The sequence below is a fragment of the Auritidibacter sp. NML100628 genome, from assembly GCF_003185985.1.
GTDB lineage: Bacteria > Actinomycetota > Actinomycetes > Actinomycetales > Micrococcaceae > Auritidibacter > Auritidibacter ignavus.
This window is the reverse complement of record NZ_QHLP01000002.1, coordinates 1-56927: the sequence shown is the minus strand read 5'-3', so window position 1 is coordinate 56927 and position 56927 is coordinate 1. Positions and strand designations below refer to the sequence as shown.

Below are 56927 nucleotides of genomic sequence, written 5' to 3'. Positions count from 1 at the left end.
GGCCCATGCAGCCGGGGAGTTTCCGTGTTCAACGGGGGCGGCATGGGTGGGATCGTTGAGAATGCGACCGTGATCGTCAATGATGATCTTCTCATCGGTGGGCTGAGACATCGATGCTCCTTTATGCACTGATCAAAGATGGGTGATGATTCTCTATTCTGCCACTAATCGGAACAGATGCCATCAGCACACGTCGTTGTTTACGTCTGAGTCGGCAGTCTGGCCCGGCGCTGATGGGTGCCCGTCAGGTGGGATCCTGGCCACGGGAAAGTTCATCCCAGGCATCAATTTCAGCTGTGCGGGACGGTTGGGGCGAGGACAACGTGCCACTGGTTCCAGACTCCGGTTGCGCGGTAGTCGTAGCTTTTTCGTATTTGCGGGAACTGGACAGTGACCAGTGGCGCCCGGCCACCAACACAACTACCCCGAGCAGGGCTAACCCCATTCCCACAATCAAACAAATCCAACCTGCTGCCGTCACCTGCACCGGGCCGGGGTCTTGAGCCAGCCCGGTGTATTCAGCCACAGCGGGTTGAATGGACCCGACGGGATCGGCAAGGACCAACCCGCAGGCCCAGGCCAGCATAGCGCCCACCAGGATCAGCAGCACACCGATCACCCAGCGTCCCACCGTGCGGACGATAGTCAGCGCGATTGCGGCGGCCAGGGCGACCAAGGCCATGGCCGTAGTCACCGGTGAGACGTCTTGACCGCTGACGGTGATCTCGGCGTCAAGCGTTTGGGGAATCTCGGTGGCACGTACCCAGGTTTGAGTGGCACAGATCAAGGCCACCGCACCGAGGGCGAGCACTAGCAACACGGTATTGCGACGAGAAAAGATCTTCGCGAGCATTACTGTTCCTCATCACGGTCATCGTCTCGGTAGTGACGGAGTTGTTCAGCGGCAAACAGGGCCCGCAACGGTGCCGAAGCTTTGGCCACGGTTTCTGCTGCTTCGGCGGCTGGGACCGAGTCGGCGACGATTCCGGCGCCGGCCTGGACGTAGGCGGCCCCGTCTTTGAGCAACACGGTGCGAATGGCGATGGCCATGTCCATATTGCCGGCAAAGTCGATATAGCCGACCACACCCCCATACGGCCCGCGAGCTTGGGGTTCCCATGCGTCGAGCAGCTGCAAGGTGCGGGGTTTAGGAGAGCCCGACAGGGTGCCAGCGGGGAAGGCAGCCGCCAGCACGTCCAGCGCGGATACGCTGGGTTCCAGGGTGCCCGAGACGTGGGAGACCAGGTGCATCACATGGCTGAACCGTTCAATCTCCATGAATTGTCCGACCTGTACACTGCCGGGTCGGCAGACTTTGGACAGGTCATTGCGAGACAGGTCTACTAACATCAGGTGTTCGGAGCGTTCTTTTTCATCGGCCAAAAGTTCCTCGGCCAGTCGGTGGTCCTCGTCGAGGCTTGTGCCACGAGGTCGGGAGCCGGCGATGGGGTGGGTAACCACTTGGCCGTCATTGACGGTCACCAGCGCTTCCGGAGAGGCACCAACGAGCTGGAACTGGCCGCTACCGTCGGGACGGTCAAAGGTGTAGAGGAACATATACGGGCTGGGGTTCATGGCCCGTAGGGCACGGTAGACCTGAAGGCCCGAGACCTGGGTTTCGGTAGTAAACCGGCGCGAGACCACGATTTGGAAGACTTCGCCGTCAGCGATAGCTTCCTGTGCCTCGGCGACGGTGGCGAGAAATTCGGATTCATCCCAGGAGTGTTTAACCCGTTCAAACGTGTCGACGCCCTGCCAGCCGGCTGGGGCGACACTCACCGGTTCGGCAGCGGATGCACTGATCAGCTGGGCCATGTTCCGGACCCGCGACACGGCGTGCTGGTAGGCCTCATCGGTTCTGTGATGGAGCCCGGTGGGATCGATCGCGTTGGCCACTAAGGTCACGGTGCCATCAACGTGATCGTGGATGGCGACTTCAGACATGAGGTTCATCGCCAACTCAGGTAACTGCAGATCATCGACCGGTGGATTCGGTAGATGCTCCCAGTGCCTGACGGTTTCCCACCCGAGGTATCCCACCATGCCCGACAGTAAGTATGGCACCTCAGTGCCAAGATCGGCACGGACATCGGAGGTCAGCTGATCCAGGGTGGTGGCCAGCACGTCCAGCGCGGTGCCCTGGGTGGGCAGACCGGCCGGGGGTTGTCCTTGCCAATGGGCCTGGCCGTTGCGTTCGGTCAAGGTGGCTGAACTGGCGGCACCGATAAACGAGTACCGTGACCATACTCCGCCTTGAGCAGCAGATTCCAGCAGGAAGGTGCCCGCACGTTCTTCAGCCAAACGTTGGTAGAGCCCGACCGGTGTCACCGCGTCAGCCAACACCGTCATGGTAACTGGGATCACCCGGTGGTGCTGGGCCAGGGCATGGAACTCCTCAGGGCTGGGACTGATGACGCCCACATCGCGCATGGGGGTCTCCTTAAGGTTTTAGGTCGGTTGGGTCGGGTTTCTGACGGGGTGATGATCACAACGACGTGACCGGATATTAGTGTTGGATCACCGGGATTTCCCGGTCAGTAAAGCAACTGGTGGTGCCGGTGTGGCAGGCTGGTCCGGTTTGGTGAACTTTCAGGAGCACCGTATCGGCATCACAGTCCAAGGAGACGGAAACCACCTGCTGGATGTGCCCTGAGGTCTCGCCTTTGCACCAGTATTCCCCGCGCGAGCGGGACCAGTACCAGGCCCGTCCGGTGGTCAGCGTCCGATGGAGTGCTTCATCGTCCATATATCCCAGCATCAACACCTGGTCGGTATCAGCGGACTGGACGATGGCCGGAATCAATCCCTGGTCATTATGCTTCAGCCGAGCGGCGAGTTCCGGGTCGAGTCCACCCGTGTGGGCGCGGTCTGGTGCGTGGTTGGGAGCATTCATGATTCTTCTAGTCTAAAACGGCTTGTCCACTATCGAGTTCACATCAGACATGCTAGGTTCCAAGTGTGACGGAAAAAGGGTCTGGTGCCCTGGCAGGGGCGGATGATTTTGTAGCGGCATCCCGCGATGCCCTGGTCTCGGCGCTCCTGGCGGCCGGACCTGATCAGCCGACCCTGTGTGAGGGCTGGCAGACCCAGCATTTGGTTGCTCATTTGCACCTGCGGGAGTCATCCCCCCTGGCTGCTGGATTGCTGTTTGCCCCGCTGTCGGACAAACTCCATGAGCGCACCATGGAGTTGGGTGACCAGTGCACGTCGGTGGCCGAGTATCATCGCCTCGTCGAACAATTTGCTCGGGGCCCGAAACCGGGACAGAAGCCCTCAACCGCGCGTAAAGTCGCCACCACGTTCCGTCGCACCTTCGCGGGAAAACGACTCGCTGAGGTTTCCAATCTCCTGGAATTCTTCGTTCACACCGAAGATATTCGACGCGCCCAAAGCCGATGGGCACCACGCAAGCTCGCGCAGGACTATGCTTCGGCACTTTTTGAACAACTCAGCCACACCGCCAAGTGGCAGTATAAGAAGTCCTCGGTGGGAGTCGCCCTGGTGCGTTCCAACGGTGAGCGTATTGTGGCCAAGAATGGGTCGGAGTTTACCTACATCACCGGACCGGCCGGTGAATTGGTGATGCACGCTTTTGGTCGTACCGACCACGCTTTGGTACTGATCGACCAGGCATAGACCTCATTCACCCTCGCACACGGAGTGAAATCACTGGCCTGAGCACCGAACCGGGAAACCGGCCTGTCGTATCTGCTCCTTGACCCGAGCAATCATTTCGTGGGGTCCGAAGTGGAAGAGCGAGGCGGCCAAGACTGCATCGGCGCCGGCCTGAACGGCCGGAGGGAAATCCTCGGGTTTACCCGCGCCACCGGAAGCAATCAGGGGCACGCTGGCATGGGGACGAACCGCCTGGATCATCTCTAGGTCAAAACCTTGCTGAGTCCCGTCGGCATCAATAGAGTTCAACAGGATTTCGCCCACCCCGCGGTCGCAGGCCTCGCGCACCCACTCCACAGCGTCGATCCCGGTGCCGCGTTGACCACCGTGGGTGGTGACCTCAAAGCCAGAGAGCACCTGCGGGTCACTGGTTCGACGAGCATCAACCGAGAGCACAAGCACCTGGTTGCCAAACCGTTGAGCGATCTCGTTGATCAGTAGCGGACGTGTCACGGCCGCGGAGTTCACGGAGGTTTTATCGGCACCGTGCCGCAATAGCCGGTCGACATCGTCAGTACTGCGCACCCCACCTCCAACCGTGAGCGGGATAAACACCTGCTGGGCTGTTTGTTGCACCACCTCGTAAGTGGTCTCCCGGTCGGCGGTCGTCGCCGTCACGTCGAGGAACGTCATCTCATCAGCCCCAGCTGCGTTATACCGGGTGGCCAGCTCTACTGGGTCGCCGGCGTCACGCAGGTCGGTGAAATTCACTCCTTTCACCACGCGACCGTCATTGACGTCCAGGCAGGGAATAATACGGATAGCGACTGACATTGACGAAGCAGTTCCTTGTCGTAGTTCGGGGACAGCAGGGACGTGGTGCGCGTGGGGTTAGCGCCGGTCTAGAGCCGAATAGCGTGAATGGCCGAGGCCAGAATGGCCCGAGCCTTGAGCTGGTACAACTCGTCCATGATCTTATTCATGTCCTTTTTCAACACCATGGAGCGCACCGCGACCCAGTTGTCATCGGCCAGCGAGGAGATGGTCGGCGATTCCAGGCCCGGGGTGACAGTGAGTGCCTGATTCAGATGTTCCCGACGGATGTCGTAGTCAATCATCACGTAGCGACGGGCGACCAACACGGACTTCAGACGGCGGATCAGTACATCCAGACCAGTGGGGTGTTGGCCCGCGCGAGTGATCAGGATGGCCTCGGAGTGCATAATGGGGTCACCGATGACCTCCATTCCTGCTGCTTTGAGAGTGCTACCGGTCTCGACCACGTCAGCGATCGCATCGGCCACGCCCAGAGATACTGAAGATTCCACGGCACCATCTAGGTGAACGATACGGCCAGGGGTGATCTCCAACGTATCCAGGTAGTCAGCAAGCAACCCGTCGTAGCTGGTTGCAATACGTTTACCGGCCAGCTCCTGAACGTTCGTGAAGTGCCCGTGAGGTGCTGCGAACCGGAAGGTGGACTCGGCGAACCCCAAGGCCATGATCTCCTCGGCGGTTTCGCTGACCTGTGCATCGACGAAAAGGTCACGGCCGGTCAATCCGATGTCCAGGCTACCGTCGGCCACATAGACGGCGATATCGCGTGGGCGGAGATAGAAGAACTCGACCTGATTGTCGTTGTCGACCATGACGAGTTCTTTACGGTCTCGACGTTGCCGGTAGCCAGCTTCGAGAAAGATGGCTTGGGCTGCTTCGGATAGGGAGCCTTTATTCGGCACAGCGACGCGCAACATGGGTGTGTTTTCTCCTTGGTGTAGTCCCGAGATGACTTAGAGGTGCCGGTAGATATCCTCGAGCGTGAGGCCTTTGGCGATCATCATCACTTGGAGGTGATAGAGCAACTGCGACATTTCCTCAGCGGCTTCGGCATCGGTTTCATATTCTGAAGCCATCCATACCTCGGCAGCTTCTTCGACGATTTTCTTGCCGATAAAATGTACCCCCCGGTCCAGTTCAGCAACGGTGCCGGAGCCTTCTGGACGGCTGTGGGCTTTCTCAGTGAGTTCGGCAAAGAGTTCTTCGAAGGATTTCACCCCTTCAGACTACCTGGCTTTCCTCGCTTGTGAGTTAGCGCTCACCCGATGCGTCAGAATGAGACCCGGATTGCAGAGTCGGGTCCGGCATGCGAGTTTCTATTTCGGGCTTCTCGTGGGCTCTGGCGTGGGCCCAGACAAAGAATCCTGCCAACGTAAACGCACCGTAGAAGATGTACATCGATCCGGTTGCGTAATACCCGGCCGAAAACAGCAGGGGCACCCCGACGATATCGACCGCGACCCAGATCAGCCAGAATTCAACCCACCCTTTGGCCATTCCCCAGGTCGCTAACAGCGAGCCGACAAATGTCCAGGTGTCTGCCCAGACCGGTTCATAGGATCCCAAGAGCCTAAACAGGGGTGTGATGGCGGCGGTGCCTCCCACCAGGGCAATAATTAATCCCAGACGCACCGGCCAGGAAGCCCACTGTGGGGTAATCGCCGTGGATTCTGAGTCGTCTCGTCCTGCTTCACGTTCTTTCTTCGATCGCTGCCATTGCACCCATCCGTAGATCGACACCACGATGAACATGATTTGGCGACCGGCCTGACCGAGTAGATTAACCGCGTCTTCCCCACCGAAAACACCTGCAAGAAAGACGGTCAGTAGCAACATATTGCCGATGATGCCCACCGGCCACGCCCACACCCGACGGACCATACCACCCAGCGCAGAGGCCAGACCGAACAGGTTCCCCACGACCTCACGGACCAGTAGACCTCCACCGGCTATCGGGATCGTCCAGTCGAAAACGTCGATGAACCAATCCATACCAGTCAGCTCGCTGTGCTCCGCGATGGGGTCTGAGGGCATCGGTGGCCTCGGGCAGCTAGGATGCGTAGCTGATCAATGGCTTCGCTTGCATCCTCGGCCCCGTAAACCGCCGAACCAGCCACGAACGTGTCGGCGCCTGCTGCTGCCGCACGTTCAATGGTCTCCGCATTAATCCCCCCGTCGACTTGCAGGGCCACCGGTAGTTCTGCCGCACTGATCGCCTGGCGGGCCCGGCGAATTTTCGGCAGGACCATCTCGAGGAATGCTTGGCCGGAAAAGCCCGGCTCGACAGTCATCAATAACAGCATGTCGAGTTCTCCCAGCATGTCCAGGTACGGCTCTATGGGGGTGGCTGGTTTCAACGCCATCGAGGCCCGTGTACCGGTCGCACGTAACTGCTGTGCTAAGCGAATCGGGGCCGCTGAGGCTTCGGCATGAAAGGTTACTGACTCCGCGCCTGCCTCGGCGTAGGCTGGGGCCCATCGGTCGGGGTCTTCGATCATCAAGTGGATATCGAGTCCTAGATTCGTGGCCCGACGAATTGCCTGGACCGCCGGCAAGCCGATGGTCAGGTTGGGAACAAAATGATTGTCCATCACGTCGACGTGCACCGCATCAGCAGTGGGTATTTTCTGCAGTTCCTCGCCGAGCCGCGCAAAGTCGGCGGAGAGAATAGAGGGATGAATCTGCGGTGTCGTCACGGTGCTCTCTCTGATGTGTCGGGTGCGGATGAGGTGAAGTGTGATGGTGGAGGCGGGAAACTCTTAGCCTAGTCAGGCCCGTCGGTTTTGGCCATCACCGCAATGAACATGGCATCGGTGTGATGCAGGTGTGGCCACAGCTGGGCGGTTGCCGGTTGTCCTTCGGCACTGGGAGTCAGACTGGTTCGCTCCAACCGGTCGGTGGCGGCCCGCAGAACCGCTGCCGGCGTATCGACCAGTCGCAACTCAGGGTGGCGCTGGAGTAAGTCCTGGACTTGGAGCTGAGTTTCCACCTGATGGGGAGAACAGGTGACATACCCCAGGTATCCCCCCGGCTCGAGCAACTCCACGGCCGCATCAGCCAGTTGCCGTTGCAACTGAGAAAGCACCGCCAAATCTTGCGTGGTGCGACGCCACCGCGACTCCGGACGGCGGCGTAGAGCACCCAGCCCCGTACAGGGTGCATCGAGCATAATGCGGTCAAAGGTTTCGGGTGCTCCGTGTTGTGCCAGTCCGTCGGTGAGTTCCCGACCGTCGTAGGTGACCAGCTCCCAGACCGAGCCTTCCACCGGTGCCAGGGCCTGGCCCACCAGGCGCGATCGATGCTCGGAGACTTCATTGGCCACCAGGTGCGCACCGGCGCGTTGGGCTTCTGCCGCCAACAGCGCGGCTTTACCGCCCGGACCGGCGCACATGTCTAACCATCGTTCGCACTCCCCGACCGGGGCAACCTCGACCAGGGCGCGGGCAGCCAATTGGGAGCCGACGTCCTGGATCCGCACAGCTCCGGTAGCCACACCGGGGATCTTGCCGGCGTCGCCACCGGAAAAAGTGGCCGCATCCGGGGCCCAGCTTGAGGGTTCCGCGCCGTGATCCAATACCGGCTGAAGGTCTCCGATCCCCGGAAGTGCCACGAGATTCACATCGGGGGCCAGATTATCGGCCTCCAAGAGTTGCACCAGCTCACCGGCTGACCGGCCGTGGGTCACCAAAGCTTGTTTCAACGCACGAACAATCCAGCGTGGGTGCCCATACCAGATGGCCAGATCATCGTCACCGTCACCGGGCGCCAACTTTTCCAGCCACTCATCGAAGGTGGCGTGCGATACCTTGCGTAGCACCGCGTTAACCAATCCGGACGGTCCGGCACCAATCTGGTCTCGCACCAGGGCCACTGTAGAGTCCAGCGCAGCGTGGGTGGGGACCCGCATATGCATAAGTTGGTGAGTTCCCAAACGCAACACGTCGAGCACTTCGGGATCAAGCTTGTCCAATTCCCGGTCCACACACTCGGCCAGAATCGCATCGTAGCTACCCTGCCAACGCAGGCTACCGTAGGTCAGCTCTGTAGCGAACCCCGCGTCACGTTTGTTCAGCAGGTTGCGCCGAATGTACTGCGGTAGCACCAAGTTTGCGTAGGCATCATCGGCCGAAACAGCACGTACCACCTGGTAAGCGGTTAGCCGCGCCGGATCTGCGGTGCGGTTGCGGTGCGAGGGCGCCTGGGAGGAATACTGCCGCTTCTTGCCCGAGGCACCACGGTTGCGAGTTCGTCCCTGCCGGTTTCGACGTTCACGACGTGGTTCAGCAGCCGAGTTGTCTTGGTATGCAGTGTTCATCGTCTCTGATCTGTCTTCCCTGTGCTGGCCACGAATAGATCGGGGGCGGTCGCGGTAGTCAGGAGTCTGACCGGTGCGTTCTGACCGCGAGCCCAATTAATGGCGGGCATCATTTTCTTCCCGGCCGGCTGGATTGCGGTAATTTCGACGCTTCCCTCCGCACAACTCAGCACGACGCGCTTGCCTCGCACGCTGAGGGTACCGGCCTGGGATGCAGTCGGCTCCTCCGGGGTGACTTGACGTGCCCCGCCGAGCTTGACTCGCACTGCTTGAGCCGTGGGGTCTTCGTCACCGCCGTCTGCCCTCGGACCGAGGTTGTCGGTTACCAGCATCCCCCAAGCGCCCGGCTCCGGGGTGGTGCCGTTAACCCGGGCGAGCACGCGCTCAGCCGGCTGGTTAGCATCAATCAAACCATCGACGCCCGAGAGCTTGGGGGCGTAACTAGAGTCCCCGGTCTGTGCTCGTGGCGTCACCGTTCCGGCCGAGATCGTCTCCACGGTGTGTGCGAGAAGCTCTCCCCCGCGTGTTGCCATGTCTTCCAGCACTGCACCTGCGGTTTGCTCCGGGTCGATGGTGTAGTTTTGTCTGGCCCACACGGCTCCGGAATCGAGCCCTTCATCGAGCTGAAATACCGTCATTCCCGTGTGGTACCGACCGTCAATCATGGCCTGTTGAACCGGGGCCGCGCCACGGTACTCGGGCAAGAGCGAAAAGTGTAGATTGATCCAACCCAGACGAAGATGCGCCAACACGTCTGCCGGCAGCAGCGCCCCGTAGGCAACCACAACACCCAGATCGGGTTGGAGCTCATCGAGCTGGGCCAGCACAGATTCGCCGTGGACACCACTGAGCCGGTTGGCTTTGATGACCGGTAGCCGGTGGTGCGTGGCATAATCAGCCACCGGTGAAGCCGTGAGTTTCTTACGACGTCCAGTGGGGGCATCCTGACGGGTCAAAACGCCAACGATCTCCACGTCAGTGCTGATCGTAGCCCGCAGGGATTCCAGCGCGGTCACCGCGGGCTGCGGGGTGCCGGCAAACAGTATGCGCATCCTAGCCTCGTTTTCCTCCGGGGGTATGTTGCTTCAGGCTCGGGGCCAAGTGCGGGCCGGCGGAGTGACCCTCGCGCATAAACGCCGAGCCGATCTGCTCGGCCCGTTGATGCTGGGTCTGGGCAGTGTCAGCCTTGAACTGTTTGGTATTCATCGCCCGGCGCGCCTGATGCCGTTGTTCGCCCTGCAGACGATCCACAAACAGGTGACCGGTCAGATGATCGGTTTCGTGCTGAAGCATCCGCGCGAACAAGCCGTGCCCGTGGTAGGTCACTGCCTGGCCTTCGGTATTGAGTCCGGTTACTGTCGCTTCTGCGCGCCGGGGTGGCGCGTAGAACAGTCCCGGTACCGACAGGCAACCTTCCGACGGCTCGTACAATACGTCACCGCTGACCTCGAGGACAGGATTGATGACGTGACCTTGCCGACCCTCCACGTCGAAGACGAATAACGATTGGCTGACCCCGACCTGGGGGCCGGCTAACCCGACACCATCGACCGCCTGCATCGTTTCCATCATGTCTGTGATCAAACGTCGTAGTTTGTCGGTTCCGAAACGAGCCGAATCAACCTCTCGGCAGGCAGTCTTCAGGACCGGGTCTGGTACCGTGCGTAAAGCTAAAACAGTCACCAGGCCACCCTATCCCGATCTGGGCGCACGGCCTAGCGCGCCCTCGCCGGCGGGGCAATGGGTCGTAGCGCAGGAGGAGTGTTCTCCACCACGCGGGCGTACTCCCAGGCTTGACGCAGTGACCAGAATTTGCGCCAGTGATCGGCCAGCACCTCGGGGCGGGCTTGATAGGCCACTGCTTCGGTTTCGCCCAGGGCCACCGCCAACAGCACCGCGTCATGCCCAAATTCCCAGGGCACCCAGCTACCCTGGTCGGCATCACGTAAGGATTCTTCGGCTTTCATACCGGCGGTCAATTGCATGACCACTTTTTCATCCAGTGGCTTCACCCGCCCATCACGGGTCGTGCCTTTGGTTTTGTAGTCAATCAAGCAGATCCGGCCACCAATTTCGGCCACCAGATCCAACGTCCCGGCATAACCGACCGTGTGATTCCACACCGTGACTTCAGCGGCCAGAGCGCGGACCTGATAGTTATCCCACCACTCATCGAACCGGTCCGCGAAAGCAGTCTCTGCGTGCTCGACCAGCAGTTGACGAGCCTGTGGCACCTGATGAGATTGACCCAGCTGTGCGCGGGCCACCTGTTCTGCATAGTAGTGCACCCGGTCACCACGTTCGGCTGCCTGGTCGCGGTACTGGCTGGCGGCCTCATTGGCGTGTCGAGCGAGCGCTTTGAGTTTGGGCCCGGAGCCAAGCGCCTGTGGCAATCGGGTATCTGTGATCAGTGCCTGGGTGGCCATATAGCTGGCCCAACCGGTCAGGTCAGCTGGCTGTTGCGCAATGACCGTGGTGATGGACGGAACTTGGGGAGCATCCCGGGTACTTCGGGCATACATACGTCCGGCAGGTGTTTGATGCGCCAACAGGGGTTGAGTCATAGTCACCATTGTCGCCGATGACCACCGACAGCTGCGGATTGAGTCGTGACGATCGCGCCCTGGTGCAGTGGTGCCCATGAGCGCTTGATCACACGACACTCACGCGTCCTTTCTTGGTCTGCCGCATCATTGCGGGCTCACGGTGGCATACGAAGGTGTCTATTGGGGGCTAAACACCGCAGGATCCCGCTCACGACACACCGCCACTGGTGCTCGATTGGACGAATCGTGAGTTTGTGTAATAGAGTTTCAACTCGTTGGAAATCGCCCCCGGGACTCCGGACGCGGTTTTCTGATGCGGATGTAGCTCAGCTGGCTAGAGCACCACCTTGCCAAGGTGGGGGTCGCGAGTTCGAATCTCGTCATCCGCTCGCAGAACAAGCACCCTGGTGGGGTGGCCGAGTGGTGAGGCAGCGGCCTGCAAAGCCGTCTACGCGGGTTCGACTCCCGTCCCCACCTCAGATGCTCCCCCGGACAGGGTGGTAACCCAGTAGTATAGGGAGTGTTCAAGTTCTGATACTGTGGTCGATGGCCACGGCATCTGAGCGCGATTGGCGCAGTTGGTTAGCGCGCTTCCTCGACACGGAAGAGGTCACTGGTTCGAGTCCAGTATCGCGCACTGAACCGGTGGATGGTTCATGCGGATGTAGCTCAGCTGGCTAGAGCACCACCTTGCCAAGGTGGGGGTCGCGAGTTCGAATCTCGTCATCCGCTCCAACACCAGGCTGGTCACGCGAGATCGTGACCAGCCTGCTTTTGTCTCTGCAACCCCCGCCGGTGCCGAAACCGGGTCTACTTTGCTTCGGTTTGGCCGAGCACACCTTCCCGTGCTAACGCGGTCATGCGCGAGACCGTTCGGAAATATTTCTTCAGGTACCCGCCGTTCATCATCTCCTCGGTGAACAGCTGGTCGAATGGCACACCGGAGGCGATAACCGGAACGTCCTTATCGTAGAGTCTGTCGGCCAGCACCACGAACCGCAGGGCCATCGCCTGCTCGGTAATGGTCTCCACGTCGTGGAGCACCAGCACGTCGATATCCGTGACCATTTCGCGATAACGGGAGGGATGAACCTGTGAGAGGTTTTTCATCAACGCTGCGAAATCGTCGACCGCCACGACGTGGGCTTCGGGGAAGTTCTCCTGGGCCAGGTGTTCAATCTTGTCATCCTCCACCGGGTCGGGGGCTTCTTCCAGACCGCGATGGCGGTAGTCTTCACCGTCAATGCGGACCACTTCAAATTGAGAGGACAATACCTGAATCTCCCGTTTGAAGTCTTGGGCAGCGAAGCGTCCTTCTCCGAGTGCACCTGGCAAAGTATTAGATGTAGCCGCCAGTTTCACCCCGGCATCGGCCAGCTCACGCATCAGACGCGACATCAGCACGGTATCGCCGGGATCATCGAGTTCGAACTCGTCGATGCACACCAGTGAGTACTGTTTGAGCACCTCAACGGTTTTGCTAAAGGTTAGTGCCCCAACCAAGTTCGTGTACTCCACAAAGGTACCGAATGCTTTATGGTCGCCTCCGGCCGCATGCCACAGTGAGGCCAACAGGTGGGTTTTCCCTACACCGAAACCACCGTCAAGGTACAGGCCGGCAGGCTGGTTGTCCTTCTTCTTTTTCTTCCCAAATAAACCGAGGAACCCTCCGGAGGTGTTCGAACCGGAACCGGAGATGGACTCGGCGAATTTTTTCAGACGACTGACCGCTTCAGCCTGAGATGGATACCGATCATCAGGAATGTAAGTCTCGAACGACACCTCACCAAAGCGATAGGAGGGGTGGAATCCTGCCAGCAGTTGTTCGGCAGATACCTGGGGTTGACGTTCGGCCAAGCGGACAATCTCGGTCACGAGGAACAGGCCCTTCTGGTAGGAAACGATGATGAGAAGAAACCAGTGAAGTTTCCTGTCACGACACTACCCCGAAAACTTCTCGCCCCGATACATCTGCCAGAAGACATCCTGTTTCGTCCCGACGAGCGCACCTGCATCCTATGACTTTGTATGACGCAAACACCCCCGGGACCCTGCCATCGACCATCGTCGAAGATTAGGGTTAAACCCACACAGTGACGTGAGTCAATGACCCCAACGGAAAGGTGCAACCACGATGAGCGAGACACAAAACACTCCCCCGGTCGAGTCCAGTGAATACGCCCACCCGGAAAAATTGGTCTCCACCGCGTGGGTTGCCCAGCACAAAGATGATCCCAACGTGGTGATCTTGGAGTCCAATGAAGACACGCTGTTGTACTCCACCGGCCACATCCCTGGCGCGGTCAAAATTGACTGGCACACCGAACTTAATGACCCGGTGACTCGTGACTTCGCGTCGCCAGAACAGTTCGCCGAGGTGGTCGGTTCCAAAGGGATCGACCGCGACACCACCGTGGTGTTCTACGGCGATAAGTCCAACTGGTGGGCTGCCTACGCACTGTGGGTATTCACGCTCTTCGGTCACCCAGACACTCGGTTGATGAATGGTGGACGGGATAAGTGGATTGCCGAAGGACGCGAAATCACCCAGGAGAAGCCTGATGTCAGCGCCGTCGAGTACCCGGTTGTGGACCGCGACGATACCACCAACCGTGCGGTACAATCCCAGGTGCTCAACCACATTGGCCATCGCCCCCTGATCGATGTGCGCTCCTTCGCTGAATACACCGGAGAGACCACCCACATGGCCGGCTACCCGCAAGAAGGAACCCTGCGCGGTGGACACATTCCTACCGCGCAGTCGGTGCCGTGGGCCTCGGCAGCCCGCGAGGATGGAACCTTCAAATCGGTCGAGGAACTTCGCGAGATCTACACCCAGCAGGCTGAACTCGGTGATACCGATGATGTGATTGCCTACTGCCGTATTGGTGAGCGTTCTTCCCACACCTGGTTCGTGCTGAAGTACCTACTCGGCTACGATTCGGTGCGGAACTACGACGGCTCCTGGACAGAGTGGGGTAACTCGGTGGGTGTGCCGATTGTAGAAGGCGAAGAACCCGGCACCGACCCACGGTCGCACTAGGTCAGATTCAGAACCGGATCTGGTCTGCTCAGCCCACAGTGATGGCACCTGTTGTCGTTAGGATGACAGGTGCCATCGGCGTAGAATGGAGCGGTGCCGGTGGCCCAGATCAGCGCCGGCAGGTCCTTCGTTGCTGAAAGGGTGTTATGACCGCAACCTATCCCGCCCCGCTACAGGAGATCATCGACGATTTTCAGGCCGTTCCCGAGGCAGACCGTCTGGAATTACTTTTTGAATTCTCCGAGGAGTTGCCGGAGGTTCCGGAAAAATACGCCGGGCACGAGGACGAGATGGAACAGGTTGTAGAGTGCCAGACCCCACTATTTTTGGCGGTTGAAACCGGTAAGGGAGAAGACCCCGAGGTGACTCTGGTGATTTCCGCGCCAGCGGAGGCACCCACGACCCGCGGTTTCGCCTCAGTGGTCCTTCAGGGGATTTCCGGTTTCAAAGCCTCCGAAATTCTGGCCGTGCCCGATGATATGGCCAGCCAGCTGGGTCTGACTAAGGCACTCACACCCTTGCGTTTGCGTGGCATGAGCGCGCTCTTGGGTCGCATCAAGCGTAATATCACCGAACAGCTCACCTAAAAGCCAACCTTGGTCTCCTCACGGTCTGTGGCAGTTGGTGCTTCTTAGTCCTTGCCACGCAGGTCACGGGTGCCGGGCAAACCGGAGGCCCCGCCACGGGTTGCCGTGAGGTGTTCTGCCAGGACATTTTCGGTAGCTTGCAACACCTCGGCAACAGATTCAGTCACGGAGGTCTGCGTCATGCCCGGGCGGGTATACAGCACGCGCGAGACCGTATCGGCGCTGAAGTTCGGGAAGACCTGGTCTAAGATGCCGGTCATGTTCATCAGCGCCAGCACCGGCCAGGTGGTGAGATCCACAGGCTCATTTTCAAATAACGCTCCGCGAAGCACCGTCACAATGTCGACGTTCTCGAACGCACCCCACTTCCGGTACCGGGTGCAGGGCCAAATGCCCAATATTTTTTTGTTGAGCTCTTCGACCATCTGCCGTTCTTCGAGCTGAGCCAACACCGCATCGAACAGCGCGGTACGACCGAACCGGTAGATCCACTGTTCGGCGTCCTGATTCTCAGGGGAATCCTCTAGGACCTGGGATATTCGCGCCAGCGGCGTGTCACTTCCAGAAAACTCTTCTGATTGGATGACCAGGTCCTGCGTGACAGTCAGCAGGCCACGGCGGGTAAGGTCCGCTAATTCAGCTCCGGCCAAGGCCAACGACACCATGTTTTTGGAAGCCAACAATTTTCCACGATCATCGATGCATAACAGCAAGAACATCTCGCCCAGGCTCAGGGGGTTCTGCGTGGATTCGTCCTCGGCAGGGGTGTAAGTAGTCATAGCGCCTCATTGTGAACGGTCAGCGGCATCGGTCTGGTGACCGGACTGCGACTGGTGGTGGTCAAATTCTTGGGTCGCCTCCGGCCAATCCTCGGCGATGAGCTCGCGCATTTCTGCCAGAGTCTGCGTCAGTGCTTTAGTCTGGGCGATAATGGGCATAAAGTTCCCGTCTCCGCCAAACCGCGGGACAATGTGCTGATGCAGGTGGGCCGCAATCCCGGCACCGCCGACCTTGCCCTGGTTCATCCCCAGGTTATACCCCTGGGCTCGTGAAACCCGTCGGAGCACGACCATGCCAATCTGGCTGAGACGTCCGAATTCGGCAGTCTCTTCGATGGTTAGGTCCGTGTAGTCAGGAACATGACGGTACGGACACACCAACAGGTGCCCGGGGTTATAGGGATAGAGGTTCATCAACACATAACAATGCTCACCCCGGGTGACAATCAAGGAGTCCTCATCGCTACGTGAGGGGCCAGCACAGAACGGACAGCTTGCTTCATCCTTGACTTGTCCCTGGCCACGCTTGACGTAGGCCATCCGGTGTGGGGTCCACAACCGATCGAGCCGGTCCGGGGTTCCCGGCAGCTCAAAGCCATCGGTCACCTCGGCGTCTTCTGGGTGAGGAGTCTGTTGGTTATCCGTCATGATTTAAACCTGCTCTTTAGTCTCCACCGCCTGCACAATGCGTTCAATGGCTTGATCGATCGGCACCCCGTTGTCCTGGGAACCGTCCCGATACCGGAAGGAGACCGCACCGGCTTCTTGGTCTTCTCCCCCGGCAATCAGCACGAAGGGAACTTTCTGCTTCGAGGCGGTGCGGATCTTCTTCGGGAATCGGTCGGTGGAATCATCCAATCGCACCCGAATACCGCGCTCGCGCAACCGTTGCACAATGGTGTCCAAGTAGTCATTGAATGCCTCCGCAACCGGGATGGCAATGACTTGTTCGGGAGCTAACCAGACGGGGAAAGCACCCGCGTAGTGTTCGGTGAGCACGCCAAGGAAGCGTTCAATCGAGCCGAACAGCGCGCGGTGGATCATCACCGGACGCTGCCGGGTGCCGTCGGCTGCCTGGTATTCCAGGTCGAAACGTTCCGGCAGATTGAAATCCAGCTGGATGGTCGACATCTGCCAGGTGCGTCCGATGGCATCGCGAGCCTGGACGGAGACCTTCGGTCCATAGAAGGCAGCCCCACCCGGATCGTCAACCAGTTCCAGACCGGAGTCGGTGGCCACTTCGGCCAGGGTGCGGGTGGCTTCTTCCCAAATCTCGTCCGATCCCACGAACTTCTCGGGGTCCTTAGTCGACAGTTCCAAATAGAAGTCGTCGAGCCCGTAGTCCTTCAGCAAGTCCAGCACAAACTTCAGGGTATTGGACAGCTCGTCTTTCATCTGTTCGCGGGTGCAGTAGATGTGCGCGTCATCCTGTGTCATCCCGCGCACGCGGGTCAGACCGTGCACGACACCGGATTTCTCATAGCGATAGACCGACCCGAACTCAAATAACCGCAACGGCAGTTCACGATAGGACCGGCCACGAGAGGCAAAGATCAAGTTGTGCATCGGGCAGTTCATCGGCTTCAGGTAGTAGTTTTGGCCCTGGCGAGTGACGTCGCCGGTCTCTGGGTCCCGCTCTTCATCGACATGCATCGGCGGGAACATCCCCTCGGCATACCAGTCCAGGTGGCCGGACACTTCATACAGGTGCTGTTTGGTGATATGCGGGGTATAGACGAACTCGTAGCCGGCTTCTTCGTGGCGGGTCCGAGAATAGTCTTCCATTTCCTTACGAATAATTCCGCCCTTGGGGTGGAAGACCGGAAGACCGGAACCGAGCTCATCGGGGAAAGAGAACAGGTCTAGTTCGGCACCGAGTTTACGATGGTCACGACGCTCGGCTTCAGCCACGCGTTCCTGGTAGGCTTTCAGATCCTGTTTGGTCGGCCAAGCGGTACCGTAGATGCGTTGTAGCTGCTTATTCTTCTCATTCCCCAGCCAGTACGCGCCAGCGGCGCGGGTCAGGGCGAAAGCATTGGAGATCAGCTTGGTGGTCGGCACATGCGGTCCACGGCAGAGATCTTTCCAGACGGTTTCACCATGGTGATCGATGTTGTCGTAGATGGTGATTTCGCCGGCGCCAATCTCTACTGAGGCGCCTTCGCCGGTGGTATCGGCTTCGTGCTGTTTGTCGAGCAACTGGAGTTTATAGGGCTCGTGAGCCAGCTCTTCGCGGGCTTGCGCTTCGGTGACTTCACGGCGACGGAAATGCTGAGTCTGGTTGACAATTTTCAGCATTTTCTTTTCCAGAGCCTTCAGGTTTTCTGGGGTAAAAGGTTCCTCGACGTCAAAATCGTAGTAGAACCCGTCGGTAATGTAGGGGCCAATACCCAGCTTTGCATTGGGATACAGCTCTTGAACGGCCTGGGCCAGCACGTGTGCGGTCGAGTGACGCAATACCTCGAGACCTTCAGGGTCGGTGATGTCCACAGCCACCACGTCGGCACCATCGGGAATGGTGCGGGACAGGTCCTGCAATGCGCCATTGACTTTCATGACCACCGTGGTTTTTTGATCGACGAAGAGTTCGGTACCGGTTGTCTCTGCGCCCACCGCACGTTGTTCGCCATCAACGGTGATCGTGATTTGGTTCATTTCGGCCACAGGCCTGTTCCTCCTTGATGTCAGGTTGAGCTTTTGATGGCATACGGGACCACCAAACAACCACAGCACATTCTACGCCTGACCCCGGGTTCTCCCCTATTTCGCTGAGTGTTGTCAGTCATGGGCGAGGTCAATCACCACGCGACTGGGATTTTCGAGAACCTGCACGCGGTACTGACGTTGTTGGTCCACGCCAATGTAATAGGTCGAGGTGGCCTCCCAGGGTAAGTAGGTCACCACATCTTGGGCCACTTGGGCATCCAGGGAGGTCACCCGATGCCCGTTCTGTAGCGCCTGGGCTTCGTCAACCTGGTCGTGGGAGGCCATTCCGGTGAGATTGATTTCTAAATAGGTGCCGGAAGCCTCCTCGGCTCCCGGAATGGGTTCCCCAATACCTGGAGCCAGTGGGTGATCGGTGTATTCAGCCCGATAGGCCGGTGTTCCGCTCCCGGCGTGGTCGATGACAATGCGGTCATACCCCTCGTGGACCGCTGACCGCACACCGGTGGCATACAGGCCGTCACCCTGGGAAGAGTCCGGGAATCCCTCAGATTCCTGAACACCGGAGCTCAGCGGTGGCTGATCCTCTGACGTGTCCTGGTCGGTTGCTGACGGACTGTTGCTGTCAGTCAGCGTTTTCTGGCCCGGCTTTAACGTGTTTGATGGCCTGTCCATAACCGTCTGTGACGGACTCGGAGTTGAGGCAGTGGTGGCTGATTCTGGGCTCGCGGGCTCCTCCGGCTCCTGGGAATCGTTCGAGCAGCCTGCCAAGGTCACCGTCAGCATTAGTCCGGCGGTCAAGGCCAGCCATGAATTCTTCATCATAAGACAACAGTATTCCCGTTAGAGCCCAGTAGGGCCGGCATCGACACAAGCTGCGAGACCATGAGTGGTGAGATCAGTCTGGTGCGCGGAGACGATACGCCAGTGTGCTCCACCGGTGGTCGCTGACTCCGGTGAGGAATGAGTTGTTCGGGCGAGCACGAAACTCATGATCATGCGACGGGGGGTGATCAGCCGGTACTGTGCGATCGTGGTGTCCGGTCATGGTGATGCGGGCCTGGACCATGGCGTGGCGGTCGCCCAGCATGCGTAGTTCGACCCGGCCGACGATGATGTTTGCCGCCCGCAGGGGGCCCTGAAAGTCTTCCGCGTGAGCTCGCTGAATCTCGTCGTGGCCTGTCCACCACAATCCGGTGTCACTAACGAATGAGGCGTCAGCAACAAACAGTTTGGCTAAGTGGTGGTCGTCGTGTTGATTCCAGGCCTGCTGGAATGCGTAGATGATGTTTTTGGGAGCAGCCAGGCTAATGGGTTGATCTGGTGTGCTCAGGTACATGGTGGTCCCTTCGTTTTTGTTTGTGTCCTGAGGTCATGGTTGTGGAGTGCTGTCAAGGGGCATGGGTTCCCACGTCTCGGGATCTGGAACGGGAATGGTCCGGGCATGGTGGGGTATGACCTTCAGCGGCGGAAGCTTGCGGTCACGGTGTAACCAGGCGGCCCATTGCTCTCGGGTTTTGTCTAAGTAGTCCGGGTCGGGCAGACGTTGCCGGTCATGGAGGTCCCAAGCCCGAACAGCCTGCACATTGACCGCTCGGCGACCGGTTCTACGTGTCGTACCTTCAATGAGCAAGAGACGGGAACCAAACAGCAGGTTGCCGGAGTTATGTTGGGCCTCAGTAAAGAACGTGGTGTCAACGAGTCCGGTCCCGTCATCGACAGAGATAAACACCACCCGACGTCCGCTACGCATCGGCGGAGTTTGAGTAGCAACTCTAACTCCAGCAACCAACACGCGAGATTGGGTGCGCAGGCTCAACAGTTTGTCAGCTGGGGTCACGCCCAGAGCATTCAGATACGGGTAGTGGGATTGCATCAGGTGCGCGGTGGTATCCAAGGCGGTGAGATCTAATTCGGTCGCAACCTGTTCGGTTACCGTCGGAGCAGGAAACAGTGCCGGCAGGCTCGACAGCTCGGTGTCGGGAAGTTCAAAGGCCAGCTGCCCGGGAATTTGACGCGACGGTTTGCGGACTCGACGGCCCGACAGGTCTCCTGTGGCAGAGTCTTGTCGGGCATGTTGGTGTTGCAGATAGTGCACCAGATCGGTCCGCGACAGCCCGTGCGGGGTGATCAGAGCATCGAGAGCACCGAGCTGTGCTAAGTGTTCTAAGGTCCGGCGATGGAGTCCGGAGCGATCGCGCACATCAGCCAGGGTGGTATAGGGCCGTGCCGCGAGGAGACGTTTTCGTTCGGTCGCGCTCATGCCCGAGACCGTCGTCAGCGACAGCCGGATGCCCCAACGCTTTTGGTCGGGCACCCATTCCAGATGCATGTGCTCAGTGGACCGGTTAATATCGACCGGAAGCACCGGGATACCCAACCGGCGGGCTTCGGCGACCATCACACGTTGCGGATACATACCGGGGTCGTGTTCGAGTACTGCAGCCATAAAGGCTTCGGGGTAGTGGGTTTTTAGCCAGGCTGAATGGTAGGTGGGCACTGCGAAGGCTGCCCCGTGTGCTTTACAGAACCCAAATGACCCGAAAGCTGCCAGGGTGTTCCACACCTCGTCGATGACTGCGCGGTCCCACCCTCGTTGGTGTGCCCGGGAACGAAAATAGGATTCAACCTTGTCTTGTTGCTCCGAGCCGAGTTGACGACGTAGCTCATCGGCTCGGGCCAGTCCGCAACCGGTCAGTGTATCCAGGGTGCGCAGAATTTGTTCATGGAACACCGTGACCCCGTGGGTCTCTTCCAGAATCCCTTGTAGCGCCGGGTGAGGATAGTGCGCCGGGGCATCTCCGTTGCGGAAATCGAGGAAAGGCCTCACCATGTCGGATTTCATGGGGCCGGGGCGAAATAACGAGATATCAATGATCAGGTCATTGAGGTTTCGGGGTTCCAGTTTGCCGATCAGCTCACGCTGGCCCGGTGATTCAATTTGGAAACATCCGAGGGTGTGGGTACTACCGATCATGTCGAAGGTAGCGCGATCATCGCAGCTGACGTGTTCGAGGTCGATGACTTCCCCGGTGGATTCCTGGATCTGCTGGAGCGTGTAGGCGATGGTGGACTGCATGCGCACTCCCAGCACATCCAGTTTCAACAGCCCCATCGAGTCCATGTCGTGTTTATCAAACTGACTCATGGGCAAATCGATCCCGGAAGGTTGCACCGGGGTGCGATCGGGCAGGGTGGAATCGGAGAGGATCACCCCGCAGGGGTGCATGGAGATGTGTCGTGGCAACCGGTCGAGGCGTTCGGTGATATCAACTAGTAAGTCCAGCTGGTGATTGCCCAAGCTCCGTTGGGCCTGTAACCGGTGGGAGAACTCTGCTAGTTCTGGCATAGTTTCCATGGCTTCTCGGAAATGTGAGGCCGAAAACCGCCACATCTGTTGGGCAATGGCATCGACGTCGTGTTCTTCCATGCCCAGGGCACGTCCAGCATCACGGATCGCCCCGCGAACTCGGTACCCGTTTTGCATGCTCATTAACGTGGTGCGCGAGTCACCGAAGCGGTCAAAGATCGCTCGGTAGATCTCGTGGCGTCGGGCAGATTCGACGTCGATATCAATATCGGGCAGAGTCGACCGATCTTGAGAGAGGAACCGTTCAAAGATCAGCTCGTGTTCGATGGGGTCGACATCTGAGATACGTAAAACGTAATTGACCAGTGAGGACGCACCCGAGCCACGGGCCGAGGCACGCACTCCCATGTTCTCAATCATGGCAACCACTTCTGCCACGGTGAGAAAATAGCTGGAAAAATCCAAGTCCTGGATGATGTTCAGCTCGTGTTGCAGGCGATGGGACAGCTGAATTCCGTGGTGGGAATGTTCCGGCACTCCGGGAAAGCGTTGAGCAAGTCCGGCCCGGCAACGTTGCGTGAGTTCACGTCCGGGATCTGTGTTCAGACCGATCACCCCGGTTTCTGGAACCCTGGGTTGTCCCCATCCAAGATCGGTTCGAGGATCCAGCACACACCGGCGAGCCAGCTCTTGGGTACGGGTGATCAGTTGACGGGCTCCGCTCAGACCGGTACCTGCCTGATGCGATATTTCGCCAGCCAGCTGGTGCATCTGTGCGGAGCTTTTCAGCCACCCTTGGCCAGTGGGCTGAAGATCGTGTAACTGATCTAAACTGGTCAAGCTACGGGCCGCATCCAGCACATCGGCGGTGGCTGCTTGATCGGGGCTAACATAGCGCACCGCATTGGTGAGCACCGAGGGAAGTCTCAGGTCTTCGGCAACCCGTAAAAACTTCACCGCGTGTGAGGTTGAGAGTCGTTGCCCCGGCGGAGCTAGATGGCTGACAACCTCAATCCACAGCCCACCGTGTGGCAGGATATTTCGCCATTGACGTAGCAACTTCCGCCCGTCGTGGTAACGCCGTTGGGCAAAGGCGTGACCGACCGGTGATTCTGGACCCAGCAGAACATAGAGATCCGGTGCCGGTGCCGTAGTAGAGTAGCCGCCTCCCATGGCATCAGCCAGCTCTGTGACGGTGATGTAGGGGGCTCCCCCGCTGGTTCCGCCCAGCGTGTGTGCATGGGCCTGAGAGATCAGCCGTACCAGCGCACGGTAGCCAGCACCCATATGAGGTGAGGAGCATGACCCGGCCTCATGATGACCGGCTGCCAAAATAGTGAGGCGTCCTAACCGATGGCGTGGGATACGGCCTGGTTTCGGTGCAGGATGATCTCCAGCGACCGCTAGGTTAACTCCCACCACAGGTGCAATCCCGTGATCAAGACATGCGCGGAGGTGCTTTGCCATCCCGTAGAGCCCATCACGGTCTGTGAGCCCTAGAATTTCTGCCCCATCAGCAGCTGCTGCAGCCACTAAATCTTCTGGCCAGGACACACCGTAGTGCGTACTATACGAGCTGGAAACATTCAGATGGGGAAACGGCGAGGTATGCCGGATGCCCATCCCTAAGCGGTTTCCCGTTCGGCAAGCTGGGCACCATCGTGAACCTTAATGAGCCTCCACAGCCCGGAGTCCAGATGATGGGAGACATCCACGGTCATCACCGGTTGCGTGGACGAAGATATAGCGGGTCTGATCTGTAGGCGCCATACTTCGTGATCGATCATCCCTTGGCCCCTACCAGCGACAAAACGTGATTGTTGGGACCACCAGCGGCAACGTTGAAACCAACGCTGTGGTTCAGCGACCACGGTATAGTTTCGGCCCTTGAGATGCAGATGTAAGGGCATGCCGGCCGTGGTGCACACGACCCGAACAGATTGAGTTAACAACCCCATGATGATGCCTTCTTTCACCATACTTCCAATCAATCAGCCTGGTTCTCAGGCCAAATATGCAGAAATGGGAAGCACATGATCGTTGGGAAGGCCGATCATGACCACCAGTCTAAGAGAACATTCGTTCTAACTGCAACTGAACTTATCGGGCTACCAGGGACAAGATAAGAACATTTGATTGGTGGATAAAAGAGGGTGTGCGACCAAGCGAAGGATCTTAGAGTCCTGGAAGATGTTGCGTCTCGACCGGTTTAGTCAGTTCGGGGCCGTTGTTGCGCACATTGCCGACCGCGGTCGAGACCGGGTGCATCTGCCACTGGTCGCCCGCTGTGTCGTAGGCTTGTGCAACCACGGTATCGACCAGAGCTTGGGCCTGATCAGCATTGGTCAATTTCTCCGGCGCCAGCCAGTGGTCCATGGTCAACTGATTCATGGGCAACGGAAACCGATCATGCAGTCCCGCTAGCTCGTCGAGGACCTCGGGGCTACTACCGGGTTCCGGAGAAGCCCCGGTGAGGATCGTGGTAGACAGCACCCAGCCACGCGGATCATCGGTGGCTATTTCAGGGTCAGCCCACCATTCGTATAACCCAGCAAAAAAGATCGGGGCACCGTCTTTGCGGCTCACATAATAGGGCTGTTTTTTCTGGGTGCCTCGTGCAGTGGTACCGGGAAGCTCTTTCCACTCGTAGTATCCATCGACCGGAACCGCGCAACGTTGGGATCGAACGGCAGCACGAAAACTTGGTTTGGTGACCACCGTTTCTGATCTGGCATTGAACGTTCTGGACCCAAAGGACAGATCCTTCGCCCAGCCAGGGACCAGACCCCAGTGTGCCAGATGAACCTCCCGGCGCACGTGTCCGCCGGAATCGTCCGCGTTTTCGGACGTTGCCTCGACCGGTCGCTCCACGACAATCGCTACGTCCTTGGTCGGAGCCACGTTGTAGTCTTCACGGAGTTCTAGCTGTTCTTCCGGGGTGTGAGCCCCTGCGGCTGCAACTAAGTCGCCGATCGCTCGAGCCATCACAAATCGTCCGCACATGGTGCCAGTATGCCACGAGCTGCTCAAGCGTTCATGGTGAAGGACTGATCACAGCTTGCGGTAGCAATAATAAACAAACTCTTATATTTCGGTGCCGAACTGTGATGAGATGGAGAGCAAGGGAAAATTCCCTCTCACAACACTGAGCTTTCGTCAATTGAGGAGCGTGTGTTTCCCTGATGTCCCACCACGTCAAAGCAGCGGTTGTTAAATCCCAAGATGACCCGGTCTCCATTGAAACCATCGTGGTCCCCCATCCTGGGCCCGGTGAAGTCGTCGTCGATGTCAAAACCTGCGGCGTCTGCCATACCGATTACAGTTATGTCTCCGGTGGCGTAGGCGATAATTATCCGTATCTTCTCGGCCACGAGTCCACCGCTGTCGTCTCCGAAATTGGGGAAGGCGTTACCGAAGTTGCTGTCGGCGATAAGGTCATTCTGAACTGGCGAGCTGTCTGCGGTGAATGCCGCGCGTGCCGTAAGGGTGATCTGAAGTACTGTTTCAATACCCACAACGCCACCCAGAAAATGACTCTGGAGGACGGGACCGAACTCGAAGCAGCCCTGGGTATCGGGTCCTTTGCCGAGAAAACCCTTGTTGCCGCCGGTCAGTGCACCAAAATCGATGAAGTCCCAGAGTCTTCTGACGCTGCCGTAGGACTGCTGGGTTGTGGCGTCATGGCAGGTATCGGTGCTGCCATCAATACTGGCGAGATCAAACGAGGGGAAGCTGTGGCAGTCATCGGTTGCGGTGGTGTCGGCATGGCCGCTATTGCCGGGGCACAATTGGCCGGAGCTACCACGATCATCGCCGTCGATATCGAAGATCGGAAACTCGAGCAGGCGAAGCAGTTTGGTGCCACGGAAACGGTCAACTCGAAAAATACCGATCCGGTAGCTGCCATCCAAGAGCTGACCGGTGGGTTCGGAGCCGATGTCGTCATTGAGGCAGTCGGTCACCCTGAAACCTATAAACAAGCCTTCTATTCCCGTGACCTGGCCGGTCGCGTGGTCTTGGTCGGTGTACCACGCCCAGACATGGATATCACCCTTCCCTTCCAGGATGTCTTCTCTCATGGTGGCGCTCTCAAATCGTCCTGGTATGGCGATTGCTTGCCGTCTCGAGATTTCCCGATGCTTGTTAACCAGTACCGGCTGGGGCGCCTAGATCTCAATGCTTTTGTCACCGAACGAATTGGTCTCGATGACATCAATGGTGCTTTCAAAAAGATGCACGCGGGCGATGTCCTCCGCTCGGTTGTCGAGCTCTAACATCCAGTTTCGTTGCGACACTTTGTGCTCCAAAACCTCTGATTACCCGATACCGACCGTTGAGCGGTCCGAAGGAGAACCGACCATGACAGCCCGCATTGACCACCTCGAAACGTCAGGAACTTTTAGTCTCGATGGCGAAACCCATCAGGTCGACAACAATGTATGGATCGTCGGTAACTCGACCGAGTGCATCATCATCGATCCAGCGCACGATGCCAATGCTGTCCATCAGGCAGTCCAAGGTCGCAACGTCGCCGCTATCCTGCTCACGCACGGTCACGATGACCATATTTCCGAAGCTCTCACAGTTCGTGATTTCGTCGATGCCCCGGTTTTGCTCAATGCTGAAGACCGGATGCTCTGGGACGCGGTCTACCCCGTCCAAGGTCCCGACGGATCTATTCAGGACGGAGATACTTTCACGATTGCTGGTGTCACCTTAACAGCGTTTGAAACCCCCGGTCACTCGCCCGGATCCACCTGTTTCTATTCTGCGGAGCTGGAAGATGGGCAGGGCGCGGTCTTCACCGGTGACACACTTTTTGCTGGGGGGCCCGGTGCTACCGGAGGACGGTCCTACACCAGCTTTGACGCCATCATTAAATCGATTTCCGAGGTGTTGTTGGAGTTGCCTGAATCCACGCGGGTATTGACCGGTCACGGTGAGTCCAGCACCATCGGCACTGTAAAACCACACCTGCAGGAATGGATTGATCGCGGATACTAAAGATTATCGCGAAAACCAATCACAAGCACTTATTCAGCAGTGGCCGGAGACCTGTCGGGTCACCGGCCACAACGATAGGCATGCATGTTAGGCCCTCATATCACGTACCGACAGTGACTGTTCGGCACGCCCGAGATATCCTTTGCTGTCGGAAAGCACCGTGGAGGTAACCCCCAGACCGTTGTCGCCCAACGACACCGAGGTGGCCATCCCCAGCCAGTCCTCAGAGGGTTCGCGCATCAGGTGGATGCTCAGGTCAACGTTGGCGAAATAGACCTCGTCGTGATAGGGCTCAACTGCTGGTGCCAATCCGTTGGCGATATCGATCATCCCGATCGCGTGCACGAACGGGCTGGTAGGCTCATCCAGGATCATGGGAATCTCCGTATTGGCCCAGATCCGGCCGTGTCCCGGCGCGTGGTCGTCTGCTGCCCGAGATTGAATGGAGGCCACCAGTCCCCCGGCCCACCGCTTATTGAAGCCGGCATCCGGGGAACACTGATCAATCGGAGCGAGAAGTGTGTCATCATGCAGACGGTGTGCCCGGGACGTATCAGAGGAAATGAGTCGCCAGGTCCGCGCAGTCAGTACCGCACGGCCTTGGGCCTCCACAGTGGACTGAACCAGCTCGATAGTGCGACCGGGGCGAATGTTGCGGGTGGTGACCTTCACTTCGCCGGCATGAAGCTTGCCGAGAATATCGAAACTGATACGTGAGGTGGCGAAGTTCTCACGCGGTTCATAGGCCTCCAGTTCCGCGGCGACCAGGCCAGACACAGCAGCCATGTGCAGTTCATCGTCTTGCCAGGACCCAGTGGCACGTTCTGTTGAGGTGAAATATGAAATCCGAGTTCCCTCAGTGAACTCGGTTGCCCCGGATCGAACGAAATACGCGTGTGGTGTGGAGTGTGTTTCTTCAGCCATAACCGCTATCTAACCACTTTTTCACCACAAATATGAGGTCACACACACCCGAAGGGACCGAATGACTCTCAAAGAGTCGTCCTGTCAATCTGTTTGGCTCTTTGGCGTTGCTTCTCGACGTGGAGCTAACATAGCTCAGCCCCGCAGGTTTCTGCGGGGCTGAGCTATCGTGGTGGCTTGAAGTATTAGTTAGAAGTCCCAGTCGTCGTCTTCGGTTTCCTCAGCTTTACCAATCACGTAGGAAGAACCAGAACCGGAGAAGAAGTCATGGTTCTCATCAGCATTCGGGCTCAAAGCCGAGAGGATCGCCGGGTTCACATCGGTGAGGGTATCCGGGAACATGGCCTCGTAACCGAGGTTCATCAGGGCTTTATTGGCGTTGTAGTGCAAGAATTTCTTGACGTCTTCAGCCAATCCCAGCTGATCGTAGATGTCGTGGGTGTAGGTAACTTCGTTATCGTAGAGATCTTGCAGCAGGTCGAAGGTAAATTCCTTCAGCTCTGCCTGCCGCTCCGGGCTATCGTTGACCAGGTTGCGCTGATACTTATATCCGATGTAGTACCCGTGCACGGCCTCGTCACGGATGATCAGTCGGATCAAATCTGCGGTGTTGGTCAAACGTGCTTGGGAGGACAGGTACATCGGCCAGTAGAACCCGGAGTAGAACAAGAAGGATTCCAGCATCGTAGAGGCAATCTTGCGCTTCTGGGGGTCATCGCCTTCGTAGTGTTCGACCACCTGGGAGGCCTTGTACTGCAACGTAGGTTCGTCCCCGGCCCAGCGAAACACCTGGTCAATGGCGTCCGAGGAGGCCAAGGTCGAAAAAATCGAGGAATAGGACTTGGCGTGAACTGATTCCATGAAACAGATATTGGTGTATACCGCTTCTTCATGCGGAGTCAGCGAGTCCGGCATCAGCGAGACCGCACCAATCGTGCCCTGAATGGTATCAAGCAGGGTCAGACCCGCAAAGATCTTCATGGTCACGTCTTTTTCTTGGTCAGTCATTCGCGCCCACGACTGCAGGTCGTTGGAGAGCGGAACTTTTTCAGGCAACCAAAAGTTCGAGGTCAGACGATTCCAGACCTCCAGGTCTTTTTCGTCTTCTATATCGTTCCAGTTGATGGCCTGAAAGTTCGTAAACCGTGCTTTGACTTCTTCAGGTGTCATGATGTCCTTGGTGTCCTTTGGAGCAGATCGTCACGGAGTAGGGAGGCAAGTGCGGAACGAATCCGCTCACGACCCTACAGCATGCACGAGACGCAACCTTCGACTTCAGTTCCTTCCAATGCCAGCTGGCGAATCCGAATGTAGTACATGGTCTTGATGCCGTGGGTCCAGGCGTAGATCTGAGCCTTGTTGACATCGCGGGTCGTGGCGGTGTCTTTGAAGAACAGTGTCAGGGACAGCCCTTGGTCCACATGCTGGGTCGCAGCGGCGTAGGTGTCGATGATCTTTTGGTATCCGACCTCGTAGGCATCCTCGAAGTACTCCAAGTTGTCGTTATTCAAGTAGGGAGCCGGGTAGTAGACACGACCCAGCTTGCCTTCTTTACGAATCTCGATCTTGGACGCGATCGGGTGAATCGAGGAGGTCGAGTTATTGATGTAGGAGATCGAACCTGTCGGTGGGACGGCCTGCAGGTTCTGGTTGTAGATCCCGTGGGTCATCACCGAGTCCTTCAGTTCCCGCCAGTCATCCTGGGTCGGGATGTCAATGCCACTGTCGGCAAAGAGCTGAGCGACCCGTTCGGTCGCCGGCTGCCACGCCTGGTCGGTGTACTTATCGAAGAACACTCCGGAGGCGTAGTCCGAGTCTTCGAATCCTCCAAAACGTTCTCCGGTTTCGATCGCGATCTTGTTGGAGGCCCGCAACGCGTGGTACAGCACCGTGTAGAAATACATGTTGGTGAAGTCCAAGCCTTCTTCGGAGCCGTAGTGGATGTGTTCGCGTCCGAGATAACCGTGCAGGTTCATCTGCCCCAGACCGATGGCATGCGAGGAAGCATTGCCTTTGGCAATCGAAGGCACCGAAGCAATGTTGGACAGATCCGACACAGCAGTCAGCGCCCGGATCGCGGTCTCCACCGAGCCACCCAGGTCTCCGGAGTCCATAGCTTTGGCAATGTTCATTGATCCGAGATTGCACGAGATGTCCTTGCCCACGAACTCGTAGTCGAGGTTCTCGGCGTAGGTGGAGGCTTCCGAGACCTGCAGGATCTCTGAGCACAGATTCGACATGGTGATCCGACCCTTGATCGGGTTGGCCCTGTTGACCGTGTCTTCAAAAACGATGTAGGGGTAGCCCGATTCGAACTGGATTTCCGCTAGCGTCTGGAAAAAATCACGAGCGTTGATTTTCGTCTTGCGGATTCGAGGATCATCGACCATCTCGTAGTACTTTTCCGTTACCGAGATATCGCTAAACGGCTTACCGTAAACCCGCTCAACGTCATAGGGACTGAACAAGTACATGGCCTCGTTCTTCTTAGCCAGTTCAAAGGTGATGTCAGGGATCACCACTCCCAAAGACAGGGTCTTGATCCGGATTTTCTCATCAGCATTTTCGCGCTTGGTGTCGAGGAACCGGTTGATGTCGGGGTGGTGGGCGTGCAGGTATACGGCGCCGGCCCCCTGACGGGCACCGAGCTGGTTGGCGTAGGAGAAGGAGTCCTCCAGTAGCTTCATGACCGGGACCACGCCCGAGGACTGGTTCTCGATGTGCTTGATCGGTGCGCCGTTTTCACGCAAGTTGGTCAGCGACAGTGCCACGCCACCACCACGCTTGGACAGCTGCAGTGAGGAGTTGATGCCACGGGCGATAGATTCCATATTGTCTTCAACCCGTAGCAAAAAGCACGACACTAGTTCGCCCCGCTGTTTCTTCCCGGCGTTCAAGAAGGTTGGGGTGGCAGGCTGGAACCGTCCGCCGATGATTTCATCCAGCAGATTAGTGGCTAGTTGTTCATCGCCACGGCCCAGGTAGAGTGCGTTCATCACCACACGGTCTTCATAGCGCTCCAGGTAGCGTTCGCCGTCGAAGGTCTTCAGCGCATAAGAGGTGTAGAACTTAAACGCTCCCAAGAAGGAGGGAAAACGGAACTTATATGCGTAGGCACGGTCGAAGAGTGAGTCAACAAATTCTTTCGAGTATTGCTCGAAAGTCTCTGGCTCATAGTAGTCGTGCTCAATGAGGTACTTAATCTTCTCATCGGTGCTGTGAAAGAAGACAGTATTCTTATTGACGTGCTGTAAGAAGTACTGTCGAGCAGCAGCGTGATCGGCCTCAAACTGGATCTTGCCGTCGGGCCCGTAGAGATTGAGCATGGCGTTCAGCTCATGGTAGCCCATGTTCTGCCATGCTTCGGGCATCGACTTAGCGGACTGAATCAATTCTTGTTCCGTGACTGCTGTTGCCAAAATTCTTCCAATCCTTCTTTAACGCGGGCAACGTCGGAGGCGGTGCCCATCAGTTCAAACCTGTACATTACCGGTACCTGGGTCTTGGCGGAGATGATGTCGGCACCCAGGCAATAAGCATCGTAAAAATTGGTATTTCCAGAACCGATCACGCCTTGAAGTAGGTCCCGGTTTTTTTTGAGGTTGAGGAATTTGATGACCTGTTTAGGGACGGCCCCGCGACCGTCTCCCCCACCATAAGTGGGAAGCAACAGCACAAAAGGCTGTTGTGCTTCGAGGGTGGGTTCTTTGGTCATCAACGGCAACCGGGCGGTTTCCCCAGCTGGTAGCTGAAGTTTTTCCACGAAATGGTGGGTGTAGCCTGACGCCGATGAAAAATAGATCAGCCGAGCATTGGTGGTCTGCAGCTGCTGCTGTTCTGGGGAGCGAATAAATGAACGATCTGCGACCGCGGTGCTCATCTCGTGACTCCCTCCTGACAGAAAAAGGTGTTAGGCGACAGTGGTGGCCTGCTGCTGGCCGAGCTCAGCAATCTTGTCGGGACGGAAACCTGACCAGTGATCACCTTCGGTCATCACGACAGGAGCCTGCATGTAGCCCAGTGCACGCACCTGCTCCAGTGCCTCCATGTCTTCAGACATGTCGACCACCTTGTACTCGATACCCTTCTTATCCAGGGCACGGTAGGTAGCGTTGCACTGAACGCAGGCTGGCTTGCTGTAAACGGTCACGCTCATGATCTATCTCCTGAAAAACAAGGACGGTTTTTCAAAGCAACGCTTGACAACCAATCCGGGGTTCTTGGTCTCTTTATTCGATCTGCCAGGTCAGGTACGTTGTGGCGATCGATCTTGTTTAATACTACATCTAGGGATGAGCTTTGCAAGCAACCACAATATCCTGTGGATTACATGCCTGTAACTCCTCCACAGGCTTGTCCACAGAACATGAGGGTGAATGGCAGATGAACAGCAGTTGCGCATCCGCACGAACGCGCGCTTCTGACTCAACACCACGCAGGGTATCCACAACGTGTGCATGAGGTTGTCCACCCAAAAATCGCCAAAAAGTTTCTTATCTCACCCCGCGTGTCGCGCGTCGTAACCTGACAAAACACAATCCCTAGTGGACTCCATAACGGAAAACCACTAGGGATTGTGTCTAAGGGGTGCCGGTGGTGAAGATCGTCAGAATATAACTATGAGTCGCGCAGGAGCCCTGAAACGACCACCACCATGAGAGCTGACGCAGACCGAGCGTCTGGCGTACTCGGCCTGTCGATGTCAGGTCTAAGGCGCGTATTCCACGAGTGCTTCCATCAAGGCAATCACTCCGTGATCTGTATTGGCGCCAATCGCAAAATCTGCCACCTCGAATACCTCAGGATGAGCATTAGCGACCACGACCGACGTGCCAACGCCTTTAAGCATCTGCAGATCATTGAGGTAATCTCCCACGGCCATGCAGTCTTGTAGTGAGACCTCGTGATGCTTTCCCAAAGCGGACAACCCCGTGGCTTTACTGACGCGGGAATCCATGATGTCAACCCATTGGCGTCCCGAGCGCACGATATCGACAGTGGCGAGCTGCTCAGTATTTGCGGCATGCTCTTCGAGACTCGTCAGGAACCGTTGGTATTGATCCGCGTTGGGAATGTAGACGGCGATCTTCACGACGTCAAACTCTGCACGACCGACGGTGCTCACCAGCTCATCGTCATACCGCAGGCTCCGGTAATAGGCCTGAATGGCCTCGAACAGGGACGGATCAACCTGGCGAATGAGCGCTTCCGCAGCTGAACAGACCACCACCCCTACCCGGTCTAGTCCGGTCGTGGCAGCGGTGATCGCCCCTAATGTGGCCATCACCGTGGGCTTGTTCCACGATTGGGTGGCGATAACCTGGCCTTGACTGGCGACCACAGCACCGTTTTCCGCCACGAAGTCGCTGATCGTTTCGTCTGAAGCAAACATCTCTGACAAGGTCGCCAGCTGGCGTCCCGAGCTGGGCACCACCTGACATCCCGCCCGATGTAGATCCTGGGCTAATGACCAGAACGAATCCGGAATTCTCTTGGCCCCGTCCAGCAGGGTCCCGTCCATATCCAGGGCCAGTAACCGGGGAAAACGAGCCTCGGGGTCCTGTCTGACATACTCCACAATCGCCGGCCATGCCGTTGTTGCGTTCATAACTGTCTTCCTCATTCTCACCTATCCACCGGGGCAAGAATAGTCCTCGCCTTCTGGCCTCATCCTCGCTACTGCTCAACTCACCGGCTAATCTCACGTCACGCGGCGGGGTGTCAGGTTTGTCCCAGCAGAAGGTGCTTGAATGGACAGACATGACCACACTGCGTGAATTCGTTGCTCCAGAGCCATCCACCATTCACCCTCACGGTTTCGACCCGCAACGCTACATTGAGTTACAGTCACGCTATATTATCGAACGTCGCGAGAAGATCGGCGGCAAACTCTACCTCGAAATGGGTGGGAAGCTCTTCGATGATTTCCACGCTTCCCGAGTCCTTCCCGGTTTCACCCCGGACAATAAGATCTCGATGCTCCATCAGCTCCGCGATGAGCTGGAAATCCTCATCTGTGTCAATGCTTTCGATATCCAAGGTCAGAAGATTCGTGCCGATTTAGGCATTACCTATGAAGAAGATGTGCTACGGCTCATCGACGTGTTTCGCGAACGCGGAGTCCTGGTGCAGAACGTCGTGATTACACAATATTCAGACGATAATGCCCTCGCGAAAGACTTCTCTCGTCGCCTCGGCAACGCCGGACTGCAGGTCTCGCACCACTTCACCATTCCCGGATACCCCAATGACACGTCCCGGGTGATTTCCGACGAAGGATTCGGACAGGACGAATTCGCCGAAACGACCCGAGACCTGGTGGTCGTCACCGCACCGGGACCGGGGTCTGGAAAATTGGCGACGTCGCTATCGCAGATCTATCACGAGTACCAACGAGGTGTCGTCGCCGGCTATGCCAAGTTTGAAACCTTCCCGATCTGGAACCTCCCCCTAGAACACCCGGTTAACCTCGCCTATGAGGCCGCTACCGCCGACCTCGACGATATTAACGTGATCGACCCGTATCACTTGACCGCCTATGACGAAAAGGTGACCAGTTATAACCGCGACGTCGAGGTCTTCCCCCTGCTAAAGGCGATGCTGGAAAAGCTCTCGGGAACATCGCCCTATCAGTCGCCCACCGATATGGGCGTGAATATGGCCGGTCGGTGCATCAGTAACGATCTCGCCTGCCAGCACGCCGCTCAACAAGAGATCATCCGGCGCTGGTATAAGGCCAAGGTCGATGAATTCAAAGCCGATATCGACGACACCGTATCATCCCGGATTCGGATTGTGATGGCCAAAGCCGGGGTGGAGCCTCATGACCGCGTGGTGGTCGCACCTGCCCTGGAGCGGGCTGAGAAGACCGGCCAGCCGGCCAGCGCCATGCAAGTCGCCGACGGCAAGATTATTACCGGCAAGACCTCACCGCTGTTGGGGTGTTCCGCGGCGATGTTACTTAACGCACTGAAGTACTTGGCCGGCATTGACGATCACCAACACCTGCTGTCTCCTGAGTCGATTGAGCCGATCCAGACCCTGAAAACCCAGCACTTAGGTTCGAAGAACCCGCGTCTGCATACCGATGAGGTGCTTATTGCGCTATCGGTCTCGGCCGCTTCCAATCCCACGGCAGCCCGCGCCATTGACCAGATCAAGAATCTGCGTGGCTGCGATGTACACACCACGACTATTCTGGGCTCGGTGGATGAGGGCATCTTCCGGTCCCTGGGGATGCAAGTCACCTCCGAGCCAAAGTATCAGCGCAAAACACAGCTGTATCACAAGCACTAAAAATCATCCGCTGGGCCGGTCGCACGATATGCTATCAGTGTGACAGAACACACATTGCCTGCTCATCGCCAGCCCGCCACCCCGGACGCTGCCACCGAGTTGCTCGGGCTCAGCGACCTGGCTACCACCAGCGATACACCCAGCGCGCAGCAACGGTCCGGCTTTGCGGAGATGGCTCGCGCTATCACGGGGTTCAGCGCGCCCCTGGGTGTGCTAGACCGGCGGGCTTTCACCACCAATGTTGCTACCCTGCGCAACCGTGCCGACGGGATCCCGCTACGGGTGGCTTCTAAATCGGTGCGTTCTGTGCCGGTGCTTCATGCGGTGTTGCGTGTGCCGGGTTTTCAGGGGGTTCTGGCCTATTCACTGCGCGAGGCGATCTGGTTGGTGCGTGACGGTCTGGATGATGTGGTGGTCGCCTATCCCAGCGTCGATACCGCGGTACTGACAGAGCTGATCAGCGACCAGACACTCAGCGATGCCATCACCCTGATGGTCGACCACCCTGACCACCTCGGGCTGCTGGCTTCAGTGCACCGCCAGGCGGGCTCGCCGACCCACCGGTTTCGAGTCTGTTTGGACCTGGATTGTTCCTACCGGTTTGCGGGCTTGCACTTAGGGACCCGGCGCTCGCCCATTCACCACCGCCAGCAGGCGGTCAACGCAGCCCGTGCAGTGATCGCGACCCCGGCGCTCAACCTCGTGGGGATCATGGGGTATGAGGCTCAAGTGGCCGGGGTGAACGACACCAGCCCTGCGGTGCGGATGCTGAAGAAGCTCTCGGTGCCTGAACTGACCGCCCGCCGTGGTGAAGCGGTGTCCGCTATCGGCGAGCTGACCGAGCTGGAATTCGTCAACGGCGGGGGCACCGGCTCGGTGGAGTCCACCAGGATTGATCCGTCAGTCACCGAGATCACGGTCGGCTCAGGGCTCTACGCCTCCCACTATTTCGATCACTACACCACCTTCACGCAACGCCCGGCTACCTACTTCGTCTTGGATATCACCCGGATACCGGCACCCGGGTACGTCACCGCCGCCGGTGGCGGATGGATTGCCTCCGGAGCACCCGGACCAGACCGGTTACCGGTTCCGGTCTACCCCGAGGGGTTACGCCTGACCTCGCGGGAAGGTGCCGGCGAGGTGCAGACCCCAATGACCGTAGCTGCCGGTCACCAAGTGGGTATTGGCGACCGAGTGTGGATGCGCCATACCAAGGCCGGAGAGCTATGTGAGCATCTCAATGAATTGCACGTCGTTGATGGCGCTGACCATCTCGGAGTGGTCACGACCTATCGCGGAGAAGGACAGATGTGGTGATGGCAATACCACGGTGGTTACCACGTCGAAAACCCATCGGATCACAGCGGAATTGGTCGGGTCATTACCGGTGGAGCCCGCGCACCACCCTGAATCCTAGGTCGGTGGATGAACTACAGGCCATTCTCACCCGGGCCCGAACCACCGGCCGGCAGGTACGTCCGGTCGGTTCTGGACATAGCTTTTCGGCCGTCGCGGTCGGTGAAGACATCCAGGTGCTCACCGATCATCTCAGCGGGCTAATCGACATCGATCATCGCGCCGGGCGGGTGACGCTAGCAGCCGGTACAAAGTTGTGGCAGATCCCGCACCTGTTGGCCGGCACGGGGTGGGCGATGGAGAATCTCGGTGATATTAACCGCCAGTCCATTGCCGGGGCCATCTCCACCGGAACTCATGGCACCGGACTCCGGTTCGGTGGGCTTTCCTCCCAACTTGCCGGATTGGCTATGATCACCGGCGACGGCGAGCACCTGAAAGTTTCCGATCAACACCCTCAACTGCTGGACGCCTTGCGGGTGACCCTGGGCGCTTGTGGTGTCCTCACCGAGGTCACCCTGCAACTGGTCCCCGACTATGATCTGCACACCAGCCAGTGCTTGCAACCCATCGACGAGGTACTCGATGGGTGGGAACAGCTGAACACAGACAACGACCACTTTGAGTTCTTTTGGTTCATGCGTAGCCAGCAGGCGGTCACCAAAACCTCTCGTCGGCTTCCCGCCGGGACCGCGGCGAAGACTCAGGCCGGGCATTCCCGCCTCGTGCAACGAGGTCAAGACCTCACCGGGCTGGTGCGCGAGGAGGTGATCAGTAACGCCGGATTCGCTGCGATCTGCCGGCTGGGCAATCTGGCACCGCAGGTGACCCCACGACTCAATGACCTCACCACTCGGGGGTGGGGTCAATCCGAGCGGATCAAGAATTGGGCGACTGCTTTTGCTTCACCGCGGCGAGTACGGTTCAACGAGACCGAGTTCGCCGTAGATTTCCAGGCAGTTCCCGAAGTACTACGCGAACTTGACCGAGCCCTGCGTGATCGGGGCTTATCAGCCACATTCCCGATCGAGGTGCGTAGTGCGGCCGCCGATAGCGGGTGGTTAGCCACCAGCCAGGGTCGAACCACCGGCTATATTGCCGTGCACCGGCACGCCCCAGAGGATTTCGCCGACTACTTTGCCACCGTCAGCGAGGTGATGTCGGCGTATCAGGGCCGGCCTCACTGGGGTAAGTGGCATACACTGACCGCCGAGCAGTGTGCTACACGCTATGAACACTGGGAGGATTTCCTCCGGGTGCGTCAATGTCTGGATTCCTCCGGGACGATGCTGAGTCCGCATCTGCGCGAGGTGTTCGGTCTCTAGCGGATAGCGTCCAGAATGGCCGGCACCTTTTCCTCCAGGTCCGGCTGTCGTGTGGGGTAACCTTGGGCGCCCTGGGACTCACAGGCGAAGGATCCGGCGACGGTGCCCCAGGCGGCTGCCGTGACCACGTCTTCGCCAGCGACCAAGGCCGCCACCAGGGCTCCCGTGAAAGCATCCCCGGCGCCAGTGGTATCGACCACGTCGGTGTCTCGCGCCGGCACCGTCACCAGCTCCTGGCCCTGCTGAGTACACACCTGGCACCCGCGCTCACCCAGGGTCACCACCACATCAAGGTGATAGCGCTGGGAGAGTCGAGTAGCCAGATCAACGGTGCCCAGACCCGAGGTATCGCCACTCAACGTGGTGGCTTCAATCTCATTGACCACCAGCACGTCGGTGTACTCCAGCACCTCAGCGTGAGTGGTTGCCGGGGCAGCGTTGAGCACCGTGCGAGCACCAGCCCGCTGCCCAGCGCGTAGTCCGGCCACCACACAGGGGTAGGGAATCTCCAGCTGGGCCAGGACGAGATCATCGGTGCTGACTTGGTTCAACGAGGCGACGGCATGGTCGGGATGCAAGGCAGCATTGGCTCCGGCGGCCACAATAATGCTATTTTCCCCTTTCCGATCACGCTGGATGGTGGCAATGCCAGTGGGATGGGACTCCACCTGGGTCACCAGCGAGGTATCGAGACGGGGTTCGGACGTGATGGTCTCGACGATCAACTCAGCTTCGACATCAGTTCCGAGACATCCCACCAGATGCGTCCTCGCCCCGTAGCGTGCAGAGGCCACCGCCTGGTTGAGTCCCTTTCCGCCCAGCGAGGCGGAAGTGTCCTGGGCAAGAATGGTCTCCCCTGCCCGCACGATGTGTTCGACCAACAAATAACGGTCCACATTAGCGCTACCCAGCACGTAAACCTGTGGCTCGGCCATGAGCTGCTCCCTTCCCGACGGCCCAGCCCGACACTAACGTCGGATACTGGCTAAGAATTCCTGGGTGCGACGTTGCTGGGGGTCTTCGATGACCTGCCCGGCCTCCCCTGCTTCGACCACGACTCCCCCGTCCATGAACACCACCGTATCGGCGACATTCCGCGCAAAGCCCATTTCGTGGGTGACCACCAACATGGTCATTCCATCCTCGGCAAGCTCGCGCATCACGGTCAAGACTTCTCCGACCAGCTCTGGGTCCAGCGCCGAGGTGGGCTCATCGAACAGCATCAGTTTCGGGTTCATCGCCACCGCCCGAGCGATGGCGACACGTTGTTGCTGACCACCCGAAAGCTGGGCCGGATAGGCGGTGGCTTTCGCAGCCAGACCCATTTGGGCCAAGAGCTTCTTCGCGGTGGCTCGGGCCTCATCCAGGGGCTGCTTTTTCACCTTGACGGGTGCCTCAATGATGTTCTCCAACGCCGTGCGGTGCGGGAAGAGGTTGAACTGTTGGAACACCATGCCAATCTCAGAGCGCTGGGCGGCGGCCTGTTTCGGGGTGATTTCGTGCAGTACCCCGTCCTGTTCCCGGTAGCCCATCAGTTCACCATCGACGTAGAGTCGGCCGGCGGTGATCTGCTCCAGGTGATTCACGCATCGTAAAAACGTGGACTTGCCCGAGCCCGAAGGTCCAATCAGACAGGTGACTTCTCCGGGGGCAACCTGTAGATCGATGCCTTTGAGCACGTCCAGATCTCCGTAGGACTTCCAGATCTGCTGAGCATCAATCATGGGTGTCAGGCTGGCTTGAGCATTCATCGGTTACGACGCTCCTTGTCTGCGGAGTTGACCAGGGTGATGTTGGAGGGGAAATCACCTTCCGCGTCGGCCAGTGCGACCAACTGACGTGGCGTCAGTTCGCGGGAGACTCCCTTGTTGAAATGCTCTTCCAGGTAGTGTTGTCCGATCATCAGCACCGAGGTGATCGCCAGGTACCAGGTGGCTGCCACCAACAGCATCGGCACCGGATCAAACAGCGCATTGGCAATATCCAGCGACCGGCCGTAAAGCTCCAGCGAGTACGGAATTGCCACGACCAGGGAGGTCGTTTTCAGCATCGAGATCAGCTCGTTGCCGGTGGGTGGAATGATGATGCGCATCGCTTGCGGCAGGATGGTGCGACGCATGGTCAGCCACCAGCCCATGCCCAACGCTTGGGAGGCTTCCACCTGTCCTTCGGGGACCGCTTGAATGCCGGAGCGGACAATTTCGGACATGTACGCGCCTTCATTGAGCGATAGGCCGACCACGGCCAGGACGAACATATTCGACAGCAACGACTGCACGTCGATCTCGGCAAATCCGAGGTTGATTGACTGGTACAACGAGCCGGCCAGGCCCCAAAACACCAACTGGACGTAGATCGGGGTTCCACGGAAAATCCACAGGTACAGCCACGCCACCGATTTGAGCACGATATTCGGCGACATCCGCATCACCGCAGTGACCGATCCGAGGATGACGCCGAACAGCATCGACAGCACGGTCAGTGCCAGGGTATGTCCGGCGGCGTTGATGATGCGGGTGTCAAACAGGTAAGACCGGTAGACGTCCCACCCGTAGTTCTCGTTGTTCAGCGCCGAGATCACGAACCACAACAGCAATCCGGCCACCACCACGGCGGCTACCCACCGACCGGGATGGCGCAAGGGCTTGGCGCGAATGGGTTCGGGCCTAACCGCTCGGCTCTCGGGTGATGTCTTAGCTGTGGTGTGATCTGTCATGTGCTGGCTCCACTAGGGCGCGGGTGTGTGGGATGAGGGGATCTCGACGGGTTTTTCGTTGACTAAGGGTTCTTCAATCAGACCGTCCTGAATATTCCATTGGTCCAGAATCTCTTCGTAGGTACCAGTTTCAATGAGATACGCCATGGCTGCGACCAGCGCGTTGGTGAGTTCTGCATCTTTCGGCACAGCAAAACCGTAGGGAGCGGCGTGATACATCGGCCCGACCTCCTGAATCTCGCCGTCGGCTTGGTCTTCAACCCAGCTGACAATCGGAGAATCCGCGGCGAAGGCATCAGCCCGACCCAGCACAAACGCGGTCGCGGCATTATCCGAGGTGTCATAGGCCAGAATCTCGATCGGTTCCTCGCCGGCTTCTGCACACGCTTGGGACTTGGGAATGATCTCATCGGTTTGGGCCACGGTATTACGTTGCACGGCCACGGTGAGTCCACAGGGATGTTCGGGATCGATCTCTGCGTCGCGCTCGGCGTGCTGGGCCCACTGAATGCCGGCGTAGAGCGTATTGACGAAATCGTAGTTCTGCCGACGCTCTTCGGTGTCGGTGAATCCGGAACCGCCCACATCCACGGTGCCGGATGACACCGAGGGCAGGATGAGGGCGAAGTCCTGCTCTACCGGTTCAAACTCTAGACCCATCACTGAGGCCAGAGCTCGTCCCAGGTCCATTTCGGTGCCGATGATGGTGCCATCGGAGTCTTTGAATTCGAAGGGTGCAAAGGGCGTGTTGGTGCCCATCCGGAGCACGCCACGTTCTTGCAGGTCCTCGGGAACCAACGCAGCAATCTCGGGGACGGTCTCAGGCACGATCTCGACCCAACCATCAGGATTGCCCCGCTCTTGGTTGGTGCAACCGGTCAGCACCAGGCTGAGCACTACCAGAGTAGCCCACAGCTGCCACAGCGAGACGACACGTCTGGTTTGGGTTCTGGACATGGTCGAATACTACCTGTTTCTCCAGGTCAACGGCGCACCGCGTGACCGGCTACCGAAGAATGACCGGAAGAACAAAGAGAGCGAGAGAACTGACTAGGATCAAGCCGACCACAGTCATCCAGAGTCCGGCTTTGACCATATGAGAGATCTTCAGCTCCCCGGTAGAGAACGCAATCGCATTGGGCGCGGAAGCAACCGGAAGCATGAAGGCACATTGGCAGGCCTGGGTCACCATCATCGCGAAAATCACCGGGTCGTGTCCCACGGAGGCGGCGACCCCAGCCACGATCGGTACAAAGGTGATGATCGTGGCCATCGAAGACGTGAATTCCCTCAGGACGATCACCAATAGCACCACCATCGGGGCCAGCACCCAGACTGGAACGGCACCAAGGCCGCCCAGGGAAGCACCTAGCCAATCAGCCAAGCCACTGTCGGTCACTTGGGCCGATAGCGCTCATCCCCCACCACAAAGAATCAGCACACCCCACGGTGTCTTCAGCGCGGTTTCCCAATTCATCAGCATCACACCTTTGGATGGCTGAGCAGGGATCACGACGGTAGCCACGCCGGCAACCAGGGCGATCACCGCGTCGGTGGCCCAGGGGTCGTCAAAGAGCATCGGGACCACGATCCAGGACACTGCAGCGCTCAGAAACATCATCGTGATACCCAGTTCGCCGGAACCCATCGGGCCCAATTTCTTCAGTTCCGCAAGGAAGAGGTCGCGACCTCCAGGGAGATCTTTCACCTCCGGGCGAAACAAAACCTTGGTGATGATCAGCCAACCCAGGACGAGAAAGACGATCAAAAACGGAATGCCAAACAGCATCCACTGTAGGAACCCGACCTGGTAACCGACCGTTTCCTGCAGGTATCCCACCACGAAGATATTGCCTGGTGAGGCGATGATGGAATCACAGGCACTGAGCGTGGCGGCATAGGCAATCGCAATCATCAGCCCAATACCGAATTGTGAGTGGCCGGAATCGGCGTCCCCCACATCACGACCCCCGCCTTCCTCGCGCACCAGTGGAATCATCATCAGCGCGGTGGCGGTATTGGAGACCCACATACCGAGCGCAGCGGTGGCCATCATCAACCCCAGAATCATCCGGGAAGGTTTCGTCCCCACGACCAAGACGATGAGTATGGCGATGCGACGGTGCAGGTTCCAACGCTGAATGCCAAGTGCGAGCAGGAATCCGCCGAGCAACAAGAAGATGATCTCGCTGGCATATGATCCGGCGACTTCATCCAGGGGAAACACCTGGGTGGCCGGGAACGCGATAAGTGGCACCATGGCAGTAACCGGCAACGGCACGGCTTCGGTAACCCACCAGGTTCCCATCAGCACGACGACCGCGGCGGTCACCCGTGCCGCTATGGCTAGCTCATCGGGCATGAGAAAACCCACAAGCACGGTCAGCCCCAGGCCGAGCAATCATCCCGCATACCGGATGTTTGGGGTTCTGGATGTCACGCCTTAGTGATAGGCACCGCGCAGCTCCCTCACATCGTGTGGCATCGTGACAGCAGCGCGTCCACAGCATCTGCCAGAACTTTGTGGGGACTGATCTGGTGTGTGGCCTTGAGTCGAGCGTAGGTCGGCGCCCGCTCGGCATCGACGGGCACGCGTTTTTCATCGAAGGCCATGGGCGCAGTGAGCGCCGACCCTATCACCACATTGGACAACTGATAGGCGGTCCCGAGCGGATCGGCCACTCCTGCGCTGTCCAATAACACGCACATCCGCTCGGACAGGGCCAAATACGCTGGGCCCCGAGGGGCCCGCATGCCGATGACCTGACCGGCCCACCGATGAGTGGTGAGATGTGTAAAAAAGCACTGCATCAGCAATGGCAGCTCAGCCTCACGGGTCGCTACCGCCATCTGTGCGTCGTCCGCTAATGCTATATCCAAGGCAAGATCGTAGAGATCATCTACCGATTCCACGCGTGAGTAAAGACTAGCGGGAGCTACACCGATGTCTTGAGCGACAGCACGCAGGGTTAGTGCTTTCAGCCCCCCAGCATCTAATAATCTCACCGATGCTCTGGCAAGATCTTGGATATCCACCGCGCGGAGGCGTTGCACAGGCTTGGGGTGTTCCCAATAAGTCATCGCACCATCCTGCCGATCACCGCCGAGAACACCCGCCTGCGTCTCCTATCCGAGCTAGATACAGAAGCGTATGCGACCGGCGCCAGAGATGAGTCGGTGCGACGCTACGGCCACCTCCCCGAGCCGGACTACACATCGGAGTCTGTGCAGCGGATGATCCGTTCACGGGTACAGGAACCTTCATTGTGCGCCTGCTGCAGTCGGGCATCATCAACACGCACGACCTGGCTCGCAAATATGCGAACGAACTCCACGCGAACGAACTCATGCTGTTGGCCTACTACGTGGCCGCTATCAATATTGAGGCCACCTACCACGGTGTTATGGGTGGTGAGTACACGCCGTTTGAGGGAATCGTCCTGGCTGACACATTCCAGATGTCAGAAGACGGCGACACCCTCGACACGCAAATGTTCACGCAGAACAGCGAACGTGCCACTCGCCAGCTGGACTGCCCCATACAGATTATTCTGGGCAACCCGCCGTACTCAGCCGGACAAACGAGCGCGAACGATAACAACCCAAATCAGACGTATCCGACACTCGATAGCCGAATCCGCGACACTTACGCTGCCAAACGAACAACCAAGGGTGGAAACGTCAACAGCCTGTACGGCTCCTACATTCGGGCTATTCGCTGGGGAGCTGACCGTTTGGACGACCAGGGCGTTTTGGCCTATGTGACGAACGGTGGGTATATCGACTCGAATTCAGCCGACGGGTTGAGAAACAGCCTCATCGACGACTTTAACCACCTGTATGTGCACAACTTGCGAGGTAATGCTCGAACCTCGGGAGAACAGCGTCGCAAAGAAGGCGGAAATGCGTTCGAAGCGGGAAGCCGCGCGACTGTTGCCATCATGTTGGCGGTCAAAGACCCTGCTCACGCAGGGCCGTGCGTGCTGCACTACAACGACATTGGCGACTATCTGAGCCGTGAAGAAGCTCGAAATCGTAGAGACATCCGACGTTGGCACTATCGAATGGTCTGAGCTTGAGCTGAACGAGCGTGGCGAATGGATCAACCAGTCGTCAGACGCGTTTCAGGCGTTTTATCCGATTGGCGATAAGCATCGTGATGAAACTACGAGGGCATTGTTCTCAACGTACTCAGCAGGCTTGCAGACTAATCGTGATGCGTGGGTCTACAACTTCAGTGAGAAGAAGCTGAGGTCAAATGTGGCCGCTCTAGTGGGACATTTGATGAGGTGCGCGTTTCCTACCAGGCTGAACCGCGTGAGCACCGTAACGAAACCGATGTCCAGAAATGGCTTGGAGACAATCCAGAGTATTTGGACGCAACGAGGATCAAATGGTCCCGCTCTTTGCGTAACTGGGCGGCCCGGGACAGACAGATTGAAATCAGCTCAGACACGTTCCGCAGGAGTATCTACAGGCCCTTCATGAAATCCAGTCTTGCTTTTGGGTCGGGACTCAATCATGAACGCAGCCAGGTTCCGCGGATGTTCCCGGAAGCGGGAATGGAGAACTACGGGTTTTATTGCTTGTCGGGTGGAGGAGGACACCACTTTGCAGTTTTGGCTGTCAACGTGATCCCAGACTTGCATCTAATTGAGACTGGCCAGTTCTTCCCACGGTTTACCTACGAAAAGCTGGATGACTCATCAGGGCCGAGCGATCCGCAGGGGACGTTCGACCTGACCGATGGCCGCGTTTCGGGTGACACCGTCGTCAACGGATACAGGCGGATCGACAATATTTCTGATGACGCGCTCCAGCGCTACCAAGCAGCGTTCGGTGACGGGGCGACGAAGGACGACATCTTCGCAAGCATTTACGCTCTGCTTCATTCGGAGCTGTATCGGAGCACCTATGCGGCTGACCTTAAACGGCAGCTGCCGTAGATCCCGTTGCCGGACACGGCGGAGGATTTCCGTCAGTTCGTTGAAGCCGGTGAGCAGCTGTTGGAACTGCACATTCGCTATGAGGAGCAGCCGGAGTATTCGTTGGGTGAAGAAGCCGTGTTTGGCGATACTGACGACCTAGATTTCTATCGTGTGCAGAAGCTGCGTTGGGGGCGGGAAGTCTCGTACGCCGAACAAAACGCAGATTGTGGTGAATGACAACATCACGCTGACAGGCATTCCGGATGAGGCTCACGAATACATGCTCGGGTCACGTTCGGCCTTGGAGTGGATTCTGGATCGATACCAGGTGAAGACTGACAAGAACTCCGGCAATGTCAACGACCCCAGCGACTGGGGGTCTGGAGCACGGAAACCCGCGCTACATTGTGGACCTCATCAAGAAGATCACCTATGTGAGTGTAGAGACGGTGAAGATCGTTAATTCGCTACCGAAACTCACGCTGCGGAAATAAGGTGTAACACCTTGGGGTCATGTGCAAGGAGATCAGACCCCGTGCGTTCCCTAGTCACTACCTCCCGCGCCTAAACCGCTATCTAAGGGAGCGTGCACTTTAGCGTCACCCCCCTCGCGTTGACCCTGTTTTATCGGTTTGAAGCGGCGTATAAGCGATACTGCATAACATTCGTGGATGCTTATGCATACGGCAAGTCTCCTTGTGTCATGGTAGTGTTATTCCGCTGGCTCTTGTCAGTGAGAATACTTACATTAAAGGAGAGGTTCATGCGCGTATTTCGTGCAACCTGTGCCTCACTCGCGGCTGTTGCAATTACGGCTTTTTCGTTCGCCACCACTCCTGCCTTCGCGGGACCAGATGACGATCGTAGCGTCGAGACGAAAGCACACATTGACGCGCCCAAAGTTTTTTGGAACAAAGAGGCGAACACATTCGACATCAACTCACAGTCGAACGGGAAAACAGCTCCGCTGGACAAGACAGCAAACTGGGTGGGTCGTGGCTACAACTATGACGGTAGCCAGAACTACGTATTCCCAGTTACTAACGACCACCGCCTCGGCTTTCTTGGCAAGGACGGCCAGCTTCTCTACATGGCCCCACAGGTCCCTGGGCCTGGCAATAGCCCCATTTGGTCAGGTTTCGGCGCTGACACCGCAGTCCCTATTGAACAGTTCCGTGACGGGAATTTCGCCCTGGAACTCGTGGGCTTTAATGGCCCCGGCCAAATGAACATGTTCAACTATTCGACATTCGGCGACCTACCGGTGACTCGCTTGTTCTCCTCCCACGACAAGGTTTCTCGGACAGTGTGGTTAGACCCAGGTACGCACACCCACAACATCACCACGTTTACAAAGCCGGGCCGCTACGAAGTCACTTTCGATGCAAGTGCGCGGAAATCTGACGGTTCTTTCACGGCTTCAAAACCAACCACGTTAGTGTGGCGGGTAGGTGGTACCAACCCCGCCGACGAAAAGCTCGGTGACGTGAGGGTCGCGTATGACCAGGCCGCAGGTGTCACGGGCAATTCCGCTCCGAGCTTCACGATCGCCCCACACGCAGGCAATGAAAAAGACGGCGATAAGAACCTCACTGATCTCACTTTCAATGCTGGTAACGACGCCGCTGAAGGTACGGTCGTGTTCTACATCGACGGCTACCACCTCGCCGAAATCCCTGTTACGGGTGGTAAAGCAACGTGGAGCGAAATGATCGGCTCTCACACATCAAGTTTCCAGGCCGTGTTTGTGCCCACCCAGGGTGCTGCACGCTGGATCAGTGCACCCCTGACCTCAAGCACCGGGCAGACAGCAGTGTCCACCACGAACACAGGGCAATTCCCCACAGAAACACCTGACACACCTGCCGGAGACTTCTCAACAGGCGAAGTAACGGTGAGCTCGCGCGATGTGTCCGTCAACGCACACACCCAAGGTGACGGCAACCGAGTCACAATTGACACGAAACCCGCTGATGACTCTCTTATCTACAACATCACGGGTGGCTTTTACGAAGAAGGTTACGACGAACCAACGTGTGCGGTAGATGGTGTAAGTGGCCCTGGGCGCCGTACGCTCGAAGTTAGTCGCGAGTACTGCACGGGAGACGAGTACACGCTACGGCTCACATTGGAGCCACAGCCGCGCGCCGCAATTGGTAATACAGACACCATTGACCTTGGACAGGTCAGTAACACGGGCAATACAGTTCAGGCCCAGTTTTCCGAAAGCGGTGCCACCACCACACCCGACCCAGGCGACGGTAGTGAAACACCAAACCCAGGCGACGGAAACGACGGCTCTGACGAAAGTCTCCTCAACACGCCTGTCACGATTAATAACGGACACGTCGACCTGCGTGCCATGGACCTCAATGGTGAACTGACCGTAGCGCTCGGTGACGATTCGCGACAGCACGCACAGGAATCCGTGACACGCACTATCGACTCGACGACCCTGGAAGTCACGAAACTTGCGAAGGTTAAGCGTGAAGGCAACGTGCTTGCCAACCCAAGCTACGACGTCCTCGGTCCCAAAGGCACTGAACTCTACATTCTGCCGCAAGCTCAACAACCAGGCCGTGTGTGGCCAGGTTTTTCAAGCGAAACACTCGACCGCATGAAGTATCCCGAAGGTGCGACGATGACACTCACACCTGTGAGCGCACCTGAAGGCGGAAAATGGTTTGCCTACACGGAGAACCTCGGCTCCATTCAAACGATGTACGCATCCAGCGAGAAGGCTGCAGACATTCCTCTTCCGCCCGGAACCCACATGCACACTGCGTGGGCATTCACCAAACCTGGAACGTACACGATCGACGTGACGGCGCGCGCCAAGCAGGAGGTGGGCGGTGCACGAAGGGCTGGTGGCAGTGTGACAGCGAAGACGCAACGTCTCACGTTCGTCGTGGATCACAAGCCAGGTGGTGAAGACGGAGACGTCTCGACTCCGCCAAGTGAAAAGCCGAGTGAAGCACCAGGCGAACAGCCAACGCAGGAACCACCTGTGGAGCCGTCGCAGGAGCCAACTCAAGCCCCGTCACAGGAACCGTCAGAGGAGCAGCCTGGCGAGGAGCCCGGTGAAGCACCTTCGCAGGAGCCAAACGAACCGGCTCAGCCTGGTGAGTCCGACAACGACGACAGCAGGAAGCCTGACGACAAACAGACGGAAGCTCCTGCTGAAGGAGACGGAGGCGACTCCGACAACGGTGCGAACAGCACCTCGGGCGGTTCAGGTGACAACACTGGTTCGAATGATTCGAACGGCACTGGTGCAAATGGTTCAAACGGCACCGCTTCGAACAACGGCAACTCCCTGCCCCGTACCGGTGCCACGGTACTTCCGGTTGGACTGACCGCTGGTGCACTTGTTGTTGCTGGTGTTGCGCAACTTGTAGCTGCACGCCGTCGCAAGAGCTAAGTCCTGCACAACGAGGGCCCGCACTTTCCTTTAGCGCCTCCCGCCAGGTGAGAAATCAGTTCATCCTGGCAGGTCGCGGTTGGGGAGGTGCGGGCCTACTTTCTACCACCTCGGGAACGGCCACCCCAGCAGACAAGCGACTCTAGTGGGTTGTCCTCAGAGTCAGCTGCTTAACGAACAGTGCCAATACAAGTGCGGCTGCTACGAAGGGCACGCCACTTACAAAAACTAAATGCATCGCTTCGCCCATGCCCTGGTGAATGGCATCGGCAATTGGGCCTGGTAAGGCTTCAAGTTTCGCCGGATCCAAGGCAGAACCAACCCCTGAACCCGCACCCATCGAGCCGCCCATATTCTTGGCCCCCCGCAGGCAGATGTTCTTGAATCTTAGGCATCATCGCCGAACTCATGATCGACCCCAGCACCGCAATTCCAATCGTGGACCCGACGTTACGGAAGAACTGCACCGCCGCAGTTGCAACCCCCAGTTCAGTACGGTCCACCGCATTCTGAACCACCAGCGTGTACGTCTGCATGCACCTGCCTAAACCCTTGTGTTCCGATTTTTCCGACTCCGTGAAAAGCTATTAATCACGAGCTTAGGGGCAGAATTGTTTGTTCCCAAAGCTGCGTCGAACAACTTTTGACCATCGTCTGTAGAGCCAGTAAGGATGCGGATGCGGTCAGGAATCGACTTGGCTGTCTCGGATACCGCGTGAAACAGAGACTCGGCGATCAGTTCTTGGCTGCAATACTCCATCAGGCGTTCGTGGGTACTGCGCCGCTGAAGCTCCTCCACGAGAGAGCTGGTGAGACGCTCGATATCATCGAATGTGCGTGCCGCCTCAGCGAGTTGGGTCAACTCGCCAGCATCGTCGATATGCCATCCTTCGGTCGCCAGCACCTTGTTGAGCAAGCGGCGCAAATCATCCCAACGCTGACGATCGGTGGTATACCGTGTCGGGCTCATCGCCGTCGCTATGAACTCACGAGTGTGTTGACCTGCTTGCGCTACGGACATTCCCTCCGTAAGCGCGCCAAACAGTCCTTCTCGCTTACTCCCGGCAACACGCGGTGGCGCTCCAATGTCGAGGAGAAGTTCGTCGATTTGGCTTCCGCTTAGGCCCGGCAAATCAGTACTGGCCAGGACATTCGCAATACTGCGGATAGTCGAGCGTTGGGAGAAAGAATCGGACTGCATCACCGCTCAAGCTTCTCATGTGAGCGAGTGGCCTGAGTATTTCAGCAAGACCGGGTGTCCGGATTCTTGCACGCTCAGGGGCGTATACGTGAGAGCCCGAAGCGGCCGCACCCGTGGCTTGCTGGAATTCACGTCAATCCTGGCTCTTAGAAGGAGCCAAACATGGCTACGAGAGATCTTCAGGTATTCACTAACGATGCCTTTGGAACGATCCGAACTGTCGAGCATGAGGACAAGGTGTATTTCTGTGGCCGTGATGCGGTAACGGCGCTTGGATACACCAATACGAGCAAGGCGATTCAGGATCATTGCCGTGGGGTTCCGTTTCGTTACCCCATCGTCGATGTGAACCGTCCTGGGTTTCGTTCCTAGATGGTTGGTAAAGACAGTTCATCGTTGGTGAGGCTTTCGGTGTATTGGGCTTCGACTTCTGCTGGTGTCTTGTAGCCCAGTGCTTCGTGCAGCCGGGTGGTGTTCCACCAGTGGACCCAGTTCATGGTCGCGAACTCGACATCGGTCAGGCTGTTCCAGGCCGGCTGGGAGTAGATCAGCTCGGCCTTGTACAAGCCGTTGACGGTTTCAGCAAGGGCATTGTCGTAGCTATCGCCGACTGTTCCGACTGATGGGGTGATTCCTGCGGTGATGAGCCGTTCAGTGTAGGCAATGGCAACGTATTGCGATCCACGAGCGGAGTGATGGACCAGTTCAGCAATGCCTGTGGTCGCGGTGTTCAGCGCGTGCTACAGCGCTTCTAAGGACAGCGCGTGCGTCGTCATCGATGATCTGGTCGCCCAGCCGGCGATACGACGGGAGTACGCATCGATGACGAACGCGGTGTACACGAAGCCATACGATGTGCGCACATAGGTGTAGGGTCGGCCAGCAGCGCCCTGCCCGCGTTGCCGCTGGATGGGTTTCTGCTGGCCGCCCTCCGAACCGGACGTGCCCATTCCTGAGCATCCGGCTCTCCATGTGATCACGCCGTGACGCTCGCCCAGGGGTTTGGGATGCGGGTTCCTCGGTAGCGGTAGCGGGTCACGGGAACCTGCCAGGCGCGGAAGAACTCGATCCCTTCGGCGCGGATCTGCCACCGGGGCAGAAGTCGCCTGACGAGGGTGCGCATGTTCAGCTTCGGGTGCCGCTTTTTCAGCCAGCCCACGATCCGCCAGAAGGCGAACCGGTCGAGATAGCTGAAGAGGTGTTTGACGACGCCGTGCTGGAAGTAGGCGCACCAGCCCCGTAGCGCCGGGTTGAGTCGGCGCAGCAGGTCTGCGAGCGTTCGATGGGATGCCCGGCGGGTCAGCGTCCGCACCTTGTCCCGGATGGAAGCCAGCGACTTCCGTGAGGGGTAGGTGTAGATCGCGGTCTTCCCACCGTGACCTCTGATCCGGCGGCGCTGGATGTGCCACCCGAGGAAGTCGAACCCGGTGTCTATGTGCGTGACCGTCGTCTTCTCGGCCGACAGGCGCAAACCCATCGGCGCGAGCACCGCGGCGACTTCGTCCCAGAGCGCGTCGGCATCCTCGCGGGTGCCTCGGACGAGGACGACGAAGTCGTCCGCGTAGCGGACCAGCTTCATCGTCGCGCCCCCGGCGCGTTGATGCTTCGTGCGCGACCATTGCGGGCCGAGCGCATCCCACTTGCGTTGGAAGTGCTCGTCCACCACGGACAGGGCGATGTTCGCCAGTAGCGGCGACAGGATCCCGCCTTGCGGGGTGCCGGTGTAGGTGTCCCTGTTCACGCCGTCCTCACTGAGGACACCCGCTCTCAGGAACCCGCGGACCAGGCGCAACACGCGCTTGTCGACGATCCTCGCCCGGACGCGCTGCATGAGCGCGTCGTGATCGATCTCGTCGAAGCACGCGGTGATGTCCGCTTCAAACACCTGCACGTAGCCACGTGAGGCGTAGAAATGGATCTCCGCGATCGCGTCCTGCGCCCGCCTGCGCGGCCGGAACCCATACGAGGACGGCTGGAAGTCGGCCTCGAATATTGGTTCCAACACCAGCTTCAGAGAGGCTTGAACGATCCGGTCCGTCATCGTCGGAATCCCGAGCTTGCGGACCTTGCCGTTCGCTTTCGGGATCGACTTCTGACGCACCCGTTCGGGGACGAACTCGCCGCGCTTGACGCTCTCGCGCAGCTCGGCGAGCATCCCGTGCACCTTCTCCGGTGGGACGGATCGCGGGGCGATTCCGTCAACTCCGGCGGTGCGACCTCCCTTGTTGCCCGCCACCCGACTCCACGCCGCAACGAGGAAGCCGGGGTCATAGACCAGGTTGAACACATCATCGAAACGACGACCGGGGTCGGTCGTCGCCCATTGGTGCAGTTTCGTCTGCATTCTCAGTACCCGTGCCCACGCCTCCGAAGTGTCGGCTGGCCACGAAACATCCGCATTCACGGCTGTGTCTCCTTTACCGCTTGTCGATCCTGCGATCACACTAGACCCCTTCGCCATGCGACCGGCTTTCCCAGCCTCGGACTACTACGGGCCCTCCGTCCCATCCCGGCCCGATCAGCAGGCCGTGCGCTCAGCCGTCGGTGTCGTCGCTGGCGGCGACGCACCTCCGGCGAGACCGGGATGGTTCCCACGTTCACTCTCGAACCCTTCGACGGGATCGGCACCCAGTTATGCCCCAGCATCCTCGCCACGGCTACGCCGCAGGCTTTCACCGTGGCCTCCCGACTGGCGACATCACCCAGTCCAGGAGTTCCCCTCACCGCCGAAGCAGTGAGGGTGCGCGATGCAACCCGACCCGCATCCGCCAGGTTGGAGTCGGTGGTCTCGTATTGAGGGGCTTTCAGCCACTGGTTCCTATCCGTATGCCTCTCCGTCTCGCTAGCCGAGCCCGTACCATCTGGCAGTTCTGACACGACTCGTCGTTGTCGAGGACTGCTCCACCCACCCCGCTCACGCCAACGGGCCAGATCGTCCTCCAGCTATCACACGCCTGCTGCGACAGGCATCGAGCGGTGTCCTTTCACCACCGCAAGGTTCGAGAGCACCTCGTGGCGCTCAATGTCTGCCACCCATAGCCGATTAGGCCCACAGGCTCGAAACTCACGACCCACCAAGTCGGGGCGAGTGTCGGGTCCCTTGGGCTTATGTGTCATCACGGGAGACCGGCCTTTACCTTTGCCAGACACACCTGCAAGGCGCATCAGACGCGCGGTCTGTTCACGTCCAATGTCGATTCCTTCACGGCGCAGCGCGTGCCACATTTTGCGAATCCCGTAGACGCCGTAGTTTTGTTGATGAACTTCGGTAATGCGCTCTACTAGGGCGGCGTCACGAAGGCTACGGACACTTAATCCCCGAGCCTTAGATTGGCGGTACCCACGAGAAGTAAGGAAGCCGCCAACACGGTGTGTGTTTAACGTCGTGCAGATGAACTCGACGGTGAAATGATTCCGGTGTTTATCGATGAACTGGATCATTTCCGACGTTTTGGGTCGAGTTTCGATGCGAAAAAAACCGACGCGGCCTTTAACAGCTCGTTGGTGTCGCGAAGTTCTTGATTCTCACGCCGAAGCTTGGCTACCTCTGCCACGAGGTCTTCGGGCAACAGCTCGGCAATACGACCGTCACGGCGAGCCGCTTGTGTCCACTGCCGAGCAGTATGCCATGAGACGCCCAGCTTCGGCGCAACTGCCTGGCACGCAGCCTGCATCGACATGTTCTCTGCCAGGATGCGATCCTCCACCAAGCGAACCACGCGGTCCTTCACATCCTGGTCAAATTTTCTTGGCATGTTCCAGATTTTCCCATCTACTCAGACGGAACAAAACCCGGGACACTTCACTCCTTGACGTGGCTTGTCTGGAGCACAGAGGACGCCCTAGGGTGATCCGGATGGATAACGGGCCTGAGTTCATCGCCCACGCCCTCGAGGCTTGGGCGGCCGAGGATGAGACGATCCAAGCGTTCATCCCGCCAGGCCAGCCCTGGCATAACGGGTTCGTTGAGTCGTTCCATAACCGGATGCGAGACGAACTCTTGGAAGATAACAGTATCGAAAATCTCGACCATGCCCGCCTACTCGTGGCCCAATGGTCACGGCGCTACAATGACTTCCATCCGCACTCATCACTGGGCTACCTCAGCCCGCGGCAGTATGCGGAACAATGGAGACAAGAAAACACGGTCAACGCTTCAACCAAGTGGACCTAATGGCCTGCTCTAAGGATGAGGTCCACTCGATTTGAGCGTTGACCAGGTGTTCGTTTCTCCATGTGTCCGCACACGCCTGTGAGCTGAAATAGCCCAGTCAGGAATACGGGTGAAACTCATTGTACCGATGTAACCACTCATCGAGCAGGATTCGGGCGTGAGTCAGGTTCTTGGTGCTATTTTCTTCTAACAGTACGTCGCGTATCCGGTTGTGGGAGGACTCCACGACCCCGTTATGCCAGAGCGCGATCGTGCTCCATAATCCTTCTGGTCGAAGGTGAAGACCGGATTCTACAACCGGAGAAAATGGGCTCCATCCGCAAACAACGAGCGGAGATCCTCAATCGACTCTGTACTACAACTCACGCACAGCTAACGTCCACGACGAAGGTCCCGTTGATACCAGCGCTACGTGCTGCCTCGACCATGAGCACTGTGATGGTCGATGCGGCTGATAAAGACCATTCAGGTGCGGAGAACACCGCAGTACACGTGCCCGGCGATTGCCGGAACGCCCAACGGTCGTCAAGGTAAACACGATCATCTGATATGGCCAGATCCTGCACGGCAAGTGGCTCCAGGCAAATGTCCTCAAACCATGCCGCAGCGGCTACGGTCCATCGCTCGGGGCGTGCTCGACTCATGAGTTGAGCACGTATCTCAACGGCCGTCGTATCCACGTCGGCCAACGCGGAGAACTGGTCGACAAGCTGCAGGACCGTTTCCTCGTCGAAGCGACGTCCGGTAGCTGGCACTTGGACGCGCACGCTCGTGAACGTGCAGGGTCCTAATTGTTCGACCGCCACCCCGCTAGCGTGGACCAGCAACGGGACCGACACCAGCGCGGTTGACAAGTCATACACGCCTGTCTGGAACCAGGCCAGATCACCACTAAACCGGCCACTTCGTACAACATCCCCGAAGCACCAGAACGCTTCATGGGCCTCAAGCTGTTTCGTATTAAACCAGTGTGGTCCCAAGGCATGACACGTACCATAAAAACGTGCGAACGCTCCTTCCGGTTCCAACTCTCCGGACTGGAACGCAGTCACGACTGGAGCAGAGAGGAAAACCGACCCCGATAGGCTGACAATCACCGGGGCAGCGTCAGCTGATTCTGTCACAGGGTGCATTTGATAGTCTTGGCGCGAGTGTAGAGCTTATTGGGGGTATCAAGATACCCGATCAGATCGACGTCGACCCAGCTACGCCACTGCTTGTTCCCGCGGGATCGACACGTCATCCTCGCGTTGGCGCGCTTGGACCCACCGGACTTGATTGTTCTGACACCGGCCCTGCCACGGTTCTGCCAACTTGAATTCTTCTTTGGTTTGTACTGCAACTGGACGGTGACCTTGGCTTTAGCGGCATTTGTCGTTCCCTTCAGCCACCATCCATGACCTGATGCTTGTCCTCGAGTGACGTGAACATCGTCACCCTTTCCTTTGTCTGGAACACCCCGATCCTAGCGGTTGTCACTACAGGGTAGGCGGTATTGACTGATGGACGGGTCCTCTGGACAAGGTCACCATCGACAACAGAATACGCAGAAGACACATCGCGCCCCGCAGCGTCACGAGCTTCAGGGTGCTCCACGATCCCTACCAGATCCTCGCCCTCATACAACGCCACAGCACCCGTTTTCTGAACGACAGGCGTAATACCGCTGGATAGTCTGTAGGCGAATGTCTGGCTGGACTGCGATGACGTTGTTAGCGCACTGGAGCTAATTGATCCACTCTCAAGTATCTGGAAAGCATATGCGTCATCCAACCCTTTGATCCGGAACACCGTTGTCCCGTCGGGAGCAACGGCCCCCTCCTCCACGACAGAGGTATCAGCAAGCGAAAGGCCAACGGAGACTTCGTCGTCGATATCAATGCTGGCATACTCCTCGGGATCACTGGTCACCAACGTAGAAATCCCATCGTTGTCAAGTGAAACACTGCTTGACGATCGAGTGGCGCTTTGGGCCAACGGCTCCTCTGAGGTCGACGCCGAGATTACTGTATCCTCAACCCATTTGGCCTCAGTGGTACCAGAAACTGAATCTAGTGGACTTGCATGAACGGCTGTGGGCACAAACAACGCCACGGTAACCAAGCCAGAGGTGATACTCACGAGTCGTGAAATCTGAAGTCGGGTCATAACGTGATTGCCTTTCAAAAGCCATAGAGTGCACTGGTTTTAGGTCCGCCTGATTTATGCGGTCTATGGCCATTGCCTCCTATATTCTTCCGGCGGGGTGAAACCCAACGCCTTGTGAGGATGGAACCTATTATAGAGGGCTCTCGCTCAACTGCCGATGACAGCAAAAGTATTCAATCCCGCGTGGCCGAAGCCGATCCACGACACCGACTCCTATGGAGATTATCGTGCTACCTATAGCTATCGGAACGGACTCGTGCTACCGTGATTTCCAACAGGACTCCCCGCACCACTCCTGGGGTGTATCAAGGGTGTTGGACAGTTTCTCTTGATGGGGAAGGATCAAGAGTGTGGCAACATCATCGAGGCGGAAGTTCAGTCCGCAGTTCAAGGCTGAGGCGGTCCAGTTGGTGGTCCAGTCGGATCGGCAGATTGTCGAGGTTGCCGGCGAGCTTGGGCTCAAGCCTGGCACGTTGGGTAACTGGGTGAAGAAATACAGGCAAGAGAATCCAGAGCCGGGGAAGGCGATGACTCCTGCTGATCATGGCCGGTTAGCGGAGTTAGAAGAAGAAAACCCGCGGCTGAAAATGGAAAATGAATTCCTAAAAAAGGCCGCTCTAGACTCAAACCGTCAGTGCAACACCCCTAGTCAACTTCTGGTAGAGGTGGAATATGGCGAAACTAGGACGACCTGGACTGCCGGAGACCGAACGCCGCCGAGTCTGGGAACTATGG

53 protein-coding genes, 4 tRNA genes and 5 pseudogenes (1 of these 62 running past the window's edge) are annotated in these 56927 nt (G+C 58.1%); 21 read left to right on the top strand and 41 right to left on the bottom strand.

Going from position 1 to position 56927, the window contains the following annotated elements:
- The 4 genes from DCC24_RS02055 to hisI form a co-directional block, all read right to left on the bottom strand.
- Positions 1–111 carry the start of an HGxxPAAW family protein gene (locus DCC24_RS02055; RefSeq protein WP_233491940.1) on the bottom strand. 174 nt of this gene lie to the left of the window's left edge, so the window shows 111 of its 285 coding nt (coding positions 1–111); its start codon is at positions 109–111; its stop codon lies off the left edge, out of view.
- 133 nt (positions 112–244) lie between these two features.
- The gene (locus DCC24_RS02050; RefSeq protein WP_110098260.1) at positions 245–853 is read right to left on the bottom strand and encodes a Trp biosynthesis-associated membrane protein; all 609 of its coding nucleotides are present in this window, start codon (positions 851–853) and stop codon (positions 245–247) included.
- Positions 853–2430, bottom strand: coding sequence for an anthranilate synthase component I (locus DCC24_RS02045; RefSeq protein WP_110098259.1), 1578 nt, complete (start codon positions 2428–2430; stop codon positions 853–855). The genes DCC24_RS02050 and DCC24_RS02045 overlap by 1 nt, the downstream gene beginning before the upstream one ends.
- Positions 2431–2506: 76 nt before the next feature.
- Positions 2507–2893, bottom strand: coding sequence for a phosphoribosyl-AMP cyclohydrolase (hisI, locus tag DCC24_RS02040; RefSeq protein ID WP_110098258.1), 387 nt, complete (start codon positions 2891–2893; stop codon positions 2507–2509).
- 65 nt (positions 2894–2958) lie between these two features.
- Between hisI and DCC24_RS02035 the strand changes: the two genes are divergently transcribed.
- On the top strand, positions 2959–3636 hold the full coding sequence (locus DCC24_RS02035) for a TIGR03085 family metal-binding protein (protein WP_110098257.1): 678 nt from the start codon (positions 2959–2961) through the stop codon (positions 3634–3636).
- Between the two features lie 30 nt (positions 3637–3666).
- Here DCC24_RS02035 and hisF read toward each other — a convergent pair whose 3' ends face one another.
- From hisF to DCC24_RS01990, 9 genes are all read right to left on the bottom strand, one after another.
- Positions 3667–4449: an imidazole glycerol phosphate synthase subunit HisF gene (gene hisF, locus DCC24_RS02030; RefSeq protein ID WP_110098256.1), complete on the bottom strand. Its 783-nt coding sequence runs from the start codon at positions 4447–4449 to the stop codon at positions 3667–3669.
- 68 nt (positions 4450–4517) lie between these two features.
- Positions 4518–5369, bottom strand: a complete 852-nt coding sequence (hisG, locus tag DCC24_RS02025) for an ATP phosphoribosyltransferase (RefSeq protein ID WP_110098255.1) — start codon at positions 5367–5369, stop codon at positions 4518–4520.
- Positions 5370–5405: 36 nt separating this feature from the next.
- A complete protein-coding gene (locus DCC24_RS02020) occupies positions 5406–5669 on the bottom strand; it encodes a phosphoribosyl-ATP diphosphatase (RefSeq protein WP_110098254.1) in 264 nt (87 codons plus the stop codon).
- A 34-nt stretch (positions 5670–5703) separates the two neighbouring features.
- Positions 5704–6444: a nicotinamide riboside transporter PnuC gene (gene pnuC, locus DCC24_RS02015; RefSeq protein ID WP_110098253.1), complete on the bottom strand. Its 741-nt coding sequence runs from the start codon at positions 6442–6444 to the stop codon at positions 5704–5706.
- 5 nt (positions 6445–6449) lie between these two features.
- Positions 6450–7148, bottom strand: coding sequence for a ribulose-phosphate 3-epimerase (rpe, locus tag DCC24_RS02010; protein WP_110098252.1), 699 nt, complete (start codon positions 7146–7148; stop codon positions 6450–6452).
- 68 nt (positions 7149–7216) lie between these two features.
- Positions 7217–8767, bottom strand: a complete 1551-nt coding sequence (locus tag DCC24_RS02005; protein WP_110098251.1) for an RsmB/NOP family class I SAM-dependent RNA methyltransferase — start codon at positions 8765–8767, stop codon at positions 7217–7219.
- Positions 8764–9819, bottom strand: a complete 1056-nt coding sequence (gene fmt / locus DCC24_RS02000) for a methionyl-tRNA formyltransferase (RefSeq protein ID WP_110098250.1) — start codon at positions 9817–9819, stop codon at positions 8764–8766. Before fmt ends, DCC24_RS02005 begins: the two co-directional genes overlap by 4 nt.
- Before the next feature lies 1 nt (position 9820).
- Complete coding sequence (gene def / locus DCC24_RS01995) at positions 9821–10450, bottom strand: peptide deformylase (protein ID WP_110098249.1); 630 nt, start codon at positions 10448–10450, stop codon at positions 9821–9823.
- A 32-nt stretch (positions 10451–10482) separates the two neighbouring features.
- Positions 10483–11331, bottom strand: coding sequence for a cytochrome (locus DCC24_RS01990; RefSeq protein ID WP_110098248.1), 849 nt, complete (start codon positions 11329–11331; stop codon positions 10483–10485).
- A 297-nt stretch (positions 11332–11628) separates the two neighbouring features.
- On the opposite strand from DCC24_RS01990, the gene DCC24_RS01985 reads away from it, so the two are divergent.
- The 4 genes from DCC24_RS01985 (at position 11629) to DCC24_RS01970 (ending at position 12048) form a co-directional block, all read left to right on the top strand.
- Positions 11629–11702: transfer RNA gene (locus DCC24_RS01985), tRNA-Gly, on the top strand.
- Positions 11703–11719: 17 nt separating this feature from the next.
- Positions 11720–11790: transfer RNA gene (locus DCC24_RS01980), tRNA-Cys, on the top strand.
- Positions 11791–11876: 86 nt separating this feature from the next.
- A tRNA-Val gene (locus tag DCC24_RS01975) sits at positions 11877–11950 on the top strand.
- 21 nt (positions 11951–11971) lie between these two features.
- A tRNA-Gly gene (locus DCC24_RS01970) sits at positions 11972–12048 on the top strand.
- A 75-nt stretch (positions 12049–12123) separates the two neighbouring features.
- On the opposite strand, the gene zapE is transcribed toward DCC24_RS01970, so the two are convergent.
- Positions 12124–13188: a cell division protein ZapE gene (zapE, locus tag DCC24_RS01965; protein WP_110098247.1), complete on the bottom strand. Its 1065-nt coding sequence runs from the start codon at positions 13186–13188 to the stop codon at positions 12124–12126.
- Between the two features lie 259 nt (positions 13189–13447).
- Here zapE and DCC24_RS01960 point away from each other — a divergent pair, with 259 nt between their 5' ends.
- Together DCC24_RS01960 and DCC24_RS01955 are read left to right on the top strand one after the other, a co-directional pair.
- A complete protein-coding gene (locus DCC24_RS01960) occupies positions 13448–14356 on the top strand; it encodes a sulfurtransferase (RefSeq protein WP_110098246.1) in 909 nt (302 codons plus the stop codon).
- Between the two features lie 146 nt (positions 14357–14502).
- Positions 14503–14943, top strand: coding sequence for a SufE family protein (locus DCC24_RS01955; RefSeq protein WP_110098245.1), 441 nt, complete (start codon positions 14503–14505; stop codon positions 14941–14943).
- A 44-nt stretch (positions 14944–14987) separates the two neighbouring features.
- Here the strand turns inward: DCC24_RS01955 and DCC24_RS01950 are convergent, their stop codons facing one another.
- The 7 genes from DCC24_RS01950 to DCC24_RS01915 all read right to left on the bottom strand — a co-directional run bounded on the left by DCC24_RS01950 (position 14988) and on the right by DCC24_RS01915 (position 24699).
- A complete protein-coding gene (locus tag DCC24_RS01950; RefSeq protein WP_110098244.1) occupies positions 14988–15722 on the bottom strand; it encodes a GPP34 family phosphoprotein in 735 nt (244 codons plus the stop codon).
- A gap of 6 nt (positions 15723–15728) precedes the next feature.
- Entirely contained in the window at positions 15729–16370 is a 642-nt protein-coding gene (locus tag DCC24_RS01945; RefSeq protein ID WP_110098243.1) for an HIT domain-containing protein, read from the bottom strand.
- A gap of 3 nt (positions 16371–16373) precedes the next feature.
- Complete coding sequence (gene thrS, locus DCC24_RS01940) at positions 16374–18377, bottom strand: threonine--tRNA ligase (RefSeq protein WP_208392110.1); 2004 nt, start codon at positions 18375–18377, stop codon at positions 16374–16376.
- Positions 18378–18500: 123 nt separating this feature from the next.
- Positions 18501–19211 carry a hypothetical protein gene (locus DCC24_RS01935; protein WP_110098241.1) on the bottom strand — a complete coding sequence of 237 codons (711 nt, stop codon included), beginning with the start codon at positions 19209–19211 and terminating at the stop codon, positions 18501–18503.
- 73 nt (positions 19212–19284) lie between these two features.
- Complete coding sequence (locus DCC24_RS01930; RefSeq protein WP_110098240.1) at positions 19285–19725, bottom strand: SgcJ/EcaC family oxidoreductase; 441 nt, start codon at positions 19723–19725, stop codon at positions 19285–19287.
- 33 nt (positions 19726–19758) lie between these two features.
- Entirely contained in the window at positions 19759–23319 is a 3561-nt protein-coding gene (locus tag DCC24_RS01925) for a DNA polymerase III subunit alpha (protein WP_110098239.1), read from the bottom strand.
- A gap of 552 nt (positions 23320–23871) precedes the next feature.
- Positions 23872–24699 carry an SOS response-associated peptidase gene (locus tag DCC24_RS01915; RefSeq protein WP_110098238.1) on the bottom strand — a complete coding sequence of 276 codons (828 nt, stop codon included), beginning with the start codon at positions 24697–24699 and terminating at the stop codon, positions 23872–23874.
- 179 nt (positions 24700–24878) lie between these two features.
- On the opposite strand from DCC24_RS01915, the gene DCC24_RS01910 reads away from it, so the two are divergent.
- Together DCC24_RS01910 and DCC24_RS01905 are read left to right on the top strand one after the other, a co-directional pair.
- On the top strand, positions 24879–25970 hold the full coding sequence (locus DCC24_RS01910; RefSeq protein ID WP_110098237.1) for an S-(hydroxymethyl)mycothiol dehydrogenase: 1092 nt from the start codon (positions 24879–24881) through the stop codon (positions 25968–25970).
- Between the two features lie 85 nt (positions 25971–26055).
- Positions 26056–26700 carry an MBL fold metallo-hydrolase gene (locus DCC24_RS01905; RefSeq protein ID WP_110098236.1) on the top strand — a complete coding sequence of 215 codons (645 nt, stop codon included), beginning with the start codon at positions 26056–26058 and terminating at the stop codon, positions 26698–26700.
- An 87-nt stretch (positions 26701–26787) separates the two neighbouring features.
- Here DCC24_RS01905 and DCC24_RS01900 read toward each other — a convergent pair whose 3' ends face one another.
- From DCC24_RS01900 to DCC24_RS01875, 6 genes are all read right to left on the bottom strand, one after another.
- The gene (locus tag DCC24_RS01900; RefSeq protein WP_110098235.1) at positions 26788–27624 is read right to left on the bottom strand and encodes a thioesterase family protein; all 837 of its coding nucleotides are present in this window, start codon (positions 27622–27624) and stop codon (positions 26788–26790) included.
- Between the two features lie 189 nt (positions 27625–27813).
- Positions 27814–28794: a class 1b ribonucleoside-diphosphate reductase subunit beta gene (gene nrdF / locus DCC24_RS01895; RefSeq protein WP_110098234.1), complete on the bottom strand. Its 981-nt coding sequence runs from the start codon at positions 28792–28794 to the stop codon at positions 27814–27816.
- 74 nt (positions 28795–28868) lie between these two features.
- Entirely contained in the window at positions 28869–30995 is a 2127-nt protein-coding gene (gene nrdE / locus DCC24_RS01890) for a class 1b ribonucleoside-diphosphate reductase subunit alpha (RefSeq protein ID WP_110098489.1), read from the bottom strand.
- Positions 30996–31012: 17 nt separating this feature from the next.
- Positions 31013–31504, bottom strand: a complete 492-nt coding sequence (gene nrdI, locus DCC24_RS01885; protein WP_110098233.1) for a class Ib ribonucleoside-diphosphate reductase assembly flavoprotein NrdI — start codon at positions 31502–31504, stop codon at positions 31013–31015.
- Positions 31505–31534: 30 nt separating this feature from the next.
- Entirely contained in the window at positions 31535–31780 is a 246-nt protein-coding gene (gene nrdH / locus DCC24_RS01880; RefSeq protein WP_110098232.1) for a glutaredoxin-like protein NrdH, read from the bottom strand.
- Positions 31781–32332: 552 nt separating this feature from the next.
- Positions 32333–33232, bottom strand: coding sequence for an HAD family hydrolase (locus tag DCC24_RS01875; RefSeq protein WP_158278413.1), 900 nt, complete (start codon positions 33230–33232; stop codon positions 32333–32335).
- Positions 33233–33384: 152 nt separating this feature from the next.
- Here DCC24_RS01875 and DCC24_RS01870 point away from each other — a divergent pair, with 152 nt between their 5' ends.
- The 3 genes from DCC24_RS01870 to DCC24_RS01860 are packed head-to-tail and all read left to right on the top strand — an operon-like array spanning position 33385 to position 37604.
- Positions 33385–34920, top strand: coding sequence for a DUF1846 domain-containing protein (locus tag DCC24_RS01870; protein WP_110098230.1), 1536 nt, complete (start codon positions 33385–33387; stop codon positions 34918–34920).
- Between the two features lie 39 nt (positions 34921–34959).
- Complete coding sequence (locus DCC24_RS01865) at positions 34960–36240, top strand: amino acid deaminase/aldolase (protein ID WP_146206253.1); 1281 nt, start codon at positions 34960–34962, stop codon at positions 36238–36240.
- On the top strand, positions 36240–37604 hold the full coding sequence (locus tag DCC24_RS01860; RefSeq protein WP_110098228.1) for a D-arabinono-1,4-lactone oxidase: 1365 nt from the start codon (positions 36240–36242) through the stop codon (positions 37602–37604). The genes DCC24_RS01865 and DCC24_RS01860 overlap by 1 nt, the downstream gene beginning before the upstream one ends.
- Here DCC24_RS01860 and DCC24_RS01855 read toward each other — a convergent pair.
- The 6 genes and pseudogenes from DCC24_RS01855 to DCC24_RS01825 all read right to left on the bottom strand — a co-directional run bounded on the left by DCC24_RS01855 (position 37601) and on the right by DCC24_RS01825 (position 43401).
- Positions 37601–38539, bottom strand: a complete 939-nt coding sequence (locus DCC24_RS01855) for a ribokinase (RefSeq protein WP_110098227.1) — start codon at positions 38537–38539, stop codon at positions 37601–37603. The genes DCC24_RS01860 and DCC24_RS01855 overlap by 4 nt on opposite strands.
- A gap of 33 nt (positions 38540–38572) precedes the next feature.
- Entirely contained in the window at positions 38573–39355 is a 783-nt protein-coding gene (locus tag DCC24_RS01850; protein ID WP_110098226.1) for an amino acid ABC transporter ATP-binding protein, read from the bottom strand.
- Entirely contained in the window at positions 39352–40320 is a 969-nt protein-coding gene (locus DCC24_RS01845) for an amino acid ABC transporter permease (RefSeq protein ID WP_110098225.1), read from the bottom strand. The genes DCC24_RS01850 and DCC24_RS01845 overlap by 4 nt, the downstream gene beginning before the upstream one ends.
- 12 nt (positions 40321–40332) lie before the next feature.
- Positions 40333–41277 carry an ABC transporter substrate-binding protein gene (locus DCC24_RS01840; protein WP_110098224.1) on the bottom strand — a complete coding sequence of 315 codons (945 nt, stop codon included), beginning with the start codon at positions 41275–41277 and terminating at the stop codon, positions 40333–40335.
- Positions 41278–41326: 49 nt separating this feature from the next.
- A pseudogene (locus DCC24_RS01830) lies at positions 41327–42682 on the bottom strand (DASS family sodium-coupled anion symporter).
- 107 nt (positions 42683–42789) lie between these two features.
- A complete protein-coding gene (locus DCC24_RS01825) occupies positions 42790–43401 on the bottom strand; it encodes a TetR/AcrR family transcriptional regulator (protein ID WP_110098221.1) in 612 nt (203 codons plus the stop codon).
- Positions 43402–43586: 185 nt separating this feature from the next.
- Between DCC24_RS01825 and DCC24_RS12015 the strand changes: the two genes are divergently transcribed.
- The 6 genes and pseudogenes from DCC24_RS12015 to DCC24_RS01800 all read left to right on the top strand — a co-directional run bounded on the left by DCC24_RS12015 (position 43587) and on the right by DCC24_RS01800 (position 48669).
- Positions 43587–44393, top strand: a complete 807-nt coding sequence (locus DCC24_RS12015; protein WP_199446173.1) for a hypothetical protein — start codon at positions 43587–43589, stop codon at positions 44391–44393.
- Positions 44338–44583, top strand: a pseudogene (locus DCC24_RS12545) (type ISP restriction/modification enzyme); the annotation flags it as partial. The gene DCC24_RS12015 and the pseudogene DCC24_RS12545, both read left to right, overlap by 56 nt.
- A 26-nt stretch (positions 44584–44609) precedes the next feature.
- Positions 44610–45485 (top strand): annotated as a pseudogene (locus tag DCC24_RS12480) (type ISP restriction/modification enzyme).
- Positions 45418–45570: pseudogene (locus tag DCC24_RS12580) on the top strand (type ISP restriction/modification enzyme); the annotation flags it as partial. The pseudogenes DCC24_RS12480 and DCC24_RS12580, both read left to right, overlap by 68 nt.
- Before the next feature lie 31 nt (positions 45571–45601).
- Positions 45602–45742 (top strand): hypothetical protein, encoded by a 141-nt coding sequence (locus DCC24_RS12260; RefSeq protein ID WP_233491963.1) that lies wholly within the window; start codon positions 45602–45604, stop codon positions 45740–45742.
- 269 nt (positions 45743–46011) lie between these two features.
- A complete protein-coding gene (locus DCC24_RS01800) occupies positions 46012–48669 on the top strand; it encodes a choice-of-anchor M domain-containing protein (RefSeq protein WP_110098217.1) in 2658 nt (885 codons plus the stop codon).
- Positions 48670–49213: 544 nt separating this feature from the next.
- Here the strand turns inward: DCC24_RS01800 and DCC24_RS01790 are convergent.
- Positions 49214–49870: a TIGR02391 family protein gene (locus DCC24_RS01790; protein ID WP_233491958.1), complete on the bottom strand. Its 657-nt coding sequence runs from the start codon at positions 49868–49870 to the stop codon at positions 49214–49216.
- A 162-nt stretch (positions 49871–50032) separates the two neighbouring features.
- Between DCC24_RS01790 and DCC24_RS01785 the strand changes: the two genes are divergently transcribed.
- Entirely contained in the window at positions 50033–50242 is a 210-nt protein-coding gene (locus DCC24_RS01785) for a BRO family protein (RefSeq protein ID WP_233242955.1), read from the top strand.
- Between the two features lie 29 nt (positions 50243–50271).
- Here DCC24_RS01785 and DCC24_RS01780 read toward each other — a convergent pair.
- The 4 genes and pseudogenes from DCC24_RS01780 to DCC24_RS12145 form a co-directional block, all read right to left on the bottom strand.
- Positions 50272–50742 (bottom strand): annotated as a pseudogene (locus tag DCC24_RS01780) (transposase); the annotation flags it as partial.
- 104 nt (positions 50743–50846) lie between these two features.
- Entirely contained in the window at positions 50847–52214 is a 1368-nt protein-coding gene (ltrA, locus tag DCC24_RS01770; RefSeq protein ID WP_233491939.1) for a group II intron reverse transcriptase/maturase, read from the bottom strand.
- Between the two features lie 602 nt (positions 52215–52816).
- On the bottom strand, positions 52817–53311 hold the full coding sequence (locus tag DCC24_RS01765; protein ID WP_110098213.1) for an IS3 family transposase: 495 nt from the start codon (positions 53309–53311) through the stop codon (positions 52817–52819).
- Entirely contained in the window at positions 53308–53625 is a 318-nt protein-coding gene (locus DCC24_RS12145; RefSeq protein WP_199446165.1) for a hypothetical protein, read from the bottom strand. Before DCC24_RS12145 ends, DCC24_RS01765 begins: the two co-directional genes overlap by 4 nt.
- A 101-nt stretch (positions 53626–53726) precedes the next feature.
- Here DCC24_RS12145 and DCC24_RS01755 point away from each other — a divergent pair, with 101 nt between their 5' ends.
- Complete coding sequence (locus DCC24_RS01755) at positions 53727–54044, top strand: integrase core domain-containing protein (RefSeq protein WP_233491938.1); 318 nt, start codon at positions 53727–53729, stop codon at positions 54042–54044.
- A 97-nt stretch (positions 54045–54141) separates the two neighbouring features.
- On the opposite strand, the gene DCC24_RS12575 is transcribed toward DCC24_RS01755, so the two are convergent.
- The 3 genes from DCC24_RS12575 to DCC24_RS01740 all read right to left on the bottom strand — a co-directional run bounded on the left by DCC24_RS12575 (position 54142) and on the right by DCC24_RS01740 (position 56165).
- A complete protein-coding gene (locus DCC24_RS12575; protein ID WP_110098212.1) occupies positions 54142–54294 on the bottom strand; it encodes an integrase core domain-containing protein in 153 nt (50 codons plus the stop codon).
- Positions 54295–54406: 112 nt separating this feature from the next.
- The gene (locus DCC24_RS11930) at positions 54407–55168 is read right to left on the bottom strand and encodes a hypothetical protein (RefSeq protein ID WP_158524569.1); all 762 of its coding nucleotides are present in this window, start codon (positions 55166–55168) and stop codon (positions 54407–54409) included.
- Between the two features lie 259 nt (positions 55169–55427).
- Positions 55428–56165, bottom strand: a complete 738-nt coding sequence (locus DCC24_RS01740) for a hypothetical protein (protein WP_146206248.1) — start codon at positions 56163–56165, stop codon at positions 55428–55430.
- A gap of 377 nt (positions 56166–56542) precedes the next feature.
- Between DCC24_RS01740 and DCC24_RS01735 the strand changes: the two genes are divergently transcribed.
- On the top strand, positions 56543–56927 hold a 385-nt coding region (locus tag DCC24_RS01735; RefSeq protein ID WP_146206247.1), incomplete at its 3' end, for a transposase.

What these genes read in the sequence shown, in the direction of transcription:
- DCC24_RS02050 (WP_110098260.1), bottom strand. Translation starts at nt 853, where the DNA reads ATGCTCGCGAAGATCTTTTCTCGTCGCAATACCGTGTTGCTAGTGCTC.
- DCC24_RS02045 (WP_110098259.1), bottom strand. Translation starts at nt 2,430, where the DNA reads ATGCGCGATGTGGGCGTCATCAGTCCCAGCCCTGAGGAGTTCCATGCC.
- hisI (WP_110098258.1), bottom strand. Translation starts at nt 2,893, where the DNA reads ATGAATGCTCCCAACCACGCACCAGACCGCGCCCACACGGGTGGACTC.
- hisF (WP_110098256.1), bottom strand. Translation starts at nt 4,449, where the DNA reads ATGTCAGTCGCTATCCGTATTATTCCCTGCCTGGACGTCAATGACGGT.
- hisG (WP_110098255.1), bottom strand. Translation starts at nt 5,369, where the DNA reads ATGTTGCGCGTCGCTGTGCCGAATAAAGGCTCCCTATCCGAAGCAGCC.
- pnuC (WP_110098253.1), bottom strand. Translation starts at nt 6,444, where the DNA reads ATGGATTGGTTCATCGACGTTTTCGACTGGACGATCCCGATAGCCGGT.
- DCC24_RS02005 (WP_110098251.1), bottom strand. Translation starts at nt 8,767, where the DNA reads ATGAACACTGCATACCAAGACAACTCGGCTGCTGAACCACGTCGTGAA.
- fmt (WP_110098250.1), bottom strand. Translation starts at nt 9,819, where the DNA reads ATGCGCATACTGTTTGCCGGCACCCCGCAGCCCGCGGTGACCGCGCTG.
- DCC24_RS01990 (WP_110098248.1), bottom strand. Translation starts at nt 11,331, where the DNA reads ATGACTCAACCCCTGTTGGCGCATCAAACACCTGCCGGACGTATGTAT.
- DCC24_RS01960 (WP_110098246.1), top strand. Translation starts at nt 13,448, where the DNA reads ATGAGCGAGACACAAAACACTCCCCCGGTCGAGTCCAGTGAATACGCC.
- DCC24_RS01955 (WP_110098245.1), top strand. Translation starts at nt 14,503, where the DNA reads ATGACCGCAACCTATCCCGCCCCGCTACAGGAGATCATCGACGATTTT.
- DCC24_RS01950 (WP_110098244.1), bottom strand. Translation starts at nt 15,722, where the DNA reads ATGACTACTTACACCCCTGCCGAGGACGAATCCACGCAGAACCCCCTG.
- DCC24_RS01945 (WP_110098243.1), bottom strand. Translation starts at nt 16,370, where the DNA reads ATGACGGATAACCAACAGACTCCTCACCCAGAAGACGCCGAGGTGACC.
- thrS (WP_208392110.1), bottom strand. Translation starts at nt 18,377, where the DNA reads ATGAACCAAATCACGATCACCGTTGATGGCGAACAACGTGCGGTGGGC.
- DCC24_RS01935 (WP_110098241.1), bottom strand. Translation starts at nt 19,211, where the DNA reads ATGATGAAGAATTCATGGCTGGCCTTGACCGCCGGACTAATGCTGACG.
- DCC24_RS01930 (WP_110098240.1), bottom strand. Translation starts at nt 19,725, where the DNA reads ATGTACCTGAGCACACCAGATCAACCCATTAGCCTGGCTGCTCCCAAA.
- DCC24_RS01925 (WP_110098239.1), bottom strand. Translation starts at nt 23,319, where the DNA reads ATGGGCATCCGGCATACCTCGCCGTTTCCCCATCTGAATGTTTCCAGC.
- DCC24_RS01915 (WP_110098238.1), bottom strand. Translation starts at nt 24,699, where the DNA reads ATGTGCGGACGATTTGTGATGGCTCGAGCGATCGGCGACTTAGTTGCA.
- DCC24_RS01910 (WP_110098237.1), top strand. Translation starts at nt 24,879, where the DNA reads ATGTCCCACCACGTCAAAGCAGCGGTTGTTAAATCCCAAGATGACCCG.
- DCC24_RS01905 (WP_110098236.1), top strand. Translation starts at nt 26,056, where the DNA reads ATGACAGCCCGCATTGACCACCTCGAAACGTCAGGAACTTTTAGTCTC.
- DCC24_RS01900 (WP_110098235.1), bottom strand. Translation starts at nt 27,624, where the DNA reads ATGGCTGAAGAAACACACTCCACACCACACGCGTATTTCGTTCGATCC.
- nrdF (WP_110098234.1), bottom strand. Translation starts at nt 28,794, where the DNA reads ATGACACCTGAAGAAGTCAAAGCACGGTTTACGAACTTTCAGGCCATC.
- nrdE (WP_110098489.1), bottom strand. Translation starts at nt 30,995, where the DNA reads ATGCCCGAAGCATGGCAGAACATGGGCTACCATGAGCTGAACGCCATG.
- nrdI (WP_110098233.1), bottom strand. Translation starts at nt 31,504, where the DNA reads ATGAGCACCGCGGTCGCAGATCGTTCATTTATTCGCTCCCCAGAACAG.
- nrdH (WP_110098232.1), bottom strand. Translation starts at nt 31,780, where the DNA reads ATGAGCGTGACCGTTTACAGCAAGCCAGCCTGCGTTCAGTGCAACGCT.
- DCC24_RS01875 (WP_158278413.1), bottom strand. Translation starts at nt 33,232, where the DNA reads ATGAACGCAACAACGGCATGGCCGGCGATTGTGGAGTATGTCAGACAG.
- DCC24_RS01870 (WP_110098230.1), top strand. Translation starts at nt 33,385, where the DNA reads ATGACCACACTGCGTGAATTCGTTGCTCCAGAGCCATCCACCATTCAC.
- DCC24_RS01860 (WP_110098228.1), top strand. Translation starts at nt 36,240, where the DNA reads ATGGCAATACCACGGTGGTTACCACGTCGAAAACCCATCGGATCACAG.
- DCC24_RS01855 (WP_110098227.1), bottom strand. Translation starts at nt 38,539, where the DNA reads ATGGCCGAGCCACAGGTTTACGTGCTGGGTAGCGCTAATGTGGACCGT.
- DCC24_RS01850 (WP_110098226.1), bottom strand. Translation starts at nt 39,355, where the DNA reads ATGAATGCTCAAGCCAGCCTGACACCCATGATTGATGCTCAGCAGATC.
- DCC24_RS01845 (WP_110098225.1), bottom strand. Translation starts at nt 40,320, where the DNA reads ATGACAGATCACACCACAGCTAAGACATCACCCGAGAGCCGAGCGGTT.
- DCC24_RS01840 (WP_110098224.1), bottom strand. Translation starts at nt 41,277, where the DNA reads ATGTCCAGAACCCAAACCAGACGTGTCGTCTCGCTGTGGCAGCTGTGG.
- DCC24_RS01825 (WP_110098221.1), bottom strand. Translation starts at nt 43,401, where the DNA reads ATGACTTATTGGGAACACCCCAAGCCTGTGCAACGCCTCCGCGCGGTG.
- DCC24_RS12260 (WP_233491963.1), top strand. Translation starts at nt 45,602, where the DNA reads ATGTCAACGACCCCAGCGACTGGGGGTCTGGAGCACGGAAACCCGCGC.
- DCC24_RS01800 (WP_110098217.1), top strand. Translation starts at nt 46,012, where the DNA reads ATGCGCGTATTTCGTGCAACCTGTGCCTCACTCGCGGCTGTTGCAATT.
- DCC24_RS01790 (WP_233491958.1), bottom strand. Translation starts at nt 49,870, where the DNA reads ATGCAGTCCGATTCTTTCTCCCAACGCTCGACTATCCGCAGTATTGCG.
- DCC24_RS01785 (WP_233242955.1), top strand. Translation starts at nt 50,033, where the DNA reads ATGGCTACGAGAGATCTTCAGGTATTCACTAACGATGCCTTTGGAACG.
- ltrA (WP_233491939.1), bottom strand. Translation starts at nt 52,214, where the DNA reads ATGCAGACGAAACTGCACCAATGGGCGACGACCGACCCCGGTCGTCGT.
- DCC24_RS01765 (WP_110098213.1), bottom strand. Translation starts at nt 53,311, where the DNA reads ATGATCCAGTTCATCGATAAACACCGGAATCATTTCACCGTCGAGTTC.
- DCC24_RS12145 (WP_199446165.1), bottom strand. Translation starts at nt 53,625, where the DNA reads ATGCCAAGAAAATTTGACCAGGATGTGAAGGACCGCGTGGTTCGCTTG.
- DCC24_RS01755 (WP_233491938.1), top strand. Translation starts at nt 53,727, where the DNA reads ATGGATAACGGGCCTGAGTTCATCGCCCACGCCCTCGAGGCTTGGGCG.